Annotated in this window: 46 protein-coding genes (1 of these 46 running past the window's edge); 16 read left to right on the top strand and 30 right to left on the bottom strand. The window is 40.8% G+C overall.

All coding sequences use genetic code 11. The annotated features are described in order from the left end of the window. The 5 genes from J8L97_RS08085 to J8L97_RS08065 all read right to left on the bottom strand — a co-directional run. Window positions 1-850, bottom strand: the 5' end (the start) of a protein-coding gene (locus tag J8L97_RS08085) for a non-ribosomal peptide synthetase (protein ID WP_211048673.1). The gene continues 9218 nt to the left of window position 1, outside the view; the window shows 850 of its 10068 coding nt (coding positions 1-850); its start codon is at window positions 848-850; its stop codon lies off the left edge, out of view. Between the two features lie 2 nt (window positions 851-852). After that, a complete protein-coding gene (locus J8L97_RS08080; protein ID WP_211048671.1) occupies window positions 853-11124 on the bottom strand; it encodes a non-ribosomal peptide synthetase/type I polyketide synthase in 10272 nt (3423 codons plus the stop codon). A 1298-nt stretch (window positions 11125-12422) separates the two neighbouring features. Continuing rightward, window positions 12423-12938 carry a hypothetical protein gene (locus J8L97_RS08075; protein WP_211048669.1) on the bottom strand — a complete coding sequence of 172 codons (516 nt, stop codon included), beginning with the start codon at window positions 12936-12938 and terminating at the stop codon, window positions 12423-12425. 316 nt (window positions 12939-13254) lie between these two features. Beyond that, window positions 13255-13908: a DUF2987 domain-containing protein gene (locus tag J8L97_RS08070; RefSeq protein WP_210996959.1), complete on the bottom strand. Its 654-nt coding sequence runs from the start codon at window positions 13906-13908 to the stop codon at window positions 13255-13257. After that, the gene (locus J8L97_RS08065; RefSeq protein WP_211048668.1) at window positions 13898-14719 is read right to left on the bottom strand and encodes a glucosaminidase domain-containing protein; all 822 of its coding nucleotides are present in this window, start codon (window positions 14717-14719) and stop codon (window positions 13898-13900) included. The genes J8L97_RS08070 and J8L97_RS08065 overlap by 11 nt, the downstream gene beginning before the upstream one ends. A gap of 226 nt (window positions 14720-14945) precedes the next feature. On the opposite strand from J8L97_RS08065, the gene J8L97_RS08060 reads away from it, so the two are divergent. Beyond that, window positions 14946-16235 carry an anti-phage deoxyguanosine triphosphatase gene (locus J8L97_RS08060; protein ID WP_211048666.1) on the top strand — a complete coding sequence of 430 codons (1290 nt, stop codon included), beginning with the start codon at window positions 14946-14948 and terminating at the stop codon, window positions 16233-16235. A gap of 63 nt (window positions 16236-16298) precedes the next feature. Here the strand turns inward: J8L97_RS08060 and J8L97_RS08055 are convergent, their stop codons facing one another. Further along, complete coding sequence (locus tag J8L97_RS08055; protein ID WP_247688581.1) at window positions 16299-16733, bottom strand: exonuclease III; 435 nt, start codon at window positions 16731-16733, stop codon at window positions 16299-16301. Between the two features lie 261 nt (window positions 16734-16994). On the opposite strand from J8L97_RS08055, the gene xthA reads away from it, so the two are divergent. Genes xthA through rlmA form a run of 3 tightly spaced genes read left to right on the top strand, consistent with a single transcriptional unit; the run spans window position 16995 to window position 19240 of the window. Continuing rightward, window positions 16995-17804, top strand: a complete 810-nt coding sequence (gene xthA / locus J8L97_RS08050; protein WP_211048690.1) for an exodeoxyribonuclease III — start codon at window positions 16995-16997, stop codon at window positions 17802-17804. Between the two features lie 3 nt (window positions 17805-17807). After that, a complete protein-coding gene (locus J8L97_RS08045) occupies window positions 17808-18434 on the top strand; it encodes an energy-coupling factor ABC transporter permease (RefSeq protein ID WP_211048662.1) in 627 nt (208 codons plus the stop codon). Then, window positions 18431-19240 (top strand): 23S rRNA (guanine(745)-N(1))-methyltransferase, encoded by an 810-nt coding sequence (gene rlmA, locus J8L97_RS08040; protein WP_211048660.1) that lies wholly within the window; start codon window positions 18431-18433, stop codon window positions 19238-19240. Before J8L97_RS08045 ends, rlmA begins: the two co-directional genes overlap by 4 nt. Window positions 19241-19288: 48 nt before the next feature. Here the strand turns inward: rlmA and yfbV are convergent, their stop codons facing one another. Further along, the gene (gene yfbV, locus J8L97_RS08035) at window positions 19289-19735 is read right to left on the bottom strand and encodes a terminus macrodomain insulation protein YfbV (protein ID WP_210997013.1); all 447 of its coding nucleotides are present in this window, start codon (window positions 19733-19735) and stop codon (window positions 19289-19291) included. 153 nt (window positions 19736-19888) lie between these two features. Between yfbV and J8L97_RS08030 the strand changes: the two genes are divergently transcribed. The 7 genes from J8L97_RS08030 (at window position 19889) to J8L97_RS08000 (ending at window position 26408) form a co-directional block, all read left to right on the top strand. Then, window positions 19889-21085, top strand: a complete 1197-nt coding sequence (locus J8L97_RS08030) for an acetate kinase (protein ID WP_211048658.1) — start codon at window positions 19889-19891, stop codon at window positions 21083-21085. Window position 21086: 1 nt separating this feature from the next. Then, window positions 21087-23249, top strand: a complete 2163-nt coding sequence (gene pta, locus J8L97_RS08025; protein WP_211048656.1) for a phosphate acetyltransferase — start codon at window positions 21087-21089, stop codon at window positions 23247-23249. 86 nt (window positions 23250-23335) lie between these two features. Then, entirely contained in the window at window positions 23336-23716 is a 381-nt protein-coding gene (locus J8L97_RS08020; protein WP_211048654.1) for an ACT domain-containing protein, read from the top strand. Continuing rightward, complete coding sequence (locus tag J8L97_RS08015) at window positions 23717-24217, top strand: PTS glucose transporter subunit IIA (protein ID WP_211048652.1); 501 nt, start codon at window positions 23717-23719, stop codon at window positions 24215-24217. Window positions 24218-24241: 24 nt separating this feature from the next. Then, on the top strand, window positions 24242-24586 hold the full coding sequence (locus tag J8L97_RS08010) for an ArsC family reductase (protein WP_211048651.1): 345 nt from the start codon (window positions 24242-24244) through the stop codon (window positions 24584-24586). Then, window positions 24586-25728: a succinyl-diaminopimelate desuccinylase gene (gene dapE / locus J8L97_RS08005; protein WP_210996969.1), complete on the top strand. Its 1143-nt coding sequence runs from the start codon at window positions 24586-24588 to the stop codon at window positions 25726-25728. Before J8L97_RS08010 ends, dapE begins: the two co-directional genes overlap by 1 nt. Continuing rightward, a complete protein-coding gene (locus J8L97_RS08000) occupies window positions 25728-26408 on the top strand; it encodes a M15 family metallopeptidase (RefSeq protein ID WP_211048648.1) in 681 nt (226 codons plus the stop codon). The genes dapE and J8L97_RS08000 overlap by 1 nt, the downstream gene beginning before the upstream one ends. Here J8L97_RS08000 and J8L97_RS07995 read toward each other — a convergent pair. The 3 genes from J8L97_RS07995 to J8L97_RS07985 form a co-directional block, all read right to left on the bottom strand. After that, entirely contained in the window at window positions 26400-27251 is an 852-nt protein-coding gene (locus tag J8L97_RS07995; RefSeq protein WP_211048647.1) for a DMT family transporter, read from the bottom strand. The two genes, J8L97_RS08000 and J8L97_RS07995, sit on opposite strands and share 9 nt — an antisense overlap. A 121-nt stretch (window positions 27252-27372) precedes the next feature. Continuing rightward, window positions 27373-28590, bottom strand: coding sequence for a pyridoxal phosphate-dependent aminotransferase (locus J8L97_RS07990; protein WP_211048645.1), 1218 nt, complete (start codon window positions 28588-28590; stop codon window positions 27373-27375). Between the two features lie 93 nt (window positions 28591-28683). Then, window positions 28684-29034, bottom strand: a complete 351-nt coding sequence (locus tag J8L97_RS07985) for an Hpt domain-containing protein (protein ID WP_211048688.1) — start codon at window positions 29032-29034, stop codon at window positions 28684-28686. A gap of 115 nt (window positions 29035-29149) precedes the next feature. Here J8L97_RS07985 and J8L97_RS07980 point away from each other — a divergent pair, with 115 nt between their 5' ends. Beyond that, on the top strand, window positions 29150-29743 hold the full coding sequence (locus tag J8L97_RS07980) for a tRNA-uridine aminocarboxypropyltransferase (protein ID WP_211048643.1): 594 nt from the start codon (window positions 29150-29152) through the stop codon (window positions 29741-29743). Further along, window positions 29743-30525 (top strand): CLCA_X family protein, encoded by a 783-nt coding sequence (locus tag J8L97_RS07975; RefSeq protein WP_211048686.1) that lies wholly within the window; start codon window positions 29743-29745, stop codon window positions 30523-30525. Before J8L97_RS07980 ends, J8L97_RS07975 begins: the two co-directional genes overlap by 1 nt. On the opposite strand, the gene J8L97_RS07970 is transcribed toward J8L97_RS07975, so the two are convergent. The 3 genes from J8L97_RS07970 to J8L97_RS07960 form a co-directional block, all read right to left on the bottom strand. Next, window positions 30494-32998: an EAL domain-containing protein gene (locus J8L97_RS07970; protein ID WP_211048640.1), complete on the bottom strand. Its 2505-nt coding sequence runs from the start codon at window positions 32996-32998 to the stop codon at window positions 30494-30496. The two genes, J8L97_RS07975 and J8L97_RS07970, sit on opposite strands and share 32 nt — an antisense overlap. Window positions 32999-33107: 109 nt before the next feature. Further along, on the bottom strand, window positions 33108-33698 hold the full coding sequence (gene dcd / locus J8L97_RS07965; RefSeq protein ID WP_211048638.1) for a dCTP deaminase: 591 nt from the start codon (window positions 33696-33698) through the stop codon (window positions 33108-33110). A 3-nt stretch (window positions 33699-33701) separates the two neighbouring features. Then, window positions 33702-34775, bottom strand: a complete 1074-nt coding sequence (locus tag J8L97_RS07960; protein ID WP_211048684.1) for an Mrp/NBP35 family ATP-binding protein — start codon at window positions 34773-34775, stop codon at window positions 33702-33704. Window positions 34776-34945: 170 nt separating this feature from the next. Between J8L97_RS07960 and metG the strand changes: the two genes are divergently transcribed. Further along, on the top strand, window positions 34946-36973 hold the full coding sequence (gene metG, locus J8L97_RS07955; RefSeq protein ID WP_211048636.1) for a methionine--tRNA ligase: 2028 nt from the start codon (window positions 34946-34948) through the stop codon (window positions 36971-36973). Between the two features lie 25 nt (window positions 36974-36998). On the opposite strand, the gene J8L97_RS07950 is transcribed toward metG, so the two are convergent. The 15 genes from J8L97_RS07950 to yceD all read right to left on the bottom strand — a co-directional run bounded on the left by J8L97_RS07950 (window position 36999) and on the right by yceD (window position 52339). Next, window positions 36999-40646 carry a two-component regulator propeller domain-containing protein gene (locus J8L97_RS07950; RefSeq protein ID WP_211048634.1) on the bottom strand — a complete coding sequence of 1216 codons (3648 nt, stop codon included), beginning with the start codon at window positions 40644-40646 and terminating at the stop codon, window positions 36999-37001. A 63-nt stretch (window positions 40647-40709) separates the two neighbouring features. Then, window positions 40710-42572 carry a metallophosphatase gene (locus J8L97_RS07945; protein ID WP_211048632.1) on the bottom strand — a complete coding sequence of 621 codons (1863 nt, stop codon included), beginning with the start codon at window positions 42570-42572 and terminating at the stop codon, window positions 40710-40712. Next, entirely contained in the window at window positions 42565-43350 is a 786-nt protein-coding gene (locus J8L97_RS07940; protein ID WP_211048630.1) for a TatD family hydrolase, read from the bottom strand. The genes J8L97_RS07945 and J8L97_RS07940 overlap by 8 nt, the downstream gene beginning before the upstream one ends. 8 nt (window positions 43351-43358) lie before the next feature. Continuing rightward, complete coding sequence (locus J8L97_RS07935) at window positions 43359-43685, bottom strand: PilZ domain-containing protein (RefSeq protein WP_192507100.1); 327 nt, start codon at window positions 43683-43685, stop codon at window positions 43359-43361. Between the two features lie 11 nt (window positions 43686-43696). Then, entirely contained in the window at window positions 43697-44596 is a 900-nt protein-coding gene (locus J8L97_RS07930) for a DNA polymerase III subunit (RefSeq protein ID WP_211048628.1), read from the bottom strand. 1 nt (window position 44597) lies between these two features. Next, window positions 44598-45227 carry a dTMP kinase gene (gene tmk / locus J8L97_RS07925; protein WP_211048626.1) on the bottom strand — a complete coding sequence of 210 codons (630 nt, stop codon included), beginning with the start codon at window positions 45225-45227 and terminating at the stop codon, window positions 44598-44600. Next, the gene (gene mltG / locus J8L97_RS07920; protein ID WP_282098511.1) at window positions 45217-46179 is read right to left on the bottom strand and encodes an endolytic transglycosylase MltG; all 963 of its coding nucleotides are present in this window, start codon (window positions 46177-46179) and stop codon (window positions 45217-45219) included. Before mltG ends, tmk begins: the two co-directional genes overlap by 11 nt. A gap of 26 nt (window positions 46180-46205) precedes the next feature. Further along, window positions 46206-46988, bottom strand: a complete 783-nt coding sequence (pabC, locus tag J8L97_RS07915; protein ID WP_211048622.1) for an aminodeoxychorismate lyase — start codon at window positions 46986-46988, stop codon at window positions 46206-46208. Between the two features lie 62 nt (window positions 46989-47050). Then, a complete protein-coding gene (fabF, locus tag J8L97_RS07910) occupies window positions 47051-48289 on the bottom strand; it encodes a beta-ketoacyl-ACP synthase II (protein WP_192507095.1) in 1239 nt (412 codons plus the stop codon). 85 nt (window positions 48290-48374) lie between these two features. Next, window positions 48375-48611, bottom strand: a complete 237-nt coding sequence (acpP, locus tag J8L97_RS07905; RefSeq protein WP_010364517.1) for an acyl carrier protein — start codon at window positions 48609-48611, stop codon at window positions 48375-48377. Between the two features lie 218 nt (window positions 48612-48829). Further along, window positions 48830-49576: a 3-oxoacyl-ACP reductase FabG gene (gene fabG, locus J8L97_RS07900; protein ID WP_211048621.1), complete on the bottom strand. Its 747-nt coding sequence runs from the start codon at window positions 49574-49576 to the stop codon at window positions 48830-48832. 13 nt (window positions 49577-49589) lie between these two features. Continuing rightward, window positions 49590-50516 carry an ACP S-malonyltransferase gene (gene fabD / locus J8L97_RS07895; protein WP_211048620.1) on the bottom strand — a complete coding sequence of 309 codons (927 nt, stop codon included), beginning with the start codon at window positions 50514-50516 and terminating at the stop codon, window positions 49590-49592. Between the two features lie 53 nt (window positions 50517-50569). Next, window positions 50570-51622, bottom strand: a complete 1053-nt coding sequence (plsX, locus tag J8L97_RS07890) for a phosphate acyltransferase PlsX (RefSeq protein ID WP_210996986.1) — start codon at window positions 51620-51622, stop codon at window positions 50570-50572. An 11-nt stretch (window positions 51623-51633) separates the two neighbouring features. Next, on the bottom strand, window positions 51634-51804 hold the full coding sequence (gene rpmF, locus J8L97_RS07885) for a 50S ribosomal protein L32 (RefSeq protein WP_211048619.1): 171 nt from the start codon (window positions 51802-51804) through the stop codon (window positions 51634-51636). 10 nt (window positions 51805-51814) lie between these two features. Then, the gene (gene yceD, locus J8L97_RS07880; RefSeq protein WP_192507091.1) at window positions 51815-52339 is read right to left on the bottom strand and encodes a 23S rRNA accumulation protein YceD; all 525 of its coding nucleotides are present in this window, start codon (window positions 52337-52339) and stop codon (window positions 51815-51817) included. Between the two features lie 119 nt (window positions 52340-52458). On the opposite strand from yceD, the gene J8L97_RS07875 reads away from it, so the two are divergent. Continuing rightward, entirely contained in the window at window positions 52459-53058 is a 600-nt protein-coding gene (locus J8L97_RS07875; RefSeq protein ID WP_211048618.1) for a nucleoside triphosphate pyrophosphatase, read from the top strand. Here the strand turns inward: J8L97_RS07875 and J8L97_RS07870 are convergent. Continuing rightward, a complete protein-coding gene (locus J8L97_RS07870; RefSeq protein WP_211048617.1) occupies window positions 53035-53679 on the bottom strand; it encodes an HAD-IA family hydrolase in 645 nt (214 codons plus the stop codon). The genes J8L97_RS07875 and J8L97_RS07870 overlap by 24 nt on opposite strands. A 4-nt stretch (window positions 53680-53683) precedes the next feature. Beyond that, a complete protein-coding gene (gene rluC, locus J8L97_RS07865) occupies window positions 53684-54634 on the bottom strand; it encodes a 23S rRNA pseudouridine(955/2504/2580) synthase RluC (RefSeq protein WP_211048616.1) in 951 nt (316 codons plus the stop codon). 510 nt (window positions 54635-55144) lie between these two features. On the opposite strand from rluC, the gene rne reads away from it, so the two are divergent. After that, a partial coding sequence (rne, locus tag J8L97_RS07860; RefSeq protein ID WP_211048615.1) for a ribonuclease E occupies window positions 55145-57671 on the top strand: 2527 nt, incomplete at its 3' end.

Below are 57671 nucleotides of genomic sequence, written 5' to 3'. Positions count from 1 at the left end.
CAAAATGATGAGTCGCACCGTGATATGTTTTTTGACTTTTTCTCGGATAACTGGTTGGTAATTCAAACAACTCAATGTCTTTTAACGAGGTTTGCCAATATTCAAGCTGATTAAGGTATACCGGTGTTTGCTTAAACTGCTTTTCCCAATGAACGTAGTCTAAATACTGTAATTGTGGCTGCTGCAACGAGCCAAGATCATCCGGGCATTTCGCCAATATATCAACCAGTTGCTGTACTAATATTTGAACCGACCAGCCATCTGCAACAACATGGTGCATCGCAATATACAGCCACTGCCCTCGGTTCTGCTGCGTTATCAAGGTCGCTCGAAATAACAGTTCATTTTCTAAATCAAAACAATGCTGCAGTTCATCATCAAGCAGCGCGATAATATCCGCTTTATTTGCATTAACACCGACTTCAATTGTGTCTAAATGAAGTTGTGCCTTTTCATTAATTCGTTGTACGACATTACCATCGACTGTAACAAAGTTACTTTTTAAAACTTGATGACGTGTTAGTAAAGTGTTTAGCGCTTGCTCTACATCCGCTGTTAACACTGATGTTGAAAAATGTAGTAACCCGCACATGTTGTACGTCGCTGATAACGGCTCATATTGGTCAATAAACCAAATCCGATACTGAGCGCTTGATAACGGCCCCTGCTTTTGATGATGCTGTTGCATGTAAGCGATCAACGCTTGCTTACATGCTTTGATACGCGCAAGCTGTTCTGCCGGCACAGTGGTAAGTTGCGTCCGCAGCTTTAGGCGGTCTTCTTGCAAGTAAACAAATATACCTTGTTCATCTAACTCAGCCAAAAAAGCGGCAATTTCTGAATTTTCCATCGTTATAGGTCCATCTCTGTCATGGATTCATCATCCAAAGCGGCACTAATATCGCGTCCACTCACAATATCACTCACCATTTTTATATCTGGTGAGCTGTCTGAACATGTCGCCATTGCATTCATCAAATCATCTATTCGCACTGCCAGAAGTGCGATGCTTGAATGGTCAAAAACATCGCCAACAGTGATACGTATCCCGAATTGGGCATTGATTTTCGACACCAACTGCATCGCTAAAACAGAATTGCCACCGCACTCAAAAAAGCTTTCTTGAGTGCCTAAAATACTTGTATTAAGTAACGTCAAAAAGCAACTGTGAAGCGCTTCTTCAGTGGCGGTATTCGGCTCTACAGGTATTATGTTTCGCTGTTTTATACCCTCTGGTATAGGTAAAGCATTCGAGTCCAATTTTCCATTCGGCGTTAATGGCCACGCCAGCAACCAACACACAGATTCAGGTACCATATAACTTGGTAAACACAGGGTGAGTGCTTGGCGTATCTCGCTGTATGCCCATCGTGTTTGCAAGATGCCATCATCAATACAATACGCACATAAACTGGCTTGTTGTTCGGCATTTTGTTTTATGAATACACGTACATTCTTAGTTTCCAGAACTTGCCGTAAATGATGTTCGATATCACCTAATTCAATTCTATGACCGTGTAGTTTTACTTGCTGATCAAGTCGTCCTTGGAGCTCAATTTCACCATTTGGTAAACGTCTTGCTCTGTCCCCCGTCCGATATAAACGCTGAGTACACTGGTCATTAAAACGATGCTCTATAAATCGTTGAGCAGTTAATTGAGGCTGCTTAAAATAGCCATTTGCCAAACCTACACCACCAATACACAGCTCCCCCCATACACCCGTAGGTAGTGGCAACAATGCACCTTGCACATTATCTGACATGATATACAAGCTGGTATTTGTAATACCGTCTCCGATAGATATGTGCTCGGCATCTGTGATGTGACTCAGTGAAGACCAAATTGTGGTTTCAGTCGGTCCATACATATTCCATAATTCAACGTCATTTTTCAAAAATGCCTTTGCTAATGACTTGCTAAGTGGCTCGCCACCACACAGCACTTTTAACCCTTTGACACAGTGAGGCTGGTGATCTAACAACAACTGCCAAAGTGTTGGTGTCGCCTGCATTATAGATACAGGGTTTATATTGAGGAGCTCAACAATGGCCGCAGGGTCACTGCATGTTTGCTCACTTGCCAGCAGCACATGAGCACCTACAAGCATTGGCGCAAAAAGCTCCAGCATTGCAATATCAAATGCAATGGTTGTCACTGATAGCAACGTATCTGAACGCGATATTCCAGGCGCTTGTACCATTGCAGATAAAAAGTTAATTAGCGCTAAATGATTTATTTCAACGCCTTTTGGCTGACCTGTAGATCCTGAGGTATAAATGACATAGGCAGGCTGTGTCGGCAATAACTCGATATTTAAGTTCGGCGCCTCGCTTGGATTTAAAGTGCTCGATAGTGAGTCAATATCTAACACTGTCATACTATGGCGACTATTTAATACACTGTCGTCGCATAGGCTATCACAGAGTAATATGCACGCTTGTGCATCATTTAAAATGTAATTTATCCGCGTCTGTGGAAACGCCAAATCTAATGGTAAATATGCCGCACCTGTTTTCAAAACAGCCAATATACTCACCACCAACTCAACACGCCGAGGCAAAGCAATGGCGACTAAACTACCGACGCCAATATCGAGCGCTCGCAAGTGGTGTGCAAGTACATTTACTCGCCTATTTAATTGCTCATACGTTAAAGTTTGTTCTTCACAGCTCAATGCTTGATGCGTCGGGTACTGAGCAACGATTTGCTCAAACTGCTTAATATAGTTAGTTAATGCCGGCTGTGAGCTGTGCGAATCAACGGGTAGTTGCTGTGCTTTATTGAACTGCTCTTCAAGTAACGTTTTTTGAGCTGATTCAGTTACAAACGAACAAGCTGGTGAGTGCAACGCATCTTGAGTGTTTCCTTTCTCAATGAACGCAACAAAACTTTGTATGAAGCCATCAAATAGTTGGGTATCAAATTTGTGTTTATTAAACTCTATGTCTAACGACCATGACTCACCAACTTGGGTAACATTACAATTCAGTTCAAACTGACTATAGGTGGTTACCGAGGGCCCAGTATCAATACTCAGCTCAGCAAAAACCGGTAATGACGGTACTTTATCCATATTGAACAAGGTAGAGGGTAAATGAATGTCTTCTTTCGTTAACGCAGAATATGGATAATGCTGATGTTCAAAGGCAGTCAGTAGTACAGACTGCACGTGCTTGATCAGCTCACCTAAATGAGTGCACGCCATAACATCAATATTAATTGGCAGAATATTAGTACAGTACCCCACCAACTGGCTATCTAAGATATCAGGCTCAAAAATATCCTCCGAACTTCCAACGATATCTTTGCGAGACAATAACTGTCGGTCTGAACATGGGATCCCTGCTGTGACAACCGATTGTTGCGTCAATTTACTTAACCATAAAAGGTACATCGACAACAAAGTAGCAAATTGCCCACAGCCATTGCGTTTAGCAAGCTGCGATACATTCAGCATGGCCTCCTCTGTGAGATGTATACTCCGTGTTTCCACCTCAAAATGCACCTCCTCCTTTGCATCGATGTTTTCAGCTAACGCAAACTTAGTTGGCAAGGCGAGCTCACAGCTGGTCGCTAAATGCGTTAACCAAAACGTCCTATCCTCTTCAAATTTTATTGTCTGTTGGTATTGCTTGAGCGCTTGAGTATAGGCAAAAAAGTCTAGTTTTGAATTTGCGGGCTCTATCACTTCCTGATTGTAATAAGCTGCAATCGCCTTCAAAATAATCTGTAGTGACACTCCGTCATACAGTATGTGATGTGCAACAAGGCTAAAATAACTGCAGCCTCGCTGATCTTCTACCAAATTAAAACGGAGTAATACATCATTATCCAAGTCAAACGGGGCGTAACGCAAGGCGCTTAAATTTGCCGTCAGCTGAGCGTCTGTGTCAATTGTCACAACCGACATTAATATTTGATTAAAAGCCCCTTTCCTATGACATAACGTATCGCTATCCACACCATAACTTAGCATTGGGTATTGCTTTATCACTTCCCTAATTGAACGCTCTAAATGTCGTTTATTCACTGCACCAGTTAACTTCACCGTCGCTTGTAACTGATAGGCTTTTGCACCTTGTTCAGACCGTAAAGCCAACGCCAGCAATTGCTGCTGAGCATCACTTAAGGGCACAGCGTCATTTTCACTGGCACCACTTATCTGTGATTCTAATGCTAAAGAATCGCCAAAATATCCGGCTTTTTTTATACTGAGTGCGCTGTCTTGTACGACTTGAATAATTGCCTCAACATCAGCATCCGTATGCGCTGCTGATAAGAAGCAATTTCGCCCCTCCCAAATAAACACGCCACGATTGAGCATTTCATAAAAAAACACATCCAAGTTTTGTGTAAATTTAAATCTAAATAGTGATGTAAAGGCTTCAAGGCTAATTGGGATCTGCTCTGCTGTAAAAAACCGATTTAACGTCTCTTTCAAGTACGTGGTTTTTTCATTCACAGCATAGAACAAAGCGGGTCCTTGACGTTTTATTTCGCTCAACACAGCTTTTGCACTCGCCATGGCTAATGGGTGTTTGCAGAAAGTCCCAGCAAAGAACGTTGTGTCTGCTTGGGGGTAAGAAGTATCACCATATTGCCACACACCACCATCAATACCATCTAAGTACGCGTGGCTACCCGCAACCACACCAATAGGCAGCCCGCCACCAACAATTTTTCCATAAGTTGCCATATCGGCTTGTATATCTAGCAACCCCTGAACTCCACCTGGATGTGCTCGAAACCCAGTGATCATCTCGTCAAAAATCAGCGCAATCCCCAGTTCTTTCGTCAACTCGCGTAATTCTTTTAAAAATGCCCATGGCTGTAATTCAGGATGACGGCTTTGTACAGGCTCGACTAATACGGCTGCAATAGAAGAAGCATGTTTACGAATAGTCTCTAACGCCTTAGGATCTGCATATTCTAAAACCAAATTATCACTAATTGATCCATGACGAACACCCGAACACATTGGCTCAACGTCACTTTCACTCAATGCATGTGCTAATGTGCCATCATAATGTCCATGGTAAGCACCTGAAAACTGAACAACTTTTTCACGTTTAGTCGTATTACGCGCTAAACGAACCGCAGTCATGACCGCTTCAGTACCAGAGTTACAGAAAGTGACACGCTCTAAACCGGTCAAATCATTAATCAATGATGCCACTTCACACGCAAGCGGGCTGGCTAACCCAAGCTGCAAACCCGCCTCAACTTGCTGTAACAACGCCTGTGTTACAAAGTCTGGTTTATGGCCGAATAAATTAACCCCAAAATCCATAGCAATATCAATGTACTCATTACCATCAATGTCCCATATTCGCGATTTTTCACAGCGCTGAGAAAAAATTGGGTAAAGTAACTCTTTACTTGAAAGTCTAAATCCAGCCGAGGCTCTACTGTCTGCTAAATATGGTCTGTTCTTACTAATTAGTGCTTTAGATTTTGCCGTTTTTTTACAGTATTCCTCGCTCAATACCGCAAAATGTTGCTGCATACGTTCAGATTTTAATTGAGAAGTGAGCTGCTTTTTTTGAAAAGATGGCAAGACTGAATTAGCGGTACTTTGATACTTATGTGCTGTGGGCTGAGGTACTGAATGTGTAACATTACCTTCTTCAACGCTATACTCATACCCAGCGTTTACGCCTTCTAAAGCATCCTCAGAATCATCTTGTCCTAACGGTAATGAGTGACTACGCTCTGTCGTCGTTGTTAGCAACTGTAATTGCTGCGCAGTGATCGCCTTTAGACTATCACGACTATACGCGTTATTAACTTGAGTAGCAGCATGTAATTGCGCTTGACAAATTTCTTTAACCAGCTCGCCATTTATATGGCCTATAGCACGTGAAGCTACCGTGTTATTTCCGTGCGTAATGTCTCCAGCACTTACTAGTTGGTCTGTTGCGTGTTCTTCAACATTTGCTGCTATTGGCTGAGTACGGTAATCACTATGTTGTACAATGTAAGTCAATAAACTATCAACTGTGCTTAACTCTTCATAAAACTGACGCACACTAAACTCAAGGCCAAACTCCCTTTCATATAAGCGAACGGCCTGCATGATCATCAATGAATCTACGCCCATTTCGAGCAAAGGTATATCTGTCTGGATTGCTTCAGCCGGCATCGATAATAAGTTTGCCAATGTAGACAATACAAACTCTCGAATTATGACTTGTCGGTCTTCACTATGCTTGCTTTGAACAGTCGCGCCTTTAACATAAGCGTTAACTTCATCTGCATGGCGGTGCCCATTCGATGCTTTACTTTTACCCTCTTGGGTATTTAAAGGCACAATCCAATGAGCATGTTCATCAAATGGATAAGCAGGTAAACTCTGTCTTGGAACCGATTTTTGAGGATAAACGCAAGACCAATCAAGCTCCAACCCTAATTCAAATAAGCGACCAATACTTGCTGGAAAGCGCGATACATCTTCCCCCTTGTTATGGAGTACATGCAAACATTCACAATGATGATCTTTAAGGTTTTCTTGAACAAGGGCACTCAATACAGGTTTGGGCCCCACTTCGAGCGTACAAAGTGGTGCAACTTTATCTAATTGATGCAGACACAAATCAAACCGTACAGGTTTAATAATTTGTTGCACCCAATAATCAGGGGTTGTCAGTGCGTCAGTTTCAAACTCACCTGTAACCGAAGACAAATAGGGATACTTAGGTAAAGAGAAAGTAATGCTATTGGCTACTTTTGCAAACTCACTAAGCATAGGTGCCATTAATGGAGAGTGAAAAGCACGTGCAGTGTTTACCTCCCTATATTTAATTTTCTTCTGTTCTAACTGCCTACATGCAAAATCAATCGCGGTATTGTGCCCAGATAACACCACCCCTGACTCTGCATGAAATGCGCAAATGCAAACCTGAGTTGAACAGTCAGCATGGCACTTCGCAACTATTTCTTGTGCCACAATATCAGTACAGCGTATTGATATCATTCGGCCTTCATTAGGCAGCTCTGCCATTAACGATGCTCGGGCAGCAATCAGTTTAACTGCATCTTCGATAGAAAAAACCTCTGCAATACATGCAGCAGCATATTCTCCAACACTATGACTGACCAAATATTTCGGTGTAATACCTAAGCTTAACAATAACTTTGAGAAAGCGTATTCCACGGCAAATAAACAAATTTGTGTCCACTGTGCTTCGTTGAACAATTCAGCTTGTGGATTGCCGTATAACACGTCCAGCAAACTTTCTGCTCGCTGACTCTCTAGCAAATCATTACATTCGTCTATCGCAGCCTTAAATACTGCCTGTGTTGAATACAAAGACTTTGCCATATTTGCATACTGAGCACCCTGCCCCGTAAACAATAAAGCCAACTCACTGATATTATGAGACCCGCCGTCATGATGCGTACGATAGGTTTTGCTAGCCATGTTCAGGTTTTCAAGTAATTGTGATCGACTTAAACCGTGTACCACCCGCTTATACTCTCTCATATGAGGCTGCATTGCATTGTTATAAACCAATGCATCAAACTCATTAGCGTCTAGTTTAGCTAACACTTCGTTGTAACGATTAAGAGAATGATGCAGTGCCAAAGGCGTTTTTGCTGAAACAGCAAGCAAATAAAACCCTGTTTGCGCCAGTAAATTAACATCAAGGGGATTTTGCTTAGGTGCCGCTTCACAAATTACATGCGCATTGGTTCCCCCAAAGCCAAATGAACTTACCCCTGCACAATGTGCTAAATCCTCTTTTGGCCAATGAGTATCAGAAGTATTCGCGACTAAAGGTATTTTTGCCCAAGGAACATGCGTATTAAGTGTATTAATGTGGGGCTGAGCAGGAATTTTTCCATGCTGTATACACAATAGAGTTTTAATGACACCTGCAATCCCGGCGCCTGATTCTAAGTGGCCTATATTGGCTTTAACCGCGCCGACAGTAATGGGAGACGCCATTTGACCCTGAGGTCTATATACTTTGCTTAGCGCTGATAACTCGATAGGATCACCCAATTTAGTACCAGTTCCATGTGCTTCAACATACTGTACATCTTCAGCACAAACAGCTGCGTTGTCTAAAGCTGCTTTAATAACAGCCTGTTGTGATAAGCCATTAGGTGCTGTAATACCATTACTGCGTCCATCTTGATTTACAGCACTGCCTTTTAATATGCCTTGTATTGGATCTTGCGCTCGATAAGCCTCTTCCAATGGCTTCAAAAACAAACAACCAACACCTTCACTACGAACATATCCATCAGCAGCGTCTGAAAATGTTTTACAACGACCATCATCAGCAAGCATTTGTGCGGCTTCACAGGCTTTAGTCACTTCATCACTGAGAATCAAATTCACACCACACACAATCGCTTGAGAGATCTCTCCTCTTTTGATGCTCTGAATTGCTTGATGAAGCGCCACTAACGATGAAGAGCATGCTGTATCAATCGAAATGCTAGGCCCCGTAAAATTATAAAAGTACGATAGCCGATTTGCTGCAATGCTTAGTGCTGTCCCAGTACCAAGATAAGCATTTTGTTTATCAAACTGCTGTGACATGGCAAAGTAGTCGTTCTGTGAAATTCCCACATACACGCCTGTATTGCTTCCTGATAAAGCTGATGGGGAATAGCCACCAGCCTGGATGGCGTGATAACTGACTTGCAGTAGTAAACGATGTTGAGGATCAATATATTTTGCTTCCGTTGGAGAGATACCAAACAAAGCGGCATCAAACTGCGCAATGTCTTCTAAATATCCACCAAACCGACCCGCTTCCAAATTAGGACACAATTGCTGACGCCTTTCGGAAGGTAAAGAAATGGCGTCTCGTTTATCACAAATGAGCTGCCAAAATTCCTCAATATTATTTGCCTGCGGATAGCGACAAGCCATACCTATAACTGCAACACCTCTCTTATCTAAAGCCTGCTCTATACTTTTACCAATCGGAGTGTTGATGTTTTTTACCGTATCATCCATGTCACTCTGATTTATAACGTTTTCAATACCTTTACTCTGTAAAACCACGCTTTGTACTTGCTCAAACTGCCACAAATAGTCACTAAGCTGAGCAATAGTCGGGTATTCATATAACACTGTTGCTTCCAGCTCAATGCCATGCATTTCCATTAACTCACCAGAGATCCGTACCGCCCTCATAGAATCAACACCCAACGAGTGAAAAGGTGCATTCACGTCTAAAACGGGGGCATTACTTTCGAGCTCTTGACCAACGACCTGCTGCAACAGCTTTTCTATCAATAATTTGCCTGATGCGTTTTGTGAAGAACCTGCCGTTAATGGCGCGTGAGTTTCAGCTAATTCATTCCCATGAAGGGTTCGATATAAAGGTGAAAATAAGGCTTCTACGTAGTGCCGTTTATTTTCTTGGCGCTGAATTTTACCACTAGATGTTTTTAAAATACGACCAGGTTTGATTAACACAATTTCATATGGTGTGACACCATGATATTGTGTTACCGCGGCCATAATGTCAGCGGTTACGCTCTCGGGGTTGAGCTTACGCACCGCAGTACGTTTTACTTGCTGGACTATGATCAAACGTTCTTGCGCTGCTGATTGGTTTGCTTGTTGGTCCGGCGATGAAACAATTGAAAATGCAGCCCCTCCGTTGGCATCTAATGCCTCATGTGCATTGCTGACCGTAAGCTCTATATCTTGAGGATAATAATTTTTACCCCGAAAAATAAGCACATCTTTTGATCTACCTGTGACAAATAATTCGTCTTGAAAGATAAACCCTAAATCTCCCGTGCGTAAATACGGGCCATCATTGTCATCTGCAATATGTGCTTGAAATATCTCTTTTGTTAGCGCTTCTTTACCCCAGTATCCTTGTGCAACACTTGCACCTTTAACCCAAATTTCCCCTGTGTCACCATCATCACACCGCTCTTTACTCTCTGGGTTTACAATTGCGACGGTATGATTATGCCACGCAATACCACATGAAACAGCGTAATAGGGTTGCTCTTGAGAGGTACTATCAAAGTCAAAAAAGATACCTGATTGAGAGGGCATAGATTCTTGCGTGCTCAACAACCGAGCTTGTCCATCTTTTAACGCTTGACTGGCCAAACGCAATACCGTTGGCGCGACAGACAATTTACCTCCAGTGGCAAATAACGTCGTTTCAGCCATGCCATAACAAGGTGCAATACTGTCTCTATGTAATCCACACTCTGCAAACTTTTGCGCAAAAAGCTCTAAAGTACTTGCTCTTACAGGCTCTGCACCATTTAATGCAGAACGCCAATGTGATAAATCTAACGATTTTAAATCTGCATCTTTGACAGTATCAACGCATAAATCATATGCAAAATTTGGGGCGCTTGAGGTCACGGCTTTGGTGTCACTCAACAACTTTAACCATCGGTAAGGCTTTTGCAAAAAATAAGTTGGGTTCATTAAGGATGCCGGTGCACCAATATATATCGGATGCAAAATACCAAAAATAAGACCCATATCATGGAAATGTGGCAACCAACTGACTATTGGGGTTGAATTATCATGCCCAAATGCAATTTTCATCATTTCTTGGTTATCGATGATATTGCCGTGGCTAACCATCACCCCTTTAGGATTGCCCGTTGACCCCGAGGTATACTGCAAAAATGCTAAATCATCCAATAAAATATCACTAAAACACCATTGCTGCGTTTGTATCTTAGTGGTGCTTTCTGAATCAGTTGTAAATACGGCTAGTTTGGCTAATTGCACTTCAGAATCAAATAGAGGGCGTGCAATTTCATAAATTTTCTCACTGGTTAAGGCACCTTTTGCACCCGCATCAGTCACGATGCTTCTTAAGCGATCAACATTTTGATTTTTTTTAGGTGGATAAACAGGAACTGCAATAATACCTGCATATAAGCAAGCGAAGAAAGCTTCAACAAATTCAAAGCCTGAGTTAAACAATAAGAGTGCTCGGTCGCCTTTGGAAAAATGTTGCTGAAGGTGTATTGCAACTTGCTTCGCTCTCTCGTCTAGTTCAGAGTAGTTCATTACTCTACATGGCTTACCGTCTTCATAAAAATATTGATATGCAATGTCGCTACCACGTGTATTAGCCAATGCGACTAACCTAGTCACTAAATCTGTATTCATTCCATGCCCATCATTGGTTCTGCGGATCAGTCAGATGTCACATCCTCAGCACGGCAATTTACACAGTAAAGTGCATTAAGTTGCGTTACTCAAAGTGTTTCAGCCTATTACCACTTAAAATTGAAAAAATAGAATCAATTAAATATCATCAATAAACATTTATTAAAAACCGTGCATTCTGTGTTTCTAAAATGGCAGGGTTTAGTGAAACATTTATTGCAAATCAAAGGTAAAACTAACCGCCTAAACCACCAGCACTGCTAATTTAACTGCACCTTTCCTACTACATCTTATTGCCTAAAGACATAAACTAACTCTAAAGGTAGACTTTTCATAAAACGTCTTTCGAAATTAGTTTATGCACCCATTTAAATAAACGAGTACTCAAAGAATATGACAAATCTCGCAAAAATAACCTTATAAGTGTGCCAATACAAAACTACTAAAGGTGTCCAACATCATAAATATTTACAAAAATGCTACCACAAACACCTAAAAAATAAAGATAGACAACAAAAAAATTAACAACCTACAAATATAAATCAAATTATCACAACAATAAACATACTTGTATTTCAAGCTGCTCAACATCGTAAATCTATGAATCAGTATCTTAATAGATAGTACTGAATATAATTGCATGGGTAAATTACAGTCAATTACATTAACAATATGTAAACTTTAATCTTAGGTAATTCTTGAAAAAACAGAGCACTTTTTGAAACTAAAATCTTGATTGTGGAAAGCGGTAGCCAACAGGTGAAAATAAAAACATAATTATTTATATCAATTACTTATTCTTTATTTTTCCGAATAGTGAAATAAAATACCTTGGCCATTGATTAAGGGTTTTGTTTAGATATCGATATTATTTACATTGAACATGAAATTTATCACATTTTGTGACTCATACTTGTATGCTAATGCAACGGACTATATAAGAAAAAACAACGATACATAGTAGTGGCTATAAAGAAAGTGAGCTGGTTTGACGATTAAGCCAAAATAGCTGACATGCTGAACTTTAAAACAGGTAAATTGAACTCGTCAATAAATAAGCCTATACCTCCAGGTTTTTAACTAGTTCAATTCACAGAATAACATTAATTTAACGTAGATTAAGGCGAGCTGGGTGCGTACTTGCAGCGAAAAGGCAATGAAGCCAGAGATTCAACTAATGCGTGATAGGATAAATTTATAGCATTATCATTTGTATTTTTCGAATTTCACGAAGTTAATACATAGAAGTGGCTAGTAATTACAATTACAAACCACTGCTTTGTTAAGTTCCATTCAACTTACCACTTATATAAGCGGCACTTTTGTTCCGATTTTAAACCGTAATTAGCAACAGTGTATGGTCCAATTTCAGCGTCACGAATTGTCTTAAAAGTAAAACTATCCATTGACACATCCATTGTTCCATTGCTATCGAGTGCGTATGTTGTTTGAATTTTACTACTGCCAATTTCAAACATACTTATAAACTCATTACCTGTTAGGAATTGATCAATCACAATCCCGTTATTTTCATCCACAGCATAATGGCCTCTATCAGCATTGATTGTTAATAGATTATAGTTACGTACACTCGCTGATTGCCCTGAGCCATAACTGAGCGTCCACGAAACCTTACCAGTATCTTGTGCCGCAATTTCTAAAGACATTGCAAAGTTATAATAAGACCCGTGTCGAGGAGAAATAAGCTCACATTCCCCCTTGTAAGTGCCTGCCCAGCCATCGGGAATAGTATCCGCCGCGTAAGCCACTGAAGATAAAACTGCACCAGCAAATAGTATTGATAGAGTTTTCATTGATAATCCTTATTTTAATGTTGGTCTCAACCATGTACCCAATATAATAACTAAATCATATTTTACAAGTATTACTACTTAATATTCCAACACACCGTCGTCTATAGCGCTTTTATTAAAAAGTAGACATAAAAAACGGCACTTAAAGTGCCGTACTAATTCATATGATTAATAGCTAATATTGGTTCAACCTTAGCAAACTATTTCCAACATCGTCACAGCACCAAAAAATAGCTGCACATCGTCGACTTTATTCGTTACCTTCATACTCGTGACCTCTATAGCTCGTTAGATATTAGAACTAAGCGTAAAAGACCTATTTTGATATCCAAGGTTTCACTGACACAATCGAAGCTGGCGTATCTACTAATGCAGTTTCAATTCCATCCCACGTGGCATCCACTGCAAAATGACATAATGTACGTTCACACTTAATATCTATATTATCTAAAGCCACGGGTTGAGAGAATTCAACTATCACTCCTTTTTGTTCCGGTAGTAAAAAGCGCATTAACTTACTAACAAAAAACCCTGACAGATCAGAAAGTAACGTATCAAATTCATTGTGTAATTGATATAAACTCGCTTTAGTCAATTGCGTGCTATCAAAATGCTCTGCTTCAATTTGAAATTTCAATTGGCATTGATGCTGAGGGTCACGGGGTTCTATAACCAGCACCGCTTTATCTTTGTCTAGCTTTTTATCAAATGGCAACAGTAATTGAGCTTGCTCTGTATACGCCAAAGGCGCTTCGCTATTTTCTGTTATAATTTTCCCACTACCAATTGTACAAGGTGCTAACGTTGTACTGTCTACAACATAGAAGTTTATACGAGCGAACTCGAACTCACCTTTTTCAATTACTTTCAATCTGTCGTAAAAACCATCATATGACACAACAAACTCTGTGGCCTGTGACATAAACGACATGCTTAATAACACTGCTGCGCAAAACCAATTACTCTTCATCAAAATAAGCCTTATTGTGTCTGATCATATCATTCAGTTCATTTACATATGCTTCTCCACGTTCTGAATATGAAATCAAACCAGCCGTTAATGCAGTTGCTTCAACTGGTTGTTTATTATTTCTTAATTCGGAACGCTTTACTCTTAGTCCTTGGTAAGCCTCATGTGTATTAATGTTTCTAAAATACGACTTAACGGCAGCTCGAACGGATTGAAATGCAGCAACCTCATGCTCCGCTTCATTGTCTCTACGTCGCGGCACCATGCCACACCCTTTTTTGTAACACCATTGACCAAAGAAGTTTAATCCAATACGTGCAAACCGAGAAGTCCCCCATGCAGATTCATTTGCCGCTTGCATTAACGCCAACTCTTTGGGGATCACATCGACATGAGATAGCGCGACCTTTAAACTCTCTTCGGTATAACGCTCACCCTCCAAACGGTAATAATCATATATTTTATTCAGCTTGTCGGTTTGTGCGCCCGTTAATACTTCATCAAACTGTAACATCATAAGTGCAATTTCAATACTTGCACGCTGCTGCTGTATGGCTTTATTTTCCGCGATAATGTGTGGCTTTATAAAATCAAAAAATTGTTGCTTCTTTTGTCCAACCTCTTTTATCTGCGAAAATTTTGGGAGCCTCACAGTGTGTAACGGTTTTTCGGCAACAATTGGCGGTGTCTCAATCACCACCGGGGTGGTTTCATTTGGTTTTATGATTGGAGCTGGTTTATACAAAAATGGGTAAGCTAACCCCCATAATGACACTATAAAAATGACTACTCTAACTACATTGACTTGCATGTCTTTCCTCATCATTGAGCGTACCAGCCTATATCCATAATTTGGCTGTAAGTTACTGATATAACTTGCTACTATCAGCATATGTGTACGCTATTACTTCGTTCTTTCATTTTAAACTAACGGCGTATTATACTTAAAGTAGCAATTAAACGCGAGTTTATGCGTATTCACCGCATAATCGATATGTACAACGTGCGTTACTATGCCCATTAATCATGGAGTACTTATGCAGTCTGCTTGGCAACATAGACTATCGGAACAACAGAAAAACCGGCCAAACGATAATCGTTCTGCGTGGCAAGTAGACCGTTCACGTATTATTCATGCCGCTGCATTTAGGCGACTACAAGCAAAAACTCAGATAATGAGTATCGGTGTGAACGACTTCTATAGAACTCGACTTACTCACTCATTAGAGGTTGCACAAATAGGCAGTGGTGTACTACGCCATTTACGTATTCAAAACCCTGATTTTGAACATTTCCCTTCGACCAGTTTAATCGAAACACTATGCCTAGCACATGATATTGGCCATCCGCCATTTGGCCACGGTGGCGAAACCGCCCTTAATTACTTAATGCGAGAATACGGTGGGTTTGAGGGTAACGCACAAACTTTAAGGATTGTGTCTAAACTTGAACCCTACAGTAATGGATTTGGGATGAACCTTACTCGGCGTACATTATTAGGGTTTATTAAATATCCCGCCATTATTGATACTTTGTGGTTCAACATACCAAAACACGACACTAATCGACGTTTCATTAAAGCCAAAGATTGGCTCCCAGCTAAAGGCGTATATCGATGTGATTTAGATGTTTTTAATTGGGTTCTCGATCCTTTTTCAGAGGCAGACCGTAGGCTACTGCAAACCAACAGACCTTTTGACAGCCACAAACGCAAAACACAATTTAAGTCTTTAGATTGCGCGATAATGGAGCTGGCAGATGACATTGCTTACGCTGTCCATGACTTGGAAGATGCCATCGCCACGAGTACACTCAGCTTAACTGATTGGCAAAACTACGCATTACCACAACTCAAAGCAGTGCCATCTAAATGGCTCAGTAACAACTTAAATACGCTAACCGAAAGGTTATTCTCTTTTGACGAGTCATTACGAAAAGACGCCATTGGGGAGCTTGTAAACTTATTTATTATTAATAGCCATTTAGTCATACAACATAATGACTTTGAATCGCCATTACTCAAATACAGCGTTGAAATAAATGCTGAATACGCAGCAATTCTGCAAGTATTAAAAACGTTTGTTTTTGAGCGCTTAATTCGAGAACCTAAAATGCAACAAATCGAATTTAGCGGTCAAAATTTACTGATTGACGTATTTGAAGCTTTGGCCAGTGATCCTCTACGCCTACTCCCATATACAACACAAGAATTGTATATGCAGGCAAATTCAAAAGCAGAGAAAATGCGAATACTCGCTGACTATTTAGCAGGCATGACTGATGAGTACGCTAGAAGGACACATAAGCGGCTATTTAGCAGTGAGTAACATAACAACGCCAGACTCATTGTCTGGCGCTTTTATCAAAACACTTCACGATAATAATCGTATTTAAATTGCCGTATTTTCAAACTTTCTGACGAACTCTCTCACTGGTACATCATTACAACGTAAGCTACGTGCCTTATGACCATATTTTGAAATACTTGATAAACCATTTTTAGCTGCTTTTATGCATAACTCTGTTGCTGATGTTGACGTTTTTGCATAAAGAGCCACTTTTTTTGCGTCTGAACGAGTGTCATTGTTCACCTTCTTTGCCACATCACGAATATCTTCACCATTGCACAATACACTGGCCGAAAAACGAGAGATATGAATACCGTGTTGTGATGCTGCAGCGCGTGCAGCACTTAGCCCTTGCTCGGCAGCAATAACACACACTTTTGACGCAACAGAAGCATCGCCCTGAGTATATTGTACTTTCTCAGCCTGAACTGACAAAGTAGTAGAAACCGCAACAACCAAAGAGATAAATTTAAACATAATATACCCAACAAAGATGAATTTTCGCGCATTATATAGCCAAACTATCCTTTGTAAATGATTCATTAAGTCTTAAAAGCTGATTTAATAGACCATTCACATCTTTGTGATTTTTTCTCTCGCCCACTGTAACATTTACATACATTTATACATAAACCGATCAAAAATTAACCTTTGGTTTTTATATCTAGATCATGCCAGTTATGGAATTAAATGATAAACTATCCTTCACCTGACCATAGCGAAATAATCGATCAATATATGAAAGTCATTTCTTTTAACATCAACGGCCTAAGGGCTCGTCTACATCAATTACAAGCCATCATCGATAAACACCAGCCTGATGTCATCGGATTGCAGGAAATCAAAGTACATGACGAAGCATTCCCGATTGAAGGTGTTGAAGCCATGGGTTACAACGTATACTTCCACGGACAAAAAGCACACTACGGTGTAGCTTTAATGTCGAAAAAGCCAGCTAAAAGTATTCAAAAAGGATTTGCAACTGACTCAGAAGATGCACAAAAGAGAATGATCAGTGGGACATTCGAAAATGCAGCGGGTGAAGAAGTCGTAATAATGAATGGCTACTTTCCGCAAGGGGATAATATAAGTCATGAGACAAAGTTCCCGTATAAACGTCAGTTTTATGCTGACTTAATGAATCATTTGCAAGAATATTGCGACCCAAAAGAGCATTTAATTATCATGGGAGACATCAATATTTCTCCCACTGATTTAGACATTGGCATTGGTGAACCGAACAAAAAACGTTGGTTAAAAACAGGTAAGTGCTCCTTCCAACCTGAAGAGCGTCAATGGTTAAGTACCTTAATGGATTGGGGGTTAAAAGACACTTTTAGAACCCTAACACCGGACGCCAGTGATCTATATTCCTGGTTTGACTATCGTTCAAAAGGGTTTGTCGATAATAGAGGCTTAAGAATAGACGTCATTTTAGCAACTGAATCATTAATGCCGCACTGCACTATCAGTGCGATTGATTATGAGTTGAGGGGCATTGAAAAACCATCAGATCACGCCCCTATTTGGGCTGATTTCGACTGCTAATACATGCTCGAATATCTCATCGTTACGGCATTATTTCTGCTGAGCATAAATAAAGTAGAGTGTATTGCCCTGTTCAAAAACCCCGCTCGTCAAACCGGGGTTTTTGCATGTGCGGTGATATTTGCCGCATTATGGCAAATCAAAGCAGGTATTTTGCCTTATCTTGACATTCACATTTTGGGCGTTACTGCCGTCACCCTCGTTATGGGCTGGAGATTAGCCTGCTTGAGTGCATTAATGGGGGCTTGTTTGTTACTGTACTTTACATCTTTATCAGTCAATGATTTTGCGCACTTCCTGCTTTTCACAGCATTACTCCCAATTTATTTAAGCTATGCACTATTTGTATTGTGTTACAATTTCTTGCCTAGACATTTTTTTGTCTACATTTTTGTATGTGCGTTCATATGCGCAGGATTGGTAGCTGCAACTAAGATTTTAGTGACTAGCAGCTATTTTTGGTCCCAAGATATATATCCTTGGCAAACACTGTATGACAATTATTTGTTCTTTTCAGTGCTAATGTGGTTTCCCGAAGCCATGCTAAATGGTATGACCATTACTTTATTAATTACTTATCGCCCTGAATGGGTGAAAACCTTTTATGATCAGGAATATTTAGATAAATGACTTTGATGTATCACTGCCCACTTTGCAGTAAGCCACTTAAAACAAACGACCAAAGTTTACAATGTGACAGCCATCACCAATTCGACTTTGCTAAAGAAGGTTATGTCAATTTATTACCTGTGCAAAATAAAAAATCCAAGCAACCCGGTGATAACTTAGAAATGGTGCAAGCAAGACGTGCATTTTTCGCGACCGATCATTATGATTTTTTGCGTCAAGAAATTGCGCAAAGGGTCATTGCAGCAAACCCAAATACCGTGATCGACTTGGGTTGTGGTGAAGGGTTTTATACCCAAGCTTTTACTCAGCACCTATCTGCAACAGCACAGATTTATGGTGTTGATATTTCTAAGTCAGCTATAAAATACGCGGCCAAACGCTACAAGAATGTTAATTTCAGTGTTGCATCGATTAAACAAGCACCATTTAAGGCTCAGTCTGCAGATGTTTTGGTCAGTATCTTTGCCCCGGTCTTTTCGGATGAATTACACCGATTGTGTGATAGTAACGGCAAGGTCATTATCGTTAGCCCTGGTCCAAAGCATTTATTTGAATTAAAAAATTGTATTTATGAAGAAGTCAATTTGCACGAAGCCATTGAATGCCCAGCAGGCTTTGAGTATCGCTCACAAACTCTATTAGAAGTTCAGCAAGATATTCCGACCAAAATGATAACGCATTTAATTATGATGACACCTTTTGCATGGAAGTTTAAACCATCTCATTACGAAGCACTTCATAAAAAGTCATCTCACAGGGTCACCTTATCATTCTATATTAGTGAATTTTCTCCGGCTGTTGTTTAACTAAATAGTGTGCGAGTCAATATTTTCTCGCACACCGTATTAATTTTACTAAAACTGTTCTTTCGTAAATGCTTTGTCCATTTTATTAAACATATCTGCCAATAGTTTTGCTAATTCTCTATATTTCGGCTTACTGGAAGCTAGCGGAGTGTCATACCCGTTCGCCACCATTTTATGATAAAGCTCGTTATACCAAGAAGCCAGTGAGGGGTTTAATGATGTTTCAGCTCGTTTACCAAGCCACAACAACCCTTGGACAGGTAACGACAAGAAAAATAATGCAATCGTAATTGCTTGTGGTAGATATTCCATGCCTAACTGACTGGTTTGAAAAAACACCGTAAAAATAGCCAGCATCGGCATCACTGTTAACCCTAATTCAGTGGCTTTTATTACTCTAAACTCAGCAAACATTGGCGCGAGTTCTTTTCGCATAGGCCATTCTTTGGCATATTGGCGTCCAAGCTGCACTTGTGAAATAAGACTTTTTTGCATCATAACTCCTAGGTGCTAACTTTTAAGTAAATAATCAGGTAAAATTATAGTCTTAATAAGTCAATTATACCTTTGTCTAACGTGTAGCTGTAGTGCAACCTCACTATTAGCTTAATATGCGTTTACTGTTCTTGTCAAAAACGGAAAGTCATTATGTCATCTTCGCATGTTCTGGTTCTAAACTGTGGTAGTTCTAGCCTTAAGTTTGCCATTATCGATATCAACTCTGGCGCTGAGGCGTTATCCGGTTTAGCCGAACGCCTCGCTGAACAAGCCCCACTGATTAAGTATAAACACAATGGCAGCAAACAATGCATTGACTTAAACGCAGGTGATGCACACCAAGTTGCTATCAAGCAACTTGTCAAGCTAGTCAAGCAACTCGATTTAGCGCAGAACCTTATCGCTGTTGGTCACCGAGTTGTACACGGTGGCGAACACTTTACGAAATCAGTACTCATCAATGATAACGTGATTGACGCAATCAAACAAACAAGTGTACTCGCCCCCCTACATAACCCAGCAAACTTGCTCGGTATTACCGCAGCACAACATGCTTTTGAAAACCTACCGCAAATCGCGGTATTCGATACCGCTTTCCATCAAACCATGGACAAACACGCATTCTTGTATGCGATACCTTATGCTTTATACACCGAATATGGTATTCGCCGTTATGGGTTTCATGGAACCAGTCATTACTATGTATCGACCCAGGCACATAAAATATTAGGTCTATCTCACGATCAAGCTCGCGTTATTAGCGCGCACTTAGGGAATGGTTGTTCAGTAGCAGCCATTAAAAATGGGAAATCTGTAGACACCAGTATGGGCCTTACACCTTTAGAGGGTTTAGTCATGGGCACACGTAGCGGTGACATTGACCCAGGGTTATTTTCATTTTTAGTTAATCAGCTAAATTACACGGCCAGCGCCGTCGATGAACTACTGAACAAGAAAAGCGGCTTATTAGGCATCAGTGAGTTATCAAATGATTGTCGTGCAATTGAAGAAGCCGCTGCGCAGGGACACCCACAAGCAACCCTAGCTCTGGACATTTTTTGTTATCGACTTGCAAAACAAATTGCCGCATTCGTCGTCCCTTTAGGTGGACTTGACGCACTTATTTTTACTGGCGGTATCGGTGAAAATTCAGATGTGATCCGAAGTAAAGTCGTTAATATGCTCGCATTCTTAGGGTTAAATATTGATACAGACAAAAATCTTGCTGCCCGTTTTGGTAATCAAGGCGTTATCACCTCTCAAATTCAACCATGCGCCATTGTGATCCCCACTAATGAAGAGTGGGTTATTGCAACCGATGCTGCAACAATCGCTCAGGAGCAATAATATGGGTCGTCGTATTATGCTCATCCCTATCTCAACTGGTGTTGGTCTAACGTCTATCTCTGTTGGTCTAGTACGTGCACTTGAGCAAAAAACTGTTAAAGTCAATTTTTTTAAACCAATTGCACAGCCACGTAAAGACGATGAAGGCCCAGAGAAATCAACGGTCATAGTTCAACAAGGATCAACCATACAACCACCAACTCCATTCGCGCTAAGCTATACAGAACAAATGATAGGTGATGGTAAAGGGGATGATTTACTTGAAGAAATAGTTGAGCGCTTTGAAAGTGCCATTTCTGATGATGAAGTTGCAATTATCGAAGGCATGGTGCCAACTCGCCTACAACCCTATGCGGGCCGGGTAAACCGTGAGATTGCACAAACGCTGGGGGCTGACATCGTATTTGTGCTCACACCTGGCAATGACAATAACAGCCAACTAGAAGATAGGCTCGAGATTGCGGCGGGTAATTATGGAGGTGTCGACCACAGTCGTGTTTTGGGCTGTATTTTTAATAAAGTAAATGCGCCCCTAGATGAAGAAGGCCGTGCACGTGCCGACCTTGTCGATCAACATAAGCCAGAAGAGTTAGAAAACGAAATAAATAGACTGGCCTCTCTGCCCATCTTTAGAAAACATCCATTTAAGCTGCTCGCAACCATTCCGTGGGATTTTGATTTGGTTGCACCACGCGTTATTGATTTAAGCAACTATTTAAATGCTGAAATAATGAATGCAGGAGATATGGCGCACAGACGCCTTCGCCGTGTGACATTTTGTGCCCGAACAGTATCAAACATTCTCAATCACTTTACCCCTGGCGCGCTGTTAGTAACGCCAGGTGATCGCTCTGACATTCTGGTTGCAGCTTGTCTATCTGCAATGAATGGTACCAAGTTAGGCGCAATTTTACTGACTGGTGGATTCAAACCTGAACCTCGCATTATGAGTTTATGTGAACAAGCAATGGAAACAGGATTGCCGATCCTTGCAACAGATGCTGATACATGGCGCACTTCATTACTACTGCATAACTTTAATATGGAAGTACCAAGTGATGATGAGCAGCGTATTGATAAGGTTAAACAACATAATGCTAACCACATCGATTCAGAGTGGCTAGATAGCCTAGCGCAAGGGGTAGCGAAAACACGAAAACTATCCCCTCCTGCTTTTCGTTATTTATTAACAGATCTTGCTCGTAAAGCAGATAAAACCATTGTCCTACCTGAAGGTAACGAACCAAGGACAATTAAGGCAGCCGCAATTTGTGGTGAACGTGGTATAGCGAAAACTGTTTTATTGGGTGATAGAGAAGAAATTGAGCGTATTGCCTTACAACAAGGCGTTGAACTAAACGAAAATGTTACAATCTGTGAACCTCATAATGAGATAAGCAATTACATTGTGCCTATGGTGGAGTTACGTAAAAATAAAGGGCTAACAGAGGTTGTTGCTGAGGAGCAACTACAAGATAATGTAGTACTCGGTACCATGATGCTTGCACAGTCTCAAGTTGATGGGCTTGTCTCAGGCGCCGTTAATACAACAGCAAACACCATACGTCCGTCATTACAGCTCATTAAAACAGCACCAGGCTCATCTTTAGTGAGTTCTGTCTTTTTCATGTTGTTGCCAGATCAAGTACTCGTCTATGGTGATTGCGCTATTAACCCAGATCCAACCGCTGAGCAATTAGCAGATATCGCGATTCAGTCTGCAGATTCTGCCGCTGCATTTGGCATTGAACCACGTGTTGCTATGATAAGTTATAGCACGGGTACTTCTGGGCATGGTGCTGACGTTGATAAAGTGCGCGAAGCCACCGAACTCGCTCAGCAAAAACGTCCAGATTTAGATATTGATGGGCCGCTACAATATGACGCGGCAATTATGGAGAATGTTGCGAAGAAAAAAGCCCCAAATAGTAAGGTTGCGGGAAAAGCCACTGTATTTGTATTCCCTGATTTAAATACCGGTAACACTACCTATAAAGCGGTACAAAGAAGTGCTGATTTAATCAGTATTGGCCCTATGCTACAAGGGATGCGCAAACCGGTTAATGATTTAAGTCGTGGTGCGTTAGTGGATGATATTGTTTATACAATTGCACTCACAGCCATTCAAGCACAGCAAATCATAGACGCTAGCTCACAAAGCTGAGTTGTTTTAGCCAAGTGTTAAAAAGGTTTTAATTTTTATCGCTTGGCTATACTATTAACTTAATTAGTTTTTATAGAGCTTACGGGATGTCAAAGCAAACCTTACAGTTGCTCAACCAAGACTTTACCATTCATAGCTTAGACTGTGATGATACAATCCCCACAACGGTTTTAAATGCAAGTATTTTTTTTATTGCCAAAACCGATGAGGAGTTATCAATTGTCTGTCCTAGTGATATAAAACTGCATAGTTTTTCGGCAGAAAAGCACTGGCGAGCATTAGAAGTTGTTGGCCCTTTAGGCTTTTCTCTCACTGGGATCATGGCTGATATTTCCGGGGTGCTTGCTAATGCAAATATTTCTATTTTTGCGATGTCCACCTATGATACTGATTTCATTTTAGTTAAAGAGCAGCAAATTGATGTTGCTATTCATGCCTTAAAAAAAGACGGTTATATGGTGCTTTAAATGCAATTCTCCCCTGTCATCGCTTACACTCCTATCAACGCAATACCAAACCCGTTCATGCACCTTGCAAGCCCGTTCAGTGGCAAGGTTTTACCTCTGAGCTCACACCCAGAACATTTATTTTCTCAAGGTATGCTTGGTAGAGGTGTTTGCGTGCAATTGAGTAGCTGTAAAGTAGTGTCACCTGTACACGGAACCATTGAGCAAATTAATCGTCATGGAACAGAATATATTATTACTGCACAAAATGGCCTAAAAGTACTCGTCAACATACTGATCCCCGCTGAATATTCGAGTGCCCAATATCAAACGGCTAATGCATTTGGTAAAACCGATATACAACAAGGAGAAATTTTGGCCTATTTTGATATTCCCAGCTCGGTGGCCCCTACAATGGGCTCTTTGGTGCTCATCAATGCAGAAAAACTCGGACCATGCTATCATCCATTGAAACAAGTGAGTGCGGGACAAGATCCTCTCATCACACTCACTAAAACTTGAACAAATTTCAAATGAGGCCAATTTATGACCATCATGTACGGTATCCCTAACTGCGACACAATAAAAAAAGCTAAAAAATACCTTAATGATAACAATGTTGAATTCACCTTTCACGATTACCGTAAAGATGGCGTATCACCCGAGTTAATTGATCAATTCTTCGCTCAGCTCGGATGGGAAAATGTGCTAAATAAGCGCGGTACAACTTATCGAGCATTGACTGATGAGCAAAAACAAGCATTAAATGAATCCTCTGCTAAGCAGCATTTACTCGACTCACCTGCAATGATAAAGCGCCCTATTATCGTACATAATGAAGCATTTCATTTAGGTTTCAAAGCACCGCAATATAATGAGATTTTTAGTTAATGAGTGATACACGCCTGAGTTCCGTGGTACAGCTCGCGCAAACACTAATACAGCGTGAGTCGATTACCCCCGAAGATGCCAACTGCCAATCATTAATGAACAAACGTCTGAGCAATATTGGCTTTAACATTGAAGAACACTTCTTTGTAGACACATTGAATACTTGGGCAAGAAAAGGCCAAACATCCCCCCATTTTTGCTTCGCAGGACATACCGACGTAGTCCCTGTAGGTGACGAAAAAGCATGGCACTACCCCCCGTTTTCCGGTGTAGTGAAAGATGGGATGCTCCATGGTCGTGGTGCTGCTGACATGAAAGGCTCCCTTGCTGCCATGATAATCGCGACAGAACAATTTATAAAAAAATACCCAGATCACAAAGGCTCTATTTCATTTTTAGTTACCTCTGATGAAGAAGGTCCGTTTATTAACGGTACAACCAAAGTTGTGGACTTACTCGAGGCCAGGGGTGAAAAAATTGATATGTGCCTAGTGGGAGAGCCTTCTTCTCGTAATGAACTCGGTGATGTCGTCAAAAATGGCCGACGGGGATCCTTAACTGCTCACCTAACAATTAAAGGAAAACAAGGCCATGTTGCATACCCTCATTTGGCAATAAACCCGATCCATAAAGTCGCTCCTTTTATTAGCCGGTTAACTGAGGAAGTTTGGGATGCTGGAAATGATTATTTCCCTGCCACCAGCTTGCAAATATCCAATATCAAAGGGGGAACCGGAGCTGGTAATGTTATCCCCGCTGATGCATATGTTCAATTTAACTTTCGTTTTAGCACGGAGGTCTCTGCTGACGAACTCAAAACTCGAGTTCATCATTTGTTAAGTCAATTCGAGCTAGACTATGACATTGAATGGATACTAAATGGATTGCCATTCTTAACAGAACCAGGGCCTTTACTAGACGTGACCTTAGCTGCAATCAAAGACGTAACGGGTGTTGAGAGTACTCCCGAAACGTCAGGTGGCACATCTGATGGTCGATTTATTGCCCAAACAGGTTGTAAAGTCATAGAGCTAGGACCTATTAACGCAACAATCCATCAAGTGAATGAATGTGTAAGTACAACAGATCTTGATAATTTAGCCCTGATTTATGAACGAATTTTAGAAAAACTGCTGACCTAATGATGGATGAACACTTAGCGAGTATCGCCTGTGGGCTCACACAAACTCACTTGTGTGAGTATCAAGGGCAATTATTGCACCGAGATATTATTGATGATTTAGTATGCTTAACCCAGCATGCAAAAGACGCTGGCTTTACACTTTCAATTGCATCAGGCTATCGAAATTTTGAGCGACAGATGCTTATTTGGAATAATAAGTTTCTTGGTAAACGCACAGTTTTAAATAAACAGAATGCTCCAGTGAACCTCACTGGGCTTGACGATTTAGAAAAGTGCCATGCGATCATGCTGTTTTCTGCATTACCTGGGGGGAGTCGGCACCACTTTGGTACAGACCTAGACATATATGCGATAAACAGCCTTCCAGACAACCAAAAATTACAACTTGAACCTTGGGAGTACGCAAAAGGGGGTCCTTTTTATGACTTTAACTGTTGGTTAGACAGTAACTTAGCAAAGTTTGGGTTTTATCGGCCATATGCACGCTTTAACGGTGGTGTTGCTGCTGAACCTTGGCATATTAGCCATGTAAAAGTCTCCTCATATATTTCTCAGGCGCAAAATGTAGATAATCTTCAAAGTGCGATACAGCTATTTGACGTTGCAGGAAAACAAACTATTCTAGCAAACATATCACAATTACATTCCCAATATATAAACAATACGTGCTCACCCTAGACGACTTTTTTGTTTCAAGTAAAAACCAATAGATAATACAATTAATACCGCACATATACATTGGATGACATTGACTGACTCGCCTAAAAATAGCACACCAGAGATTAACGTGATCACAGGTACACTTAACTGCATAGTAGCCGCCTTGTCTACCTGCAACCAAAACAGGCTTTGATACCATAAAACATAGCCAACACCTGATGTTATCGCACCACAGATTATAGCGATAGCAACACCGTGCCATGAAAATTGAATCGCAGAAATAAACGGAAATATAGCAGGCACAAACACCATGGCTCTAAGAAAGCATCCTGCAGTACTTTGAATGGGGCTCTGCCCTTCTAATTTTAATTTGGTACCATGCAGACTATATGCCCCCCAACCAATGCCACTGAACCCCATCGCCAACACTGCATACCAATTAGGGTGTGATACGGAAGGGTTGAGTAAATATGCTAAACTCAATAATGCAACGCTTAATGCACTCCATTGTAGTAGTGATAATTTTTGCCCCTGAATAATGCCCCCTATTACCATAGTGAATGTTACCACCACAAATAATATCAAGGCACCAAAGCCCGCATCTAGCGCTGTATAAGCAAAACTAAAACCAATTAAATAGACTAGCAACGCAATTGCCCCATACCAACTTCCGCACTGTGATAATGTTCTATTTTTTTGCTTGGAAAGTAACAGAAATAATACCAGCACAAAAGCACCACTACATAAACGGATCACCGTAAACGTCACTTCATCTAACAAGTCTTCATTAAAAACATAGCGGGCAATTAAAGAGTTAAGTGCAAAACATACGAGGGCCAGTACCAAAATAAAATACTTCATAAAAACAAACTTTTTGCTCAATCCTATTGGTTGTAGTCCATATTATCAGTAAACAAACACTTACCGACGTTTTAGCATAATAAAAAAGCGGGACTTAGCCCGCTTTCATTCCCAACGTAATTTACACTTGCTGGTATCCATCAAAGAAATGCTTAATTCTCTGCATTGCTGGTTCTAATTCATCTTTATGAGGTAGAAAAACCAGTCTAAAGTGATCTGGCTGTGGCCAATTAAATGCACGCCCAGGGACCAACATAATTTTCTCTTGGCTTAATAAGTCAAGCATCATCTGCTCGTCATTCACAACATTAAATTTAGCCATGTCTATCTTCGGAAAAGCGTACAATGCTCCTTTAGGTTTAACACAGGTGATCCCATCAATTGCATTAAGGCCTTCAGTTACGATATTACGTTGCTCGTAAAGCCTTCCACCTGGTAGAATCAAATTATCAATTGACTGAATGCCACCCAATGCTTGTTGAATAGCAAATTGCGCGGGCACATTTGCGCATAAACGCATAGAAGCCAACATATTAAACCCGGTGATCAAATCAGCCATAGCACTTATTCTACCGCTTAAAACCATCCAGCCCATCCGCAAACCGGCGGCTCGGTACGATTTTGCTAAGCCGTTAAATGTGATAACAGGTAAATCATCACACATAGCTCCAATAGACGTATGCTCTAAACCATCGTAAATAATTTTTTCATAAATTTCATCACTCAATAACAGCAACTTATGCTCACGTGCAATATCAATAAGACCTTGTAACAGTGTTCTATCATACACTGCACCAGTGGGGTTATTTGGGTTTATCAATACCAACGCTTTTGTTTTCGTTGTAATTTTGGCTCGAATATCTGCCAAATCAGGAAACCAGTCTTGTTCTTCATCACACAAATAATGGACTGGCGTTCCGCCTGCCAGCTTTACTGACGCAGTCCATAAGGGGTAATCAGGAGCCGGTATTAAAACTTCATCACCGCTATCAAGCAATGCCTGAGTGGTCATTTGAATTAACTCACTCACCCCATTACCAATATATATATTGTCTACGTCAATATTCGGTAAGCTTTTTTGCTGGTAATGCTGATAAATTGCTACCCGAGCTGAATATAACCCTTTTGAATCACAATAACCTTGCGCTAAATGTAGGTTTCGAATGATATCTCGATGCATGTCTTCTGGCATATCAAAACCAAATACGGCTGGGTTACCAATATTCAATTTTAAGACCTTTTGACCTTCGTCTTCCATTTTTTTCGCTTGATCAAGCACAGGACCACGAATGTCGTAGTACACCCCATTTAATTTATTACTTTTTGTTAGTTTAGACATTTTCATCTCCCTCTCGACCCTAGAATAGCTTACAAAGCATCCTAAAAACTAGAGGGGGAAAACGATTTTTAAGAGGTTTTTCTTAAGATATAATTAAAGAGACGCTTTAGATGACAACCACTGTAACAGCTGAGCTTTTGACCCTGCCACTTGACCTGATAAGCATGCAACGTTATCTTGAACTGACTCATTATCTTCATTTATCAAGCCTTGCTCTATCGCACGCGCAGCATTACTCAAGCTCATTGCTCCAAACTGTGCTGCGTTTGACTTTAAGCTATGTGCGTGACGGATTGCATCTTGATTATTTGCATTCAGCGCCATTCTTAATTCATTTTCGAGTCTTTCAAATTCATCACAACAAAAAATAAGCGTATCTTCAAATTGATCGCCTAAAAGTGATTGCATACCTTCTAAAGCATCTTCATTAATGGTTACATTCATAACAATCCCTTCGCTTTGTTTCATACTTGTAATGCTAGTCAATTCAGACACTATTAGCAAAACAATTCACGATATATGGTACTATTTGTCTAGGTTTTAAATCCACGAGTAACCCATGAAACGCTCACAATGCTCAAACTGTACATACCCGACTACCACTTGTGTTTGCAAATACCTTCAAGACCCAATTAAAAATAGAACCAGAATCATTATTTTGCAACATCCCGATGAAGCCGACCTTGCAAAAAACACGGTTCGCTTATTAAATTTACAATTGGACAATATCGAGATTTTTGTGGGGGAGTCCAATCAAGACTTTACGCAATTACAAACGCAGTTAAATTTGTCATCGTGTGCATTATTATACCCAGGGAAAGAATCCATAGCCGTTGAGGATATTCCCCGATCAGGTATTGAAATTGATACCCTATTAGTTATTGATGGAACATGGAAAAAAACCAATAAAATACTCGCGCTGAACTCATGGCTGCATGCACTCAAGTTTGTCAGTTTCAAGCAATTACCAAAAAATCAATACTCAATAAGAAAAGCAGAACAATCATACAGCTTATCAACATTGGAAGCAGTTGGCCTTTTTCTTACATGCCATGAACATGTTAACTCCCAGCCATTGCTTAATTTGTTACAGGGTATGATTGAACAGCAAACAAAATATATGCCCCCGCACGTAAAAGCACGCTATTCATGATGAGAGTTTCCCGAGTTATGCAAAAGTTTAGTCGTCAAGGTCCTGACTATCGCTTTGATGATCAAGTTGATTTTGACGAAGTGCGTGATACTTTTGGGTTGTGCACAATCTCTATTGGCCAATGGGTAACCAAACCTGAACGATTAGCGAGTGCAAATTTAGTCTATGATGCATTTGCAGATTTGGCACAAATCCTTAACATTCCTCCTTATGTTATTGGGTTGCGGGGAACACTCAACTTTTCATTTGGTACAGGTGGTCAACTGGGTGTTCAAGCTCACTATGATAGCGGCTCACGTACATTAGCGTTGGCAAAAAATGCAGGGGCTGGCGCGATCGCTCATGAATGGTGGCACGCATTTGACCACTATATCTGCAAGCGCCTCTTTAATAACAGCTCTGCACATGGATTTGCATCAAGCTACTGGTTACATAGCGCAAACATGACGCCTCACCCTTTGAACAATCTATTAAATGACTTTTATAAAGCATGTATGCTAGATCAAAGTGGTGTAAACCCCAGTATATTTTTCGTCCGAGCAGTCGAATTAGATAAGCAATACCAACAACTTTATTTCAGCAAACCACAAGAGCTTACAGCAAGAGCGTTTGAGGCATGTATCGCTTTTAACTCAAAAATACACAACGAATTTTTAGTCAGCGGTGTCAAAAACAGTGAGCTTGCAAGTCTTGGTGGCTTTCCGTGCCCTGCTCTTCGAGCTAAATTGTCGCACTCTATATTCCGCTACTTTAACGCGCTAGGTGTTGCTTTACATCAGTAACTCTATTCGCTTTAGTTAGCCAGACCAAGTAATCACTCATCGCCAACGGCTTAGAAATAAAATACCCTTGACCAAAGTCACACCCATAACCCTGCAGCCGAGTATAGCTAGCTAAGCTTTCTATGCCTTCTGCTACCACTTTTGACCCCAAACTATGTGCCATATCACACGTTGCTTTACATATGGTTTGATTACTTCGAGAAGTTTCAATATTCATAACAAACTGCTTATCTATTTTCAATTCATCAAATCCTAATTGACTCAGATAAGCCAAAGATGAATACCCGGTACCAAAGTCATCTATCGCCACTTTGATCCCTATCCTGCGGTAATCATCAACCACCTCTTTTAAGTTTGCTTCTTTGCCTATTGTGACTGATTCCGTGATCTCTAATATAATTTGCCGTGGATTAAGATTTAACTCATTAATCAACGTGATCAATTGCACTGTGAGTTCTCTTTTTGATAAATCCTTCCCTGATATATTCAACGATAAAACATGGCTAGGGAATTGCTCTACTATTTGCTTTTGGTACCGTAAACCTTGTTCAATAACCCATTCAGTTACTGAATATATCATCCCTGACGATTCAGCTATCGGAATAAATTCATCTGGAGGTACTTGACCTAAATCTGGATGGCTCCACCTGAGTAACCCTTCACACCCGTGTACCTTACCAGTCGTTAAATTAATTTGAGGCTGCATATATAACGCAAACTCCCCCTTATCCAGCGCCGTTTTCAAAGCCGATGTAACCTTCAGCCTTCGCTCAGAAACAACCGAGTTTGCTACATCAAACAGCTGCCAACGCTCACTACTTGCACATTTCGTTGCCAATGCTAGCCTAGCGCGTTGTACTAATTTCTCAGCGCTTTTTGCATGCACCGGAGAATGTGCTACGCCAATTTCTATTTTATCAACGAGCTGGTGCCCTTTCAGCTCAATACCTTCTTCAAATACTGACGATAACAAACACACATATTGTTCAACTTGAGACAACGACAGCTTTCCTACTAGAATCACAGCAAAAACCGACTCATCGAGTCGATAAATGTCCGTATGTTTATCGTTGTGCTTGGTACTTATCGTTGAGTTACCATATGTGTCTAGCTGCAAATTTAATTGCTCAAAGAGGTTTTTTAAATGCCTATCGGCATAGTCCATGCCATAATTTAGGCGAATACTATTAAGCACCAACGGCTTAAATAAAAGCAATGTGTGGTGTTTGTGACCTGCTGCAAGCTTGCTCAACTCGCGACTTAATGCAAGCCTGTTGGGTAGCCCCGTATCTTTGTCATGAATCGTATAAAATACAAATGCGTCTCTTTGTCTTTTATCACGCAAGTAGATAAGGAACCCCAGTAGAGTGACATGGAAGATAACAGCCAATTTACTGGCGCTCACTAGTGCGCTATTAATAAATATCCCCATTTGCATACTGACCCAGGTAAACGCTAAAATAAACATCGGGAGCCATGCAAGTATGACGACCCATATTTCTCGCGCATGCTCCTTTTTTAGATAACTACACATACCGACCCCAAGCCCCAACGTCGTTAAAACACTCAACGCTTGAACCTGCACTGCAATCGAAGACCCCATTCCAATCGATAACACAGCCATAAATACCAACAAGCCAGCCAGTATTAAAGTCGGCAATTTTAATTGTTTTACATGCTTATCTATTTTAAAAAAGCTATAGTGGAACAACAAACACGCAGCTAAACCTAACACCACAAGCGCACTACAGTGATGTGTGACCCACCTTGCGATGCTTTGTGGTAAGTAGTAATAAATGCTGCCATTGTTTGCACTGCATTGCAGCGCCAGTAACAATAAATAACCACCTAAATATGATAAGTACTTTCTAGCGCTAAATATTGCAATCAGTACGATAAACAACGCAACAAAGTAGAGCAAACCTAGCTCTAGACCATACCAAAATAACCGTGCTTGTGCTTGCTCAGAAAAGTCTCTCACGGAGAGTCTTTGATGCTCTATCTTAGTCTTGAAGGGCGCTCTAATTCGAATATAAATCTGTTGCGGTGTGTTAGAAGTCGTATACTTAATATGAGGGTAAATACTTTGTAAACGGGGGAGTACGGCATTATCTATAGGTAGGTTGACTGCTTGAACAACCCGAGCTCCCTCAACAACATACAGGTCAAGCAGGGTTTCAACAGGTTTATAAATAGTGAAGATTTCTTCTCTAATGACATTGCTGTCCTCGGCTGGAATATCCACTTTCAGCCACGTCGAGATTGCTTTTTCTGCAATCGCTTGATTGATATTTACAGCAGAAAACAGTCCTTCCCCATAAATGATCTCATTAATTGTGACTTCATTGCTGGTATCGTTAAACACCTGAGCAGCCTGTAAATAATTGCTAAACAAGTGTGTTATCAATATCAGAGCTATTGCATGTAATGCCTTTTTACATACCCACATACCATCTCCTTGATGTCGAGGCATGCAACAGCCTCGTTCAATCAATATTTAAGTATGTAAACTTTACTCAGTATTGCCAGTTATGAATTAAAATATTCATATATTTTACACTGTCTTCTGAGATGCCTAAAAGCTAGGCTTTATTGTCATCACTAATACGGCTTGCTACCGCGCTATTTTGCCCTTTGTATTTCGCATCTTTTCTCGCATTATATGGTGTTGCGGCTTCACTGCTCATCGTTTCAAAACTCAGTGCACCAATTTTCATATTTGGCCTTAATGCTAAAGGTAGCTTACCTGAGTTATAAAATTCTAATACAATGTTCCCTGACCACCCTGGATCAATTCTATGAGCTGTAACATGAACCATTAAACCCAATCGTGCCAATGAAGATCGTCCGTCTAACCAACCAACAAGGTCCGCTGGCAATGTAACCGACTCAAACGTAATAGCCAATGCCAATTGACCGGGATGCAAAAAAAACGCTTCATTTTCTTCAAGTGCAATTTCATCGCTCATGATCGACTCCATTGCAGCATTAAGCTGGTCTTTTGGTCCGCTCAAATCAACATATGGTGCAGCGTGATCTTGAAAAACTCTAAACTTATTCCCCAATCGTAAATCCAGCGTAATACCTGAAATCATTCCGTCTTCAGGAGGCGGGTCAATAATAATGCGCTGTTGTTCTATCGCTTGTTTTATGTGCGTATCTGATAATCTCATTGATTAGTCATCCGTTATTACAATATCGACCGTTGAAGTCGCTTGCGTTTGATAATGCAGTATGCTGCTAACAAGTTGAGCGCACACAGTATAATTGCTTGCTTGATTTGCTGGCAGCGTTGAAATATTTCCACCTAGCTCTGACGTTTCACGAATTGCAACATTCAGTGGCACTTCAGCCAGTAAAGGAACACCATGACGACTCGCTAACTCTGCGCCACCATGCTCACCAAAAATATGATTTTTTTGTCCACAATGAGTACATAAGAAATGGCTCATATTTTCAATTAGACCTAAAATAGGTAAATTAACTTGATTGAACATAGCGATACCTTTTTGCGCATCTGCCAAAGCTAAATCTTGTGGTGTAGTAACAATCAGGGCACCGCTTGCTGGTACTTTCTGTGTCATTGTTAATTGTATATCGCCAGTGCCAGGCGGCATATCAACAATTAAATAGTCCAAATTACCCCAATCGGTTTCATTCAGTAACTGATTTAATGCTTGTGATGCCATCGGCCCTCGCCAAACCGTGGCGTTTTCAGCCGGTACTAAAAAACCGATCGATTGAATTTTTATTGCATCTTTTACGACAGGGTTGAGGGTTTTATTATCTTTTGAAGACGGCTTCTCATTTTTCACACCAAAAATAGACGGAATAGAAGGCCCATATATATCCGCATCTAATACACCAACATTCGCCCCCTCTGAAACGAGCGCTTGAGCTAAAAATGCCGCGGTTGTAGACTTACCAACCCCGCCTTTCCCTGACGCCACCAAGACGATGTGTTTTATTTTTTTATATTTAAACTGCTCAGGTAAGTGTACATTAATTGTAACCGTGACGCGCTTATCTAAGTGCTCGCTTAAATAAGTAGCTAATGCAGTGTTCGCACTTTGCACTGCAAATGGGACCAACAACGTAATATCTAAGACGTCTGGTTTGTCAGTATAACGCTCCACCCATTCATGCTCAATACCAAGCGGAAATACCCCACTTTTATAGCCTTCAAGTAAAGTAAATAACCGCGATTCATCGGAATTATCTTTCTTAAATAGTTTATTGATGCCAAACATAAAAATAAAACGTACTCGAGTGATGAAAAAGGCTTCGGAATTATGTAACATTCAACCCATTAAAACCAGTCTATTAATGCTTTACATGGCTACCAACTGGCAATTGTAAACTAAAACTTAGAGGGTTGGCTGTTTCTTAAACAGAACCGCTCAAAATTCACGGAACCGTTATGACTAAGAGAAAAATTCTCATCACCAGTGCTTTACCTTATGCCAATGGCCCAACACACTTAGGCCACATGCTTGAGTATATACAAACGGATATTTGGTCACGCTTTCAAAAACTACGTGGTCACGAAGCGTATTATGTATGTGCTGATGACGCACACGGTACTCCTATTATGCTCAATGCCCAAAAGCAAGGGATCTCGCCAGAGGAAATGGTGAAAAATGTCAGCATAGAACGCCAACGAGATTTCGCTGACTTCAATATTGAATTTGATAACTATCACAGTACGCATAGCGATGAAAATAAAGAACTGAGCGAACTGATTTATAACCGCTTAAATGACAAAGGGCATATTAAAAAACGGACAATTTCACAGCTGTTTGATCCTGAGAAAAACATCTTTCTACCTGATCGTTTTGTGACTGGTACATGCCCTACATGTGACGCAACAGAGCAAAATGGTGACAGTTGCGATGCATGTGGTGCGACATATAGTCCAACAGAATTAAAAGAGCCGCGCTCTGCAATGTCTGGCGCTGTCCCTATCTTAAAAGACTCAGAGCACTTTTTCTTCGATTTGCCTGCATTCGAAGGCATGCTAAAAGAGTGGTTACATTCTGGTTCAATTCAAACTGAAATGGCGAATAAGCTTGACGAATGGTTTGCTGATGGTCTTCAGCAATGGGATATCAGTCGAGATGCGCCTTACTTTGGTTTCGAGATCCCAGGTGCTCCTGGAAAATACTTTTACGTTTGGTTAGATGCACCAATTGGCTACATGGCGAGCTTTAAAAATCTATGCGATAAAAAAGGCATCAATTTTAATGATTTCTGGTCTGAGAATTCAAATGCCGAGCTTTATCACTTTATTGGCAAGGATATCATCTATTTCCACAGCTTATTTTGGCCTGCTATGTTAGATGCTGCAGAATTCCGGAAACCAACGAATGTATTCGCGCACGGTTTTGTTACAGTCAACGGTGCCAAAATGTCTAAGTCTAAAGGCACATTTATCAAAGCTCGTACCTACCTTGAGCATTTAGACCCTGAATTCTTGCGTTATTACTTTGCAGCAAAACTCAATGGGGGGATCACTGATTTAGACCTAAATTTAGAGGATTTTGCACAACGTGTTAACTCAGACCTAGTTGGTAAAGTTGTTAACATAGCCTCTCGTTGTGCTGGGTTTATAACTAAAAAGTTTGATGGAAAAATCTCTGACACAATACTTGAGCCAGAGCTCATAGCTGAATTCCAATCAGCCGCTAGCGTTATTGCAGAGCATTATGAACAACGTGAGTACAGTAGAGCCATTCGTGAAATAATGGCACTTGCAGACAAAGCAAATCAATTTATAGATGCACAAGCACCATGGGTACTGATCAAAAATGAAGAAACTCATGAACAAGCACACCAAGTGTGCTCTTTGGGTTTAAATTTATTCAAGATCCTAATGACGTATTTAAAGCCAGTATTACCTGCTATGGCTAGTAATGTGGAACAGTTTCTAAATACAGAATTGACATGGGACAGTGCACAAGAAATACTATCTGATCACCCGATCAATAAATTTAAAGCACTAATGCAACGTGTTGATATGGATAAAGTCAATACAATGCTAGAAGAGTCAAAGGAAAGTTTGGTTGCGACAACCCAAGCAGCAATTGATCCAAGTAGCCCACTTGCGAAAGAGCCAATTGCCGAAGAGATAGAATTCAATGACTTTGCCAAGGTTGATCTGCGAGTTGCCAAAATAGCTAAAGCTGAGCATGTTGAAGGCGCTGACAAACTACTCAAACTCACCCTTGATTTAGGGGGAGAAACAAGACAAGTCTTTGCCGGTATCAAGTCGGCGTACGCACCTGAAGATATTGAAGGTAAACTAACAGTGATGGTTGCTAACCTGAAGCCTCGTAAAATGCGCTTTGGGATGTCAGAAGGTATGGTCCTAGCTGCAGGACCAGGTGGTAAAGAAATTTACATATTAAGCCCAGACGACGGTTCAGAACCTGGCATGCGTGTAATGTAAAAATAGCAAATTGAGAAATGGCCAATTAAGAGGCCATTTCTTTTACACTATCGATTGGTATTTTTAGCTTCACAGCAATACCTTTTCCTTCTTCTGAGAAACACTTAATTTCCCCTTTTAATAGCTGCGTCACTAAATTATAAACAATGTGCATCCCCAGCCCACAGCCTCCTTGGCTACGCTTAGAAGTCACAAAGGGGTCAAAAATGGTTTTTAACATCTCCTCATTCATTCCTACACCATCATCCGTATAATTGACATACCAACTACTCTCATCAACCGCAACCGTCACTAACACCTCTCCATTACCACGTTTTTCAAAGCCATGCAGTACTGAATTATTGAGTAAGTTAGTTAATATTTGATAAATCGCCCCCGGATAGGTTGTTAATATCACAGTGTCACTTCCTGATACATGGATCGTGATCTCCTTGCCTTTTATCAATGGTTCTAAAGAATGAAATACATCTTCGACATATTCTTTAAGGTTGATTTGACGAGACGTTTCACTAGACTGGTCAACTGCTACTTGTTTAAAGTTACCTATTAAGTTTTGCGCCCTATCTAAGTTCCTCAGAATGAGCTGGTACCCTTGCGTTTGCTCTGCAATCGCTTTAACTAAATCATTTTGTTTCAAAGTTTTATCTGCTAATTTCTTTTCAACTACTTGTAAACACTCTTGATTATATGTCATCGCGGTTAGTGCGACGCCCAAAGGCGTGTTAATCTCATGCGCAACTCCGGCCACAAGCCCACCGAGTGATGCCATTTTTTCACTTTCGATAAGCTCTTGTTGAGTTTGTTTCAGTGTTAACATTGCCTGCTCGAGCATTTGATTCTGTTTATAAAGTTCATTTGTACGCATTTCTACTTTAATTTCAAGTTGCTCATTAAGCAGTTGTAGCGCATTTTGGTGTGTTTTGAGTTCGGTAATATCTTTCAATGCCCCAGCAATTCGAATGGCTTTACCACTTTCGTCTCTATCAACTACTTTTCCCCGATCTAAAACCCATGCCCATTGACCACTTAAGTCTTTTACTCGTATTGCGATTTCATAACTTTCAACGTTTCCACGAATACAAGCTTCTACTTTATCTTCTAATAAAATATTATCTTTTGGGTGAACAAACTGTATAAAATCGTCCAGCTGCATGTGATTCTCGGCTTTCCCATAATCCACTCTAGGTGAAACACAGTGTCTATATATCGTCTGTTGATCTAAATGCCAATCCCACAACTCATCACCACTTGCCCATAGTGACAACTCTAGCCGTTGCCGTAATTCACTCATTTTCTGATTATCGGCCACGACCTGCCTATACCGCTTCTGTCTTATCCTTACTATCAAGATAATTAACGCAAGTAAGGTCAATACATATAATGTCTTCGCATATATATCCCACCACCATGGCGCATCTATTTTAAGCTCAAAACGATGTATAGGTGACTGCATATTAAAACGATTAATTGTATATGACTCAATAATATAGCTCCCTGGATCTAAGCGTAATAAATTGACTTGGCGAACCCCTTTTGCCAGCTTAAGCCATTTATCACTCAACCCGATCACTCGGTAATAGAATTGCTGTTGCTCCGAGCCATAATCTAAACTGGAGTATTGTAACGAGACAATATCTTGATCATATTTCAATAACAATGATTCAGCCAATTCTGGTGCTGTTTTTAAAAGCCCTTCATCACTTGGCGTTAAGCTCTTACCTAACAGCTCAATATGACTAATCAGCAACGGGCTAGCTGAATTATCTAAACGAAGCTTTTGTGGATAAAATTGATTAAAACCCATCGCACCACCAATAAAAACACGTCCATCAGGTGCCAACCACGCAGCGTTATAATTAAATTCGTTGCCTTGAACGCCATCTACCGGAGAGAAGTTATAAATTTCAAAGTTATTGGTGTTGATCTGACTTAACCCCCCACTACTGCCTACCCATAAATGATTTAGATTATCGAATACAAGACCCCAAATTGCGTTATTTGCTAAACCACTTTGCTGAGTAAAAACACGCTCAACAGTAAACTCTTTTGTCACCAATGATAGGCCTGACTCACTGGCAACCCACACCCGACCATACTGGTCTTGTTCAAGCATAAATACTAGATCTGATACTAATCCTTCTGCTGTTGTCAGATTCTCCAGCTTCCCATCAATATCTCGATACAGTCCATTGCCAATTGATCCGAACCACAGCTCTCCATTAACCACTGACATGGATGATACATGACTAGGCGCGTTCTGCTCATTTGTATATAGTGACTTTAGAGTCTCGGATGTCGCATCAAAATACATTGCCCCCATGGTTCTAGAACTAACTAGAACTCTATTTTTAAACAAAAACACATCATTAAAACTCAGTTCTGGTCCATTGCCTATATCGGGTTTTAAGTGAAGTAATTTCTTTGTTTTCAAATTAAACGACACCACACCGTTACCCCGAGTAGTGGCCCAAAGGTGATCGTCATCAAAAAGTATCCGCGTGACAAAGCTTCCGTCAAGTACCTTTAATAATGGATATAGGTCATGTGCGCCATTAAACCCCTTACCATCAAATATATGAACACCATTAGATGTTGCTAACCAAATTCGATCATTACGGTCTATGGCAAAATTACGAATATCAGCTGACTTGATTGGCGCACTGGGGTAGTTGTACTCACTGACATGGCCAAATGATTCACTTAACTGGCTAAAAAAGTGCAGACCACGCGTTTCAGTGCCAATCCACAGATCTTGGTTTTTGTCCCTCATAACGGTGAGAATATTATTGTCCTGAAGACCTTCATGTTGTCGGTCACGTTTATACCAGTGATTTAACAACTTACCCTGTAAATCAAGTAGGTATACACCGTTGTCACTGGCAACTAATAATTCGTTGCCAGTGATGGCTAAACTATGAAGTGTGATGTTCTGCACCGCATCAAAATTACGCGACCATAAAACCCGTTGATACAAAGTATCATAACTTATCAGACGGTCTGACTTACTGATCAACATAGCGCGTTGACCTTGGTAAATCATATGCTTAAACTCACCGGAGAGCAGTTGTACTGAAGCTTGTGCCTGTTTATGATAAACCATAAACCCTTCATTGCTCAGGTAGAAATAATTGTCACCCCGTTGCACTACATTTCTTATGTAACTACCTTCTATTTTTAAAGCTTGGGGTACCAACGTCGCTTTATCAACTTCATAAGAAGTATTATCCTCGGTAGAAACAACAACATGCTCACCTTTACAATCAATCCAATTTACTCGGTCAGATCCAATAACCGGAAACTCGCTGGCCAATAAAGACGTAAACCGTCCTTCAACAGTATGATAAACACTTAGACCTGTACTCGTTCCCACCCACACTTTATCATTACTAACACATAATTCAGTAATAAAACCACCAGCCAAGCTTTTTACGTTTTGCTGCTGTGATGCAAATGTTTTAAATTCGTGCCCATCAAAACGATTGAGTCCAGCTTGAGTTCCGATCCATATATAACCAAACTGGTCTTGTGCCAGTGCCATAACAGTCACTTGGCTTAACCCTGCTCGGTAGTCATAATGTCGCATGACCTGAGCGGTATCAGTAAATTGTGGGACTGCCCACAATAATTTACAGAATAGGAATAATAGACAACCAAGACAGTGAACGGTTTTCATATACAGCCATATGCAAGACTCGATTTATAAAATATAGCAAACTGTATAAAAACTAGGAGGTTTTTATTCTAAGTCTAAGCAGAATTTACTTTTCGAACCATCGCCATGTAATAGCTCATACTGTGCTAATTTTCCTTGATCTAACGTAATAAGGCTTATCGCACTATGAGATACTAAATAGGGTTGCTTTTGATCACCTTCTTGAAGCGGGTGCTTGTTTACTTCCATTTGCCAACGCTTGGTGAAAAAGTTAAGAGGACTCCAAGGACCATAAAAAATTGAATCTAATTTGTCTAAACAAGCAATGAGCTTTTTTGGAAATTCATTTTTAATGCCTGATGCAGTTAATTGCCAAATACGGTTATCATGGCGACCAAATCGGCTTTGCACTGAAAAACAAAAGGAGTAATGTACATCTCCTGATAATATAATTGTTTCTCTTGGAGTGTCTGGCCGTTTAAAAATATCCAATAGCTTCCTTGCTGATCCCTCATGGGCCATCCAATTTTCAACATCTACAACAAGAGGTTGACCGCAAAAATTAAAAAGTGCTTGGATCGCTTCAATCGACTTAACACCAAATACTGGCGGGGGTGATACCAGTATCACGGCATCATGATCAAGGAGCATATCTTGCAACTCCATCAACATTTCCCAGTCCATTAAGCCACTGGGTTCTCCGAAATTTTGCTCATTTCGCCAGCGGTGTGTTCGCGTATCCAGCACCACGACTTTCGGGTATGTATTTAAACAAAAGTGCCACCGACCAAATCGCTGTAATGATTTATCTAACGTGTCAAAATGCCAAGTTTCACCTCTAAAGCTGGCTTCAAAAGGTGCTATAAGCGCTTCAGAATCACTCATCGCGTCATTACCTAGACCTTGGAACAACCAATAACTCAACAATCCGTTGTTAACGATCCTACGGCTCGCATAATTGCCCGCTATTGCTTGTTCCCATTGTGCAGTTAAATTCCAATCATCAGTGACATCGTGATCATCAAACATCATGAGTGTTGACGTATTGGCAAACAACCGTTGCGCCTTTGGTAATTGGGTAATAAAGGTTTGTAATGCGATCCACTCGTTAGAAAACTTGCTCACCTTGGCTGGATTGTTGCCGTCGTACGTAATTAAACTTCGATCAATCAAAGTCCATGCAACAGGACTAAAAGCGAGCAAATAGTAAGCGATAAACTCTTCAAAATGAATAAGGTGATTACATGCATGTGCACTGGTAAAGTGTGGTTCATCTTTTTTAAAGTGATATCCCAAAGACCATTTACTACGCTTTTGCCATGGGGTTTTTGGCAAAAAGTTATGACGGCTGAATAGTTGTTCTTGTCGCAACTTAGGTAATTGCAACCCATTGTCCGCTTCTTTATACAAGCCAAGTTTATCTATTAACTGACCTATAGCAAGTAGCATTGCTCCCGCTACATCATCTGCATAGATCTGATCGCCAGACATTAACAATAAGCTTGGGCCAACTTGTCTGCGTTGTCGATATTGCCGTACTTGATCATCGGCACTGGCTAAGCTATCTGCACTAGGGTGATGGGGATTACGACATGAGCCATGTAGAATTTGAGTCAGGTTATGCGGAATAACAATTTGTGGTGATGACAACCCAGCATAGCAAAGCGAATCAAGTTGCTGCATAACACCATCAAAGTACAGCATATAATCTAAAGCTACATCTACTGAAAACTCATTTTGGTACGGCTTGATAATCACAGTATGTAAAAAGCAAGACTGACCTAAATTAAGCGTTTTTTGTTCACTCTGTACAGTATAATCAGCCACAGTGAACTCTACCCGTACCGCAACACTAGTAACCAATTGAACACATACTTGATGACGCTCGGCGCGACGAATAATCGGGCCAAGTAACATCAAGGGTAAATTGCTAGTACAATCAGACATTCACTTTTGACGCTAAGTTAAATAAGCGATAAAAGTTTTCTGTGGTCGCATCAGCCAATGATTTAAACGGCAAGCCTTTTAAATCCGCAATATAATAGCCCACATCTTGTACATAAGCTGGTTGATTAGTTTTTCCTCGATAAGGAACCGGTGCTAAATAGGGTGAGTCTGTTTCTATCAATAACCTATCTAGAGGCAGTTGCTTAACGACTTCTTTTAGCTCAATTGCATTTTTGAACGTGACAATTCCTGAAATCGAGATGTAAAACCCCATATCAATGGCCTTTTTAGCCATATCCCAATCTTCTGTAAAACAATGTAATACGCCACCACATCGTTCAGCATTATGTGACTTCATAAGAGAAATGGTATCTTCTCTTGCATCTCGAGTATGAATAATAAGTGGTTTGTTTAACTCATTGGCTACTTCAATATGCCCGACAAAACTGTCTTGCTGCACTTTATGTGTGTCTTTTGCGTAATAATAGTCCAGCCCAGTTTCACCCACAGCCACTACACGCTCATGAGATGCTAATGTTCGCAGCAATGCTTTATCCAATTGATCTTTTTGGTCTAAAGGGTGAACGCCACAGGATGCGGAAATATCTTTATAAGGGAGAATAGTTGCAAGCATGTTAGGGAACTGCTCTAAGGTCACGCTCACACACAAAAAATGCTCTACTTGTCTTGCTCTTGCAGCTTGTAAAATTTCAGGTAAGTCCTGACCTAGCTTGTCAAAGTCAAGTCTATCTAAATGGCAATGGGAATCTACAATCATAACTACTCTTACATGGTGTAGGTGGGTTTATCGGCATTAAGCATCGTACCCAATAACTTAATTATTTTATCGTTAACACGATCTTTGTCTTCAGTAAAGCCGATGCCAACACCGGGTGGATTTGAATTTTGCGCACCTTGAGGTGTGATCCATACGATCTTGCCCAAAACTAAGTCATGCTCTAATGCATCAGGTAAGGTTACTCTCATATTGACAGCCTGACCCAATTCATACCGTGTATTTGTTTTAATAAACAAACCACCGTGCTTTAAAGCTGGCATATAACAACGATACAGTTCATCTAAATCTTCAAAATCTACTAATAACTCTTGCACAATGTTACATCCTATTTTATTGCGTTTTGTAACGTATATATTAGCTTAGCTAACCCTAACGATTGATTTAAGCCTAGGATCTGTTGTGTATCTAACATAAAGCGATGCAGAGCCTTTTGCGCATCATTATAAGCGCTAAAACCCAAACCTTGTTGTAAGCGGTATTTAAGCTGTTGATTGATAAACACGTAAAAAACAGAGTTCAATTGAGTGTGCTCTGTCAAAATCCCTTGTACTTCAGCAAAATTATGACTTTCTTTTAAGTGACTTGCAAATAAGTAGAGTGTTTGAATTTTATCTAGCATACCATCTTCGTGCCACTGTACTAGTTTTAAAGGTTGCAAATAGAACTGCTCTACCCATGCAAATTCATGCAGTGGAATATGCTGCTCTGATAACCAGTTTTGTGCACACGACACCTCACTCACAGCCACAGATTGCTGACCACAGCGGCTTAGAACCGTTGCTGGTAATTGACTTTTATCATTGCACGTTAACAAGATATATCGATTTAAGTTCGGCTCTTCTAATGTTTTTAACAATGCATTAGCCGCAGAATGCGTCATTTTTTCAGCATCTTTGATAAGGACAACTTTATTGCCACCTTGTAGCGCTGAGTGGTGTATAAAATCACTTAGGGCACGAATAGCATCCACACCAATACTATTTGATTCCGCACTTATTAGCAGCTTATCTGGGTGAGTCTCTGCTGCCAGCAGCCCACAAGCCTTACAGGCATTACAAGGTCTAAAACCCTCTGGTCGCTCACATAATAATGTACTCGCAAGCACTTTAACTAAATCAAATTTGCCAACACCAGGTAAACCAATAAATAATTGTGCATGATGAAAACGCTTTTGCTGGAAACTATCTTGTAATTGCTGCCATAAAACATGTTGCCAAGTATACATACTATGCTTTCACACTAAGATAAAATGTGTCTAACGCAGCAATAATATCTTTATGTACACGCTCTATTGGTTGTTCAGCATTAATAATGACGCAGTGTTCATCAGCGTTTGCAAGCGTTAAATACCGCGCACGCGTCCGCTCGAAAAAACTCATCGCTTCAAGTTCAATTCTATCAAGCTCTCCACGGCCTTTAGCCCGAGCTAACCCGATTTCGGGTCTAATATCTAAATATAGCGTCAAGTCAGGCTTTAATCCTTGTAAAACGATACCAGAAAGTGCAGTTAACGCCTCTTGTGGTAAACCTCTGCCTCCCCCTTGATATGCTTGTGATGACATATCATGGCGATCACCAACTACCCACTGACCTTTGTTAAGCGCCGGTGTGATAACATTATGCAATAGCTGCATACGGGCTGCATACATCATCATAAGTTCTGTTTCTGCTGCAATGCTTTCTTCATGCTGCTGTTTGACAAGATCACGCAGAGATTCTGCTAATGGGGTTCCTCCTGGTTCTCGAGTCTGAATAAAGTCAATGGCTTTATCCGCTAAAAACCGCTGGCATGCCTGCATTGCCGTTGACTTACCCGCGCCTTCAAGGCCCTCTATTACGATAAATTTAGCTGTCATTACGTCTCTTTAAAATATACTTTTGCACAGCGCGATTATGCGCTGCTAAATCTTTTGAAAATTGATGCTGTCCATTACCCTTGGCAACAAAATAAAAATAATCCGATGCCTCGGGGTGCAAAGCTGCCCGAATAGCATCTTGCGATGGCATTGCAATTGGCGTTGGGGGTAACCCATCTATTCTATAAGTATTATATGGTGTCAATTGCCGTAAATCTTGCCGTTTAATATCCCCATCAAATTGCTCTCCCAAGCCGTAAATCACCGTAGGATCGGTCTGCAACCGCATTTTAGCGTGTAATCTATTTATGAAAACCGACGAAATAAGGCTCCGCTCTGGCGCATAACCTGTTTCTTTTTCAATGATTGAAGCCAATATTAATGCCTGATATGGTGTGTTTATTGGCAAATTATTTGCGCGATTATTCCATTCTATATTTAATACTTCATCCATTTTGCTTTTGGCTCTTTGGATGATTGACACCGCACTTGTGCCAGCAGTATAAGCATAAGTTTCTGGGAGTAAATACCCTTCAGCAGATACTTCAAGTGCCAGTAACTCTGTAAGCTTTTCTAATTCAACATCATACTCAATAAAACGACTGGCTTTAAGTTTAGCTAGAACACCACGAAGCTGCTCGCCTTCAATGATTGTAAAAAAAAACTGCTGTTGCTGCCCTTCATTAATTTTATTAATTGCAGAAAGCACCGTTAAACCACGTAAATCGTAAACACCGGCCTTCAATATAAATTTTTCGGGGAATAATTTGGCATAGAGCTTATAAGGTAGGCAGGATTCTAGCAACTGTTTGTCTTCCCATGTTCGACATAGCTGATTAAACCCTATGCCTTGCTTAACATGATACAAACTTTGCACATTGCTTAGTGGCAATACCTTAAACTTCGATATTTTATATGTCAAAAATATCCCTATAAAGGCGATTAAAGTCATTAGTAACAGCAAAGTTTTTTTCACTTCTATACCTTGTTATTGAGTTTTCTAATGGCTTGGCATGCCATGTCTAAATCATAAACTTTATTCTCTAATTGAGAAACATGAATACATTCCATTAAACTATTACATACCACAACCACATCCATCTCAAGTAGTTGGTCTAATTTTATTTGTATAGGCTTAATTAGATTCTGTTGAGCTAAGTGTTTTAGATATACCCCTTCAATACCACATTTATCTAGTTGCGGTGTGTAAAACACACCATTTTTGCAAGCTATAATGTTTCCAACAGATGTTTCTATAACGTGGTTGTCTATATCCATCACAAGCACATCATCAACACTAAACTGCATTGCGTCCTGCTTAATCAAAACTTGCTCTAACCGGTTTAACGTTTTTAGACCCGCCAATAATGGCTGATGCCCCAATTGGATATTGCTAATGCCCAAGCGTAAGCCACTTTGAGAAAGCTGGTTGTAATGCCCTGGAAATTCACTCACTGATACATATATCGTTGGAAGCACAGATGTTGGCGGAGTATAACCTCGTCCCCCCACACCACGAGTAACAATTATTTTCAAAACTGCGTGTTGATGCTCTGCCGCTACATTTTCGCAATGCGTTGTTAAATATTGCCAGTTAAGCGCCGTAAACCCTAATCTCTCTTGGCATTGCTGTAGTCGCTGTAGATGCAATGACCAAAGTGACAGTTGTCCAGCTCTAATCTGCACCGTCGTAAAAAAACCGTCCCCATACTGCAGTCCGCGGTCTTTGCAAGAGATCGTATCTGTCGTTACTATATTCATCTAACACCTACAAAAAAAGCCTGGCATTGCCAGGCTTTTATTTTTTCCTTACTGACTAGATATTATACCCTTTTAAACAGTAAAGAACCATTTGTGCCACCAAAACCAAAGGAGTTACATAGCGCATACTCTAATTTAGCATCTCGTGCCGTATGGGCGATGTAGTCAAGATCACACCCTTCATCAGGATTATCTAGGTTAATCGTTGGTGATACTTTTTGCTCTTGTAATGACAAAGCGGTAATAATTGACTCAACAGAACCTGCCGCACCAAGCAAGTGCCCCATCATTGATTTAGATGAACCAACCATTACTTTATCTGCAGCTGCACCAAACACAGACTTAACAGCTTGAGTTTCTGCTTTATCACCTGCATTTGTTGATGTACCGTGAGCATTAATATACCCAATTTGATCGGCATTAACTCCTGCATCATTTAGTGCATTAACCATAGCTAATGCTGCACCTGAACCATCTTCTGGCGGTGAAGTCATGTGAAATGCGTCACCACTCATGCCAAACCCAACAAGTTCGGAATAAATTTTTGCACCTCGCGCTTTAGCATGCTCATATTCTTCAAGCACCATAACACCTGCACCATCCGACAACACAAAACCATCACGATCTTTATCCCATGGACGAGATGCTGCTTGTGGATCGTCGTTGCGAGTTGATAATGCTCTTGCGGCGCTAAAACCACCCATTCCTATCGGTGTTGAGGCTTTCTCTGCACCACCAGCAACCATGGCATCTGCATCGCCATATGCGATCATACGCGCTGCGTGTCCAATATTATGAAGCCCTGTTGTGCACGCTGTTACAATAGAAATATTAGGGCCTCTAAGGCCGTGCATAATTGATAGATGACCAGAAATCATATTAATAATGGTCGACGGCACATAAAATGGTGATAATTTACGTGGACCACTGTTTAATAGCTTAATATGATTCTCTTCTATCAATGTCAGTCCACCGATACCAGAACCAACGGCAACCCCTATACGTGGTGCATTTTCGTCTGTTATCTCTAGACCTGAATCTTTAAAAGCTTGAACTCCCGCAGCGATACCATATTGGATAAATAAATCCATTTTCTTAGCATCTTTCTTTGGCATAAACTGTGTTACATCAAAGTCGTTAACCAACCCTGCAAACTTAGTTCCAAAACTTGAAGTATCAAAATGAGTAATGTTTTCGATGCCACTTCGGCCATCTAATAAGCCCTGCCAGGTTGATGATACATCATTACCTAGCGGCGTAAGCATACCTAAGCCAGTTACTACAACTCGACGTTTAGCCACGGTGTCCTCCAAAAAAGGGATTATTATATTTTACGAGGGGATATAAAGACTAAGGGCAGCGAATGCTGCCCCAGTGATTAGTTACTTACTCTGCGTGAGCTGTAACGTAATCGATCGCTGCTTGAACAGTAGTAATTTTCTCTGCTTCTTCATCAGGGATCTCTGTATCGAACTCTTCTTCTAAAGCCATTACTAGCTCAACAGTGTCTAAAGAGTCTGCACCTAAGTCATCTACGAAAGACGCTTCGTTTTTAACTTCTTCTTCTTTAACACCTAGTTGCTCTATGATGATTTTCGTTACGCGTTCTTGGATGTCGCTCATTCTTCTTTCCTTTATTTAAACGCATTTGCGTTATTTTCAGATTGCGGCGTAGTGTACGGCGCATAATACTGTGATTCAAGGATTTGCTCAGAATTTTTTATCTGGTCAAACCTGTTACTAAATGTTTTGTTCTTTTATCGCTCATTTTAAAAGCAATTTCAAGTCTGTTTGTAACACGATCACAAAAATTTAAATTTATTCTTGCGCTCTTCAGCGCCTTAAACCATGTACATTGCGCCATTGACATGAAGTGTCTCACCAGACACATACGCGGCAGCATCTGACGCCAAATAACACACTGCAGCTGCAATTTCTTGTGGTTGACCTAAACGCCCTGCTGGCACATTCGATAATGTCGCAGCTTTTTGCTCATCCGTTAACTCATCAGTCATATCAGTTTGAATAAAACCAGGTGCAACCACATTGACAGTAATACCTCGAGAAGCAACTTCTCGTGCTAGCGATTTGCTAAAACCAATAACACCAGCTTTCGCCGCCGCATAATTAGCTTGGCCTGCATTGCCCATCGTACCAACAACTGACCCAATATTAATGATTCGACCTGACTTTTTCTTCATCATTGGACGTAATACAGCTTTAGATAAACGATAGACCGAACTCAGGTTAGTATCAATGATATCGTTCCACTCATTGTCTTTCATTCGCATCAATAAATTGTCACGCGTAATGCCTGCATTATTTACTAGCACATCAACATCACCTAAGTCAGCTTTAATTGCAGCAAGCGTTCCCGAAATAGACTCTGCGTCAGTCACATTCAATGCGTACCCTTTACCTTTCTCTCCAAGGTAAGCACTGATTTTCTCTGCTCCAGCTTCAGTTGTCGCTGTTCCAGCTACAAGTGCACCTTGTGCAACAAGCTCTGAAGCAACCGCTTTACCAATCCCACGACTAGCACCTGTTACTAGTACAACTTTCCCTTCCAGTGAAAACAAATTACTCATATTAATTCTCTAATTATTTTGCAGATTCAATAGTAGCAACAGTATTTACTGCGCTACATGCTACTGTTTTATCAATACGTTTCGCTAATCCAGTCAATACTTTGCCAGGACCAAACTCATATGCCTGGGTGATACCCAAAGCTGCAAATTTTTGAAATGTCTCTGTCCATCGAACCGGACTATATAATTGACGAACCAACGCACCTTTAATTTCTTGTTCCGAGCGTGCAATTACAACATCAACGTTGTTGATAACGTCAACTTTAGCGTCAGAGAAAGCCAACTGCTGTAAATCTGCATCGAGTTTATCTGCCGCAGGCTGCATTAGCGCACAATGAGAAGGGACACTTACTGAAAGAGGCATCACCCGCCTTGCTCCCGCTTCGTTACACACCGATGATGCTCTTTCAACAGCCTCTTTATGACCCGCAATCACAACTTGACCTGGCGAATTATAATTTACAGGGGAAACAACTTGCCCTTGTGCACTCTCTTTACAAGCGTCCGCTATTATTTGGTCATCTAAACCAATAACAGCCGCCATAGAGCCAACACCGGCAGGCACCGCTTCTTGCATGTACAATCCACGCTTTTCTACCAGTTTTACAGCCTCACCTAAAGAAATCACTTCAGCACACACTAATGCTGAGTATTCACCTAAACTGTGCCCAGCCATTACAACTTCGCTTTCTAAGTTGCTCGCACGCCATTCTCGATAAATTGCAACACTCGCCGTAAGTAATGCTGGCTGAGTACGGTGCGTTTGATTTAAGTCGTCTTCAGGACCATTTAAAACAAGATCAGCCAAATCGTATTCTAATGCTTCTGACGCTTCTGAAAATGTTTCTTTGACAATCTCTGATGTGGCAAGTAACTCTGCTAGCATACCGACCGCTTGAGATCCTTGTCCTGGGAACAAAAGTGCAATTTTCTGTGACATATGGTGCTCTTAATAATAATAGTTGTGCCATATCGCTCTTCACAACTACTTCATTAGTTTTCGAGCGAAGATGACGAATGTTCTGATTTTGCTGCTATTTGTGCAAAAGTGGCTTGGATTTTATCCGGAATACAACGCTCGACTTCGCGCGAAGCTTCTTCAATTGCAGCAAGAAATGCTTTATTCGAAGCATTTCCGTGGCTTTTTACAACAATACCCCGCAATCCTACCAGACTTGCGCCATTATACTGGTCGGGGTTCACGCGTTTATACAGTTTTTTTATGACTGGTTTAAGTACAAATGCTAGCAACCGATAAAATACATGCTTTTTCAATGATTTTGTAAACTTATACATAATAAGTTTCGCTATTCCTTCACATGTTTTTAAAGCCACATTACCCACAAATCCCTCGCACACAATAACATCGGCCTTACCAGAAAACATATCACTACCTTCACAATAGCCTTGATAATTGATCTGTGGTGTTTCTTTCATTAACTCGGCGGCTTTTTTTATTGTATCATGGCCTTTTATTTCTTCTGAACCTATATTAAGTAAGCAAACTTTAGGGCTTGGAATATTTTGAGCTTGACCTGCAACAATTGATCCCATTACCCCAAATTGAAATAAAGTATGCGCGTCACAATGTACATTCGCTCCCAAATCTAACAAATACACCGGTTGTTTTTTTTCTGTAGGCACTGCTGAAATTAATGCTGGTCGCTTGATACCTGGTAGCATTTTTAAGACATAATGAGCCATAAAAAATAGTGCCCCAGTATTACCTGCACTGACACACGCCTGTGCTTCTCCGGCTTTAACAAGTTCAAGAGCAACTCTCATTGACGACGATTTTTTATTTCGCAGCGCTGATGCAGGCTCACAACTGTTCGTTACAACTTCAGAACAATGCTTAATAATTAAGCGGGGATGGTTTATCGAGTCAAGACTGGTTAAGCGCTCTCTTATAACACTTTCATTACCGCATAAGAGTAACGTTAAATTGGCATGTTTGTTTACTGCAGAAACAGCAGCGGGGATAGATGAACGGGGGCCGTAATCGCCCCCCATCATATCTAACGCTATGGTTAGATGAGTCAGCATAAAGTAATCTCTTAGCTAGAAATTACTTTAACGCCTTTGTAGTAACCATCTGCAGTCACATGGTGACGACGATGAGTCTCGCCTGAAACCTGATCTACAGTTAAAGCTGGTCCACTGATCGCATCGTGTGAACGACGCATACCACGTCTTGCGCGAGACTTTTTGCTTTTTTGTACTGCCATGAGCCTTCTCCTAAGAATCTTTCTTAAGTTGTTTTAAAATGTCAAATGGATTTGGTTTACTTTCTTCTGCATCTACTTCTCCAAAGCTGGCTGGCTTCTCAGAATAAGAGCAGTTAACTTCGTTATGTGTAGGAACTATTGGAATAGCCAAAATCAATTCATCTTCGATTAATGCTCGAAGATTAACTTCTCCATCTTCATCCAGTTCTACTATATCGTAGTTATCAGGAAGTTCGTCCGACTCTGTATCCGCCTTTACAGGTGAATAAGCAAAATCTTGGACCAAATCCAACCCTAGTTCATCATTACAACGCTGACAAACAACAGTTAGATGTGCTTGGATTGAACCATACACAACTGTTAACCCTTGTTCATCATTTTTGCAATGAATTTGTACCGCTATTTCACCGCTTTGATCACGCACAACTTGCTCTAAACGAGAAAGTTCTTCAAGCTGAACAACACCATCATAACTAAGTTGGCGCTGAGCTGCTCTGCTTGGATCAAGAGTGACGGGAATTTTCACCTTTTGCATAGGGGCTGCATCATATAGATTGTTAGTATGTTAGTCAAAATAAATCTCAAACTTTCCTTTGTTTTTCGCCTGATTGCGTCCTATTCTAGCGACATAATTATAACGACGTCAGAGTATTTATGAAAATCCCTCTAATTCTAGCCTCAAGTTCTGTATTTAGGCAGTCTATTTTAAAAAAAATAAATCTCCCTTTTTCTTCTTTCAATCCTGAAATTGATGAAACCGCACTCAATTGTGAAACTCCCGAGCAATTGGTTTTGCGGTTAGCAGAACAAAAAGCACACACGGCTAAAAAGTTCTATTCCCAAGGCCTTGTCATAGGATCCGACCAAGTAGCCGTGCATCAAAATCAGGTTTTAGGAAAACCACATACAAAACCAAATGCCATTGCGCAATTGCGCCAATTTAGTGGCCAGAAAGTGACCTTTCTAACTAGCCTTTGTTTATACAATATTGAACAAAACAAAAGTACTTCCCTGGTTGAACCGTTCCATGTTTATTTTCGCATTTTGAATGATAAACAGATCAGTGCCTACTGTGATATCGAACAACCTTATCAATGTGCGGGTAGCTTCAAAAGTGAGGGTCTAGGGATCTGCTTATTTGATAAATTGGAAGGAGACGACCCCAATAGCTTAATAGGTCTTCCGCTAATACGGTTGACACAACTATTATTAGCTCAAGGAGTCGATGTATTAACTGCAAATAACCTGCCGTAGTTGTACGTAGCTATCACATATCGTTAACGCTTTTGATGCTGACAATGATAATTTGTCAGCGGCCCCCCAACTCATGGCAACAGCATCCATATTCGCATTGCTTGCCATCGTCATATCTAATAAAGAGTCACCCACCATCAACGCCGAACTTGCATCTATTCCTACTTCATTGAGGATCTGCTTAAGCATATCAGGTGCGGGTTTCGAATGAGCTTCATCCGCAGTTCGACTCGTAATGAAATAATCACACAGTTGCGACTCATCCAAAACTCTATTCAGCCCTTGCCGACTTTTCCCTGTCGCGACAGCTAACAGCAAACCCTGATCACGCAAGTCGCTCAGTAATTTTGCAGTTCCGTCAAACATCACAGGTTGTATACTATCACTTGCTTTATAATTCGCTTGATACCCTGTGACCAGCTCGGTCCAATAATTTTCTTGCTCGGGAAATAAGGCCGCTATCGCAACATCCAATGACAACCCAATAACCGCTGCGGCTTCATTGGTAGTGGGTTCAGGTAAACCCACCTGCAATGCGGACAATTTAAGACAATGGACAATTTTTGGTATAGAGTCCATCAGAGTGCCATCCCAATCAAAAATTATCAGTTTATACTTCATCAACTTAGCTCCGTAGAACCTTCAAACAATTTTTTAACGTTTTATCTAATGGCGCTTCTACTCGTAAGGTTGTCTCAGTTTTAGGGTGGAAAAAGCGAATATCATGCGCATGCAAAAATAAACGACTTAAACCGAGTTTACGCATTTTACCGTCAAATACCTGATCACCATATTTGTCATCACACGCAATAGGATGACCTTTACATTGTGTATGAACACGTATTTGATGCGTACGACCAGTCACAGGAGATGCCTGTACCAAAGTGCAATCATCAAATCGTTGTAACACTTTAAAACGAGTGTGTGATGCTTTCCCCTCTTCAAGGTCAACTCGAACAACTCGCTCACCTGACTGTAAGGTGTTCTTTCTTAGTGGCTCCGTCACATTTTTCAGTTTTGATGCCCACTCTCCCGTCACTAACGCCCAGTAATTCTTTTCCATGGTTTTTTCACGCAGCTGCTCATGCAAACTTTTTAGTACCGAGCGTCGTTTAGATATTAACAAACAACCAGACGTATCTCGGTCTAAACGATGTACCAGCTCCAAGCTCTTTTCGTCCGGTCGAAGCGCACGTAAAGCCTCAATTAAGCCATAACTCAAGCCACTGCCTCCATGCACTGCCATACCTGATGGTTTATTTATGACAATCAAATATTTATCTTCATAAATAATTGCATCTTCAAGACCCGCTACTTTGTCTAAGTTTTTTGGAACGAACTCTTCCCTCTCTGCAACTTTTACAGGAGGAATACGCACTAAATCATCTAGTTGTAACCTATATACGGGCTTAATACGCTTCTTATTAACACGCACCTCGCCTTTTCGCAAAATCTTATAGATAGCACTTTTTGGTACCCCTTTTAAATGCGTCAACAAGAAGTTATCTATCCGCTGACCATCTTGATCTTCGGTAATAGTTACGAAGCTAACTTTTAGAGCCGGTTTTTCTGACATTGCCTAATCACTGATTTGAGTAATAATTTAGTTGCTATCACGAGTATATTAGTGGGATAATTGGTCCGCAATTTTTGCGGATTCGCTTTTTATCGCAAAAATCAACCGTGATGCACATCTTGGGTGCCAGATCATACAGATTGAAGCTTGGATCTCCAACGCTTTTTAGCCCCAATTAAAACACGTGCGTTTAGCCCACTGCGTTGCGCGTAATAGAATGTAGTGTGAAGCTAAGCATGGTTAAGCTTAAAAAAGCAAAAAATAGAAGATATATGTCTGATTGTTTAACACCGAGCCCTTTAGCCCGTGCAAACACCAAACGCAAATAGCGATGCTCACAGGTGCCAGTAACAATGGCGAAGTTAGCCAAATATAAGGCACTGTGAAGCCGGTGATACTAATTGTTCCCATTTCCCCAGTCGGGAGACTGTATTAAATACCTAGGAACACTAAATGTCGGCGAGTGATATCAATCAGGCTTAACTAAAAATTGAAATGTAGAGTAACAATATGAAACGTATGCTAATCAATGCTACGCAGCAAGAAGAAATGCGCGTCGCACTGGTTGACGGCCAACGCCTTTACGATCTAGATATCGAAAGCCCTGGTCACGAACAGAAAAAAGCCAATATATACAAGGGTAAAATTACCCGTATCGAACCATCTCTTGAAGCAGCCTTTGTAGATTATGGCGCCGAGCGTCACGGTTTCCTTCCTTTAAAAGAAATAGCAAAAACGTACTTCCCTTCCGGATACACTTTCAATGGTCGTCCGAACATTAGAGATGTGATTAAAGAAGGCCAAGAGGTTATTGTTCAAGTTGATAAAGAAGAACGAGGCCAAAAAGGTGCTGCACTTACTACATTTATCAGTGTTGCTGGTAGTTATTTAGTACTTATGCCGAATAATCCTCGTGCAGGTGGGATTTCTCGCCGTATCGAAGGTGACGAGCGTATTGAGTTAAAAGAAGCACTAAGCCGACTTGATTTACCTAAGGGTATGGGATTGATCGTTCGTACTGCTGGTGTTGGTAAATCTTTTGAAGAGTTAGAATATGACTTGAAAGCGCTACTTGTGCATTGGCAAGCAATTCAAGAAGCCGCGGATAGTGATAAAGCCCCTTTTTTAATACACCAAGAAAGTAACGTTATTTTCCGTGCGATTCGAGATTATTTACGCCGCGACATCGGTGAAATATTAATTGATAAAGCCCGAGTGTTTGAAGAAGCAAAGGCGCATATTGAACGCTTTCGCCCTGACTTTATGAGCCGTGTGAAGTTATATCAAAATGATGTACCTTTGTTCACTCACTATCAAATTGAAAGTCAGATTGAATCAGCCTTTCAGCGCGAAGTGCGCTTACCATCAGGTGGCTCAATTGTAATTGACCCAACTGAAGCGCTAACTTCTATTGATATTAACTCTTCAAAAGCAACTAAGGGTGGCGATATTGAAGAGACAGCGCTCAATACCAATTTAGAAGCAGCTGATGAAATTGCTCGCCAATTACGATTGCGCGATTTAGGCGGTTTAATCGTTATCGACTTTATAGATATGACACCGCCTCGTCACCAGCGCGAAGTGGAGAATCGTCTAAAAGATGCCGTTCGACCTGATCGTGCTCGAGTACAGATTGGCAAAATATCTCGTTTCGGTTTACTCGAAATGTCTCGGCAACGTTTACGCCCAAGCTTAGGTGAAGCGAGTCAGCATTCATGTCCACGCTGTAATGGTCAAGGCACGATTCGTTCAAATGAATCAATCGCGCTTTCTATTCTTCGTTTAATTGAAGAAGAGGCGATCAAAGAAAATACGGCACAAGTTAATGCGCAAGTTCCTGTTCGTGTTGGGGCTTATTTACTAAATGAAAAACGTAAATCAGTTCACCGTATTGAAAAGCGCCATAACTGTGACGTGGTGATTATACCTAACCAGCATCTAGAAACCCCTCATTACGAAGTCGTTCGGTTACGCAAAGATGAAACTTCTGAAGCCGCTAGCTATGAACAAATGAGTGTGCCTGAGCCTGAGACCATTGAAGTAGCACGAACCGTAACAACGGTTAAAGAAGAGCCGGTTCTAAAAGGTGTGGTTATGCCATCAGCACCTGCACCTCAACCTGTCTCTGAAGCAGTTACAACGCCTACCAACACAAATGAACCATCAGAACCGAGTTTACTTTCTCGTATTGGTACTTGGTTAAAAGGCTTGTTTGAAACTGAAGAAGTTAAGCCTGAACCTACTCCAGAGCTAAAACCTTCGGAAAGAAAGCCGCGTCGAAATAACGACAATCGTCGTCGTAATCAACGTAGACGTAACTCAGGTAAAAAACGTGATGAGCACGTTGAAAGTAATGAAGCAGAACAAACTCAGTCACAACCTGTCAGTAATGATAGTGGTGATAAAAACGAAGGCCGCAATAAAAGGCGTCGTCAAAATAACCGTAAACGCACTGACCACCAGAAACCAAGTAACGAAGGTGATACTGCAACAACTGACGCTACAGAAGCTAAAGAAGTTAAAGCTAAGCCGCCACGTCGCCAACGAAGAAACCTGCGTAAGAAAGTACGTGTTACCGAGGAAAAAGTTGAAAGTGTTGAATTAGACACGATTCAGCAAGCACCTGAGCAACCAACTGTAGCCGAAAAACCAACTAAGCGAGTGAAGAAAAAAGACAATGCTGAAGCAACGTCTCCTTCTAATGAAGACAATGCACCGCAGCAAGATATTGTTGAAAAAGCATTACCTCAAGACCAAGCAGTGATTGCAGTTGATGACAATGAGAAAGATGTACCAAGAACCCGCTCTAGGCGCTCTCCTCGCCATTTACGTGCAGCTGGTCAACGCCGCCGTAAACCTGAAGTGGAAAATAGCGAAGAACCTGCGTTTGTTCCTGTTGCAGATCAAGCTGCTGCTGAATATGAAGCACAGTTGAAAGCCAGTGACGACATTGAACAACCCACAGATACTGTTTCAACGCCGGTTGTTGAAACGACAGTCACTGAAAAACAAGTTGTTGAAGCACCTGTTACTGAAA

The organism is Pseudoalteromonas sp. MMG012 (assembly GCF_018100875.1).
GTDB lineage: Bacteria > Pseudomonadota > Gammaproteobacteria > Enterobacterales > Alteromonadaceae > Pseudoalteromonas > Pseudoalteromonas aurantia.
Note: the sequence above shows the minus strand (reverse complement) of the source record. Positions and strands in the feature narration are given on the sequence as shown.

Excerpts from the sequence above, each read along its gene's own strand:
- J8L97_RS07950 (WP_211048634.1), bottom strand. The coding sequence starts at position 40,646 with ATGAAAACCGTTCACTGTCTTGGTTGTCTATTATTCCTATTCTGTAAA.
- J8L97_RS07985 (WP_211048688.1), bottom strand. The coding sequence starts at position 29,034 with ATGAATGTAACCATTAATGAAGATGCTTTAGAAGGTATGCAATCACTT.
- J8L97_RS07960 (WP_211048684.1), bottom strand. The coding sequence starts at position 34,775 with ATGTTTGGCATCAATAAACTATTTAAGAAAGATAATTCCGATGAATCG.
- fabG (WP_211048621.1), bottom strand. The coding sequence starts at position 49,576 with ATGAGTAATTTGTTTTCACTGGAAGGGAAAGTTGTACTAGTAACAGGT.
- yfbV (WP_210997013.1), bottom strand. The coding sequence starts at position 19,735 with ATGCAAAAAAGTCTTATTTCACAAGTGCAGCTTGGACGCCAATATGCC.
- J8L97_RS08000 (WP_211048648.1), top strand. The coding sequence starts at position 25,728 with ATGATGGATGAACACTTAGCGAGTATCGCCTGTGGGCTCACACAAACT.
- plsX (WP_210996986.1), bottom strand. The coding sequence starts at position 51,622 with ATGCTGACTCATCTAACCATAGCGTTAGATATGATGGGGGGCGATTAC.
- fabD (WP_211048620.1), bottom strand. The coding sequence starts at position 50,516 with ATGTCACAGAAAATTGCACTTTTGTTCCCAGGACAAGGATCTCAAGCG.
- J8L97_RS08015 (WP_211048652.1), top strand. The coding sequence starts at position 23,717 with ATGCAATTCTCCCCTGTCATCGCTTACACTCCTATCAACGCAATACCA.
- J8L97_RS07875 (WP_211048618.1), top strand. The coding sequence starts at position 52,459 with ATGAAAATCCCTCTAATTCTAGCCTCAAGTTCTGTATTTAGGCAGTCT.
- rluC (WP_211048616.1), bottom strand. The coding sequence starts at position 54,634 with ATGTCAGAAAAACCGGCTCTAAAAGTTAGCTTCGTAACTATTACCGAA.
- J8L97_RS08010 (WP_211048651.1), top strand. The coding sequence starts at position 24,242 with ATGACCATCATGTACGGTATCCCTAACTGCGACACAATAAAAAAAGCT.
- J8L97_RS07870 (WP_211048617.1), bottom strand. The coding sequence starts at position 53,679 with ATGAAGTATAAACTGATAATTTTTGATTGGGATGGCACTCTGATGGAC.
- dapE (WP_210996969.1), top strand. The coding sequence starts at position 24,586 with ATGAGTGATACACGCCTGAGTTCCGTGGTACAGCTCGCGCAAACACTA.
- yceD (WP_192507091.1), bottom strand. The coding sequence starts at position 52,339 with ATGCAAAAGGTGAAAATTCCCGTCACTCTTGATCCAAGCAGAGCAGCT.
- J8L97_RS07975 (WP_211048686.1), top strand. The coding sequence starts at position 29,743 with ATGAGAGTTTCCCGAGTTATGCAAAAGTTTAGTCGTCAAGGTCCTGAC.
- J8L97_RS08075 (WP_211048669.1), bottom strand. The coding sequence starts at position 12,938 with ATGAAAACTCTATCAATACTATTTGCTGGTGCAGTTTTATCTTCAGTG.
- J8L97_RS08070 (WP_210996959.1), bottom strand. The coding sequence starts at position 13,908 with ATGAAGAGTAATTGGTTTTGCGCAGCAGTGTTATTAAGCATGTCGTTT.
- pta (WP_211048656.1), top strand. The coding sequence starts at position 21,087 with ATGGGTCGTCGTATTATGCTCATCCCTATCTCAACTGGTGTTGGTCTA.
- J8L97_RS08055 (WP_247688581.1), bottom strand. The coding sequence starts at position 16,733 with ATGTTTAAATTTATCTCTTTGGTTGTTGCGGTTTCTACTACTTTGTCA.
- rlmA (WP_211048660.1), top strand. The coding sequence starts at position 18,431 with ATGACTTTGATGTATCACTGCCCACTTTGCAGTAAGCCACTTAAAACA.
- J8L97_RS07990 (WP_211048645.1), bottom strand. The coding sequence starts at position 28,590 with ATGTCTAAACTAACAAAAAGTAATAAATTAAATGGGGTGTACTACGAC.
- J8L97_RS08060 (WP_211048666.1), top strand. The coding sequence starts at position 14,946 with ATGCAGTCTGCTTGGCAACATAGACTATCGGAACAACAGAAAAACCGG.
- J8L97_RS08065 (WP_211048668.1), bottom strand. The coding sequence starts at position 14,719 with ATGCAAGTCAATGTAGTTAGAGTAGTCATTTTTATAGTGTCATTATGG.
- rpmF (WP_211048619.1), bottom strand. The coding sequence starts at position 51,804 with ATGGCAGTACAAAAAAGCAAAAAGTCTCGCGCAAGACGTGGTATGCGT.
- mltG (WP_282098511.1), bottom strand. The coding sequence starts at position 46,179 with ATGACTTTAATCGCCTTTATAGGGATATTTTTGACATATAAAATATCG.
- J8L97_RS07980 (WP_211048643.1), top strand. The coding sequence starts at position 29,150 with ATGAAACGCTCACAATGCTCAAACTGTACATACCCGACTACCACTTGT.
- metG (WP_211048636.1), top strand. The coding sequence starts at position 34,946 with ATGACTAAGAGAAAAATTCTCATCACCAGTGCTTTACCTTATGCCAAT.
- J8L97_RS07930 (WP_211048628.1), bottom strand. The coding sequence starts at position 44,596 with ATGTATACTTGGCAACATGTTTTATGGCAGCAATTACAAGATAGTTTC.
- J8L97_RS08020 (WP_211048654.1), top strand. The coding sequence starts at position 23,336 with ATGTCAAAGCAAACCTTACAGTTGCTCAACCAAGACTTTACCATTCAT.
- xthA (WP_211048690.1), top strand. The coding sequence starts at position 16,995 with ATGAAAGTCATTTCTTTTAACATCAACGGCCTAAGGGCTCGTCTACAT.
- tmk (WP_211048626.1), bottom strand. The coding sequence starts at position 45,227 with ATGACAGCTAAATTTATCGTAATAGAGGGCCTTGAAGGCGCGGGTAAG.
- J8L97_RS08030 (WP_211048658.1), top strand. The coding sequence starts at position 19,889 with ATGTCATCTTCGCATGTTCTGGTTCTAAACTGTGGTAGTTCTAGCCTT.
- J8L97_RS08045 (WP_211048662.1), top strand. The coding sequence starts at position 17,808 with ATGCTCGAATATCTCATCGTTACGGCATTATTTCTGCTGAGCATAAAT.
- acpP (WP_010364517.1), bottom strand. The coding sequence starts at position 48,611 with ATGAGCGACATCCAAGAACGCGTAACGAAAATCATCATAGAGCAACTA.
- J8L97_RS07995 (WP_211048647.1), bottom strand. The coding sequence starts at position 27,251 with ATGAAGTATTTTATTTTGGTACTGGCCCTCGTATGTTTTGCACTTAAC.
- J8L97_RS08080 (WP_211048671.1), bottom strand. The coding sequence starts at position 11,124 with ATGAATACAGATTTAGTGACTAGGTTAGTCGCATTGGCTAATACACGT.
- J8L97_RS07940 (WP_211048630.1), bottom strand. The coding sequence starts at position 43,350 with ATGATTGTAGATTCCCATTGCCATTTAGATAGACTTGACTTTGACAAG.
- pabC (WP_211048622.1), bottom strand. The coding sequence starts at position 46,988 with ATGAATATAGTAACGACAGATACGATCTCTTGCAAAGACCGCGGACTG.
- dcd (WP_211048638.1), bottom strand. The coding sequence starts at position 33,698 with ATGAGATTATCAGATACGCACATAAAACAAGCGATAGAACAACAGCGC.
- J8L97_RS07970 (WP_211048640.1), bottom strand. The coding sequence starts at position 32,998 with ATGCCTCGACATCAAGGAGATGGTATGTGGGTATGTAAAAAGGCATTA.
- J8L97_RS07945 (WP_211048632.1), bottom strand. The coding sequence starts at position 42,572 with ATGTCTGATTGTACTAGCAATTTACCCTTGATGTTACTTGGCCCGATT.